The organism is Bacillus tuaregi (genome assembly GCF_900104575.1).
GTDB classification, from domain to species: domain Bacteria; phylum Bacillota; class Bacilli; order Bacillales; family Cytobacillaceae; genus Bacillus_BD; species Bacillus_BD tuaregi.
The window spans coordinates 4304913-4361057 of the sequence record NZ_LT629731.1; the positions used below are offsets into that span (position 1 = coordinate 4304913).

Annotated in this window: 70 protein-coding genes, 4 tRNA genes, 1 rRNA gene, 1 pseudogene and 4 other annotated features (1 of these 80 cut by a window edge); of the genes and pseudogenes, 3 read left to right on the top strand and 73 right to left on the bottom strand. The window is 40.6% G+C overall.

Annotation, left to right across the window (positions count from 1 at the left end; genetic code table 11):
- Positions 1–8: 8 nt before the first annotated feature.
- The 6 genes from BQ5321_RS23115 to BQ5321_RS23140 all read right to left on the bottom strand — a co-directional run bounded on the left by BQ5321_RS23115 (position 9) and on the right by BQ5321_RS23140 (position 2774).
- Positions 9–84, bottom strand: a tRNA-Val gene (locus tag BQ5321_RS23115).
- A 121-nt stretch (positions 85–205) separates the two neighbouring features.
- Positions 206–280, bottom strand: a tRNA-Glu gene (locus BQ5321_RS23120).
- Positions 281–296: 16 nt separating this feature from the next.
- Positions 297–369, bottom strand: a tRNA-Thr gene (locus BQ5321_RS23125).
- A 39-nt stretch (positions 370–408) separates the two neighbouring features.
- Positions 409–483: transfer RNA gene (locus BQ5321_RS23130), tRNA-Asn, on the bottom strand.
- A gap of 111 nt (positions 484–594) precedes the next feature.
- Positions 595–710: ribosomal RNA gene (rrf, locus tag BQ5321_RS23135) — 5S ribosomal RNA — on the bottom strand.
- Positions 711–880: 170 nt separating this feature from the next.
- Positions 881–1750: a sequence feature (23S ribosomal RNA rRNA prediction is too short), on the bottom strand.
- Between the two features lie 9 nt (positions 1751–1759).
- Positions 1760–2105, bottom strand: a sequence feature (23S ribosomal RNA rRNA prediction is too short).
- Positions 2106–2513: 408 nt separating this feature from the next.
- Positions 2514–2774, bottom strand: a complete 261-nt coding sequence (locus tag BQ5321_RS23140; RefSeq protein ID WP_071396680.1) for a hypothetical protein — start codon at positions 2772–2774, stop codon at positions 2514–2516.
- Positions 2775–2905: 131 nt separating this feature from the next.
- Here BQ5321_RS23140 and pdaB point away from each other — a divergent pair, with 131 nt between their 5' ends.
- Complete coding sequence (pdaB, locus tag BQ5321_RS23145) at positions 2906–3652, top strand: polysaccharide deacetylase family sporulation protein PdaB (protein ID WP_071396681.1); 747 nt, start codon at positions 2906–2908, stop codon at positions 3650–3652.
- Positions 3653–3713: 61 nt separating this feature from the next.
- Here pdaB and BQ5321_RS23150 read toward each other — a convergent pair whose 3' ends face one another.
- Positions 3714–4349, bottom strand: a complete 636-nt coding sequence (locus BQ5321_RS23150; protein ID WP_071396682.1) for a KinB-signaling pathway activation protein — start codon at positions 4347–4349, stop codon at positions 3714–3716.
- Between the two features lie 147 nt (positions 4350–4496).
- Between BQ5321_RS23150 and gerD the strand changes: the two genes are divergently transcribed.
- Positions 4497–5069: a spore germination lipoprotein GerD gene (gene gerD / locus BQ5321_RS23155; RefSeq protein WP_071396683.1), complete on the top strand. Its 573-nt coding sequence runs from the start codon at positions 4497–4499 to the stop codon at positions 5067–5069.
- A gap of 52 nt (positions 5070–5121) precedes the next feature.
- On the opposite strand, the gene BQ5321_RS23160 is transcribed toward gerD, so the two are convergent.
- From BQ5321_RS23160 to BQ5321_RS23170, 3 genes are all read right to left on the bottom strand, one after another.
- The gene (locus BQ5321_RS23160; protein WP_071396684.1) at positions 5122–6177 is read right to left on the bottom strand and encodes an Mrp/NBP35 family ATP-binding protein; all 1056 of its coding nucleotides are present in this window, start codon (positions 6175–6177) and stop codon (positions 5122–5124) included.
- Between the two features lie 125 nt (positions 6178–6302).
- On the bottom strand, positions 6303–7022 hold the full coding sequence (gene cwlD / locus BQ5321_RS23165; protein ID WP_071396685.1) for an N-acetylmuramoyl-L-alanine amidase CwlD: 720 nt from the start codon (positions 7020–7022) through the stop codon (positions 6303–6305).
- Between the two features lie 80 nt (positions 7023–7102).
- Positions 7103–7546, bottom strand: a complete 444-nt coding sequence (locus BQ5321_RS23170) for a YbaK family protein (RefSeq protein ID WP_071396686.1) — start codon at positions 7544–7546, stop codon at positions 7103–7105.
- Positions 7547–7719: 173 nt separating this feature from the next.
- Here BQ5321_RS23170 and BQ5321_RS23175 point away from each other — a divergent pair, with 173 nt between their 5' ends.
- The gene (locus tag BQ5321_RS23175) at positions 7720–8646 is read left to right on the top strand and encodes a nuclease-related domain-containing protein (RefSeq protein WP_234978446.1); all 927 of its coding nucleotides are present in this window, start codon (positions 7720–7722) and stop codon (positions 8644–8646) included.
- 446 nt (positions 8647–9092) lie between these two features.
- Here the strand turns inward: BQ5321_RS23175 and rpsI are convergent, their stop codons facing one another.
- The 63 genes and pseudogenes from rpsI to radA all read right to left on the bottom strand — a co-directional run.
- Entirely contained in the window at positions 9093–9485 is a 393-nt protein-coding gene (rpsI, locus tag BQ5321_RS23180; protein ID WP_071396687.1) for a 30S ribosomal protein S9, read from the bottom strand.
- Between the two features lie 21 nt (positions 9486–9506).
- Positions 9507–9944: a 50S ribosomal protein L13 gene (gene rplM / locus BQ5321_RS23185; protein WP_071396688.1), complete on the bottom strand. Its 438-nt coding sequence runs from the start codon at positions 9942–9944 to the stop codon at positions 9507–9509.
- A gap of 213 nt (positions 9945–10157) precedes the next feature.
- The gene (gene truA / locus BQ5321_RS23190; RefSeq protein WP_071396689.1) at positions 10158–10895 is read right to left on the bottom strand and encodes a tRNA pseudouridine(38-40) synthase TruA; all 738 of its coding nucleotides are present in this window, start codon (positions 10893–10895) and stop codon (positions 10158–10160) included.
- A 12-nt stretch (positions 10896–10907) separates the two neighbouring features.
- The gene (locus BQ5321_RS23195; protein ID WP_071396690.1) at positions 10908–11705 is read right to left on the bottom strand and encodes an energy-coupling factor transporter transmembrane component T family protein; all 798 of its coding nucleotides are present in this window, start codon (positions 11703–11705) and stop codon (positions 10908–10910) included.
- Entirely contained in the window at positions 11702–12571 is an 870-nt protein-coding gene (locus BQ5321_RS23200) for an energy-coupling factor ABC transporter ATP-binding protein (RefSeq protein ID WP_071396691.1), read from the bottom strand. The genes BQ5321_RS23195 and BQ5321_RS23200 overlap by 4 nt, the downstream gene beginning before the upstream one ends.
- Positions 12547–13386 carry an energy-coupling factor ABC transporter ATP-binding protein gene (locus tag BQ5321_RS23205; RefSeq protein ID WP_071396692.1) on the bottom strand — a complete coding sequence of 280 codons (840 nt, stop codon included), beginning with the start codon at positions 13384–13386 and terminating at the stop codon, positions 12547–12549. Before BQ5321_RS23205 ends, BQ5321_RS23200 begins: the two co-directional genes overlap by 25 nt.
- A gap of 552 nt (positions 13387–13938) precedes the next feature.
- Entirely contained in the window at positions 13939–14301 is a 363-nt protein-coding gene (rplQ, locus tag BQ5321_RS23210) for a 50S ribosomal protein L17 (protein WP_071396693.1), read from the bottom strand.
- A 76-nt stretch (positions 14302–14377) separates the two neighbouring features.
- The gene (locus BQ5321_RS23215; RefSeq protein ID WP_071396694.1) at positions 14378–15322 is read right to left on the bottom strand and encodes a DNA-directed RNA polymerase subunit alpha; all 945 of its coding nucleotides are present in this window, start codon (positions 15320–15322) and stop codon (positions 14378–14380) included.
- A gap of 170 nt (positions 15323–15492) precedes the next feature.
- Positions 15493–15882, bottom strand: a complete 390-nt coding sequence (gene rpsK, locus BQ5321_RS23220) for a 30S ribosomal protein S11 (RefSeq protein WP_071396695.1) — start codon at positions 15880–15882, stop codon at positions 15493–15495.
- A gap of 23 nt (positions 15883–15905) precedes the next feature.
- Positions 15906–16271, bottom strand: coding sequence for a 30S ribosomal protein S13 (gene rpsM, locus BQ5321_RS23225; RefSeq protein WP_071396696.1), 366 nt, complete (start codon positions 16269–16271; stop codon positions 15906–15908).
- A gap of 21 nt (positions 16272–16292) precedes the next feature.
- Entirely contained in the window at positions 16293–16406 is a 114-nt protein-coding gene (gene rpmJ / locus BQ5321_RS23230; RefSeq protein ID WP_003156543.1) for a 50S ribosomal protein L36, read from the bottom strand.
- Positions 16407–16444: 38 nt separating this feature from the next.
- Positions 16445–16663, bottom strand: coding sequence for a translation initiation factor IF-1 (gene infA, locus BQ5321_RS23235; RefSeq protein ID WP_009791305.1), 219 nt, complete (start codon positions 16661–16663; stop codon positions 16445–16447).
- 78 nt (positions 16664–16741) lie between these two features.
- Positions 16742–16852 (bottom strand): annotated as a pseudogene (locus tag BQ5321_RS24775) (type I methionyl aminopeptidase); the annotation flags it as partial.
- 20 nt (positions 16853–16872) lie between these two features.
- On the bottom strand, positions 16873–17526 hold the full coding sequence (locus BQ5321_RS23240; protein ID WP_071396697.1) for an adenylate kinase: 654 nt from the start codon (positions 17524–17526) through the stop codon (positions 16873–16875).
- A gap of 65 nt (positions 17527–17591) precedes the next feature.
- On the bottom strand, positions 17592–18887 hold the full coding sequence (secY, locus tag BQ5321_RS23245; RefSeq protein ID WP_071396698.1) for a preprotein translocase subunit SecY: 1296 nt from the start codon (positions 18885–18887) through the stop codon (positions 17592–17594).
- Positions 18887–19327: a 50S ribosomal protein L15 gene (gene rplO / locus BQ5321_RS23250; RefSeq protein ID WP_071396699.1), complete on the bottom strand. Its 441-nt coding sequence runs from the start codon at positions 19325–19327 to the stop codon at positions 18887–18889. Before rplO ends, secY begins: the two co-directional genes overlap by 1 nt.
- 33 nt (positions 19328–19360) lie before the next feature.
- Entirely contained in the window at positions 19361–19543 is a 183-nt protein-coding gene (gene rpmD / locus BQ5321_RS23255) for a 50S ribosomal protein L30 (RefSeq protein WP_071396700.1), read from the bottom strand.
- Between the two features lie 13 nt (positions 19544–19556).
- The gene (gene rpsE, locus BQ5321_RS23260; RefSeq protein WP_071396701.1) at positions 19557–20057 is read right to left on the bottom strand and encodes a 30S ribosomal protein S5; all 501 of its coding nucleotides are present in this window, start codon (positions 20055–20057) and stop codon (positions 19557–19559) included.
- A gap of 24 nt (positions 20058–20081) precedes the next feature.
- On the bottom strand, positions 20082–20444 hold the full coding sequence (gene rplR / locus BQ5321_RS23265) for a 50S ribosomal protein L18 (protein ID WP_071396702.1): 363 nt from the start codon (positions 20442–20444) through the stop codon (positions 20082–20084).
- 32 nt (positions 20445–20476) lie between these two features.
- On the bottom strand, positions 20477–21013 hold the full coding sequence (gene rplF / locus BQ5321_RS23270) for a 50S ribosomal protein L6 (protein ID WP_071396703.1): 537 nt from the start codon (positions 21011–21013) through the stop codon (positions 20477–20479).
- 30 nt (positions 21014–21043) lie between these two features.
- On the bottom strand, positions 21044–21442 hold the full coding sequence (rpsH, locus tag BQ5321_RS23275; protein ID WP_071396704.1) for a 30S ribosomal protein S8: 399 nt from the start codon (positions 21440–21442) through the stop codon (positions 21044–21046).
- A gap of 30 nt (positions 21443–21472) precedes the next feature.
- The gene (gene rpsN / locus BQ5321_RS23280; protein WP_001085700.1) at positions 21473–21658 is read right to left on the bottom strand and encodes a 30S ribosomal protein S14; all 186 of its coding nucleotides are present in this window, start codon (positions 21656–21658) and stop codon (positions 21473–21475) included.
- Between the two features lie 25 nt (positions 21659–21683).
- Positions 21684–22223, bottom strand: a complete 540-nt coding sequence (gene rplE, locus BQ5321_RS23285; RefSeq protein WP_071396705.1) for a 50S ribosomal protein L5 — start codon at positions 22221–22223, stop codon at positions 21684–21686.
- A 26-nt stretch (positions 22224–22249) separates the two neighbouring features.
- Positions 22250–22561 (bottom strand): 50S ribosomal protein L24, encoded by a 312-nt coding sequence (rplX, locus tag BQ5321_RS23290; RefSeq protein WP_071396706.1) that lies wholly within the window; start codon positions 22559–22561, stop codon positions 22250–22252.
- A 35-nt stretch (positions 22562–22596) separates the two neighbouring features.
- On the bottom strand, positions 22597–22965 hold the full coding sequence (rplN, locus tag BQ5321_RS23295) for a 50S ribosomal protein L14 (RefSeq protein ID WP_071396707.1): 369 nt from the start codon (positions 22963–22965) through the stop codon (positions 22597–22599).
- A 40-nt stretch (positions 22966–23005) separates the two neighbouring features.
- Positions 23006–23269: a 30S ribosomal protein S17 gene (gene rpsQ / locus BQ5321_RS23300; protein WP_071396708.1), complete on the bottom strand. Its 264-nt coding sequence runs from the start codon at positions 23267–23269 to the stop codon at positions 23006–23008.
- A gap of 19 nt (positions 23270–23288) precedes the next feature.
- Positions 23289–23492, bottom strand: coding sequence for a 50S ribosomal protein L29 (gene rpmC / locus BQ5321_RS23305; RefSeq protein WP_003351417.1), 204 nt, complete (start codon positions 23490–23492; stop codon positions 23289–23291).
- Complete coding sequence (gene rplP / locus BQ5321_RS23310) at positions 23482–23916, bottom strand: 50S ribosomal protein L16 (RefSeq protein ID WP_071396709.1); 435 nt, start codon at positions 23914–23916, stop codon at positions 23482–23484. Before rplP ends, rpmC begins: the two co-directional genes overlap by 11 nt.
- A 2-nt stretch (positions 23917–23918) precedes the next feature.
- Positions 23919–24575: a 30S ribosomal protein S3 gene (gene rpsC, locus BQ5321_RS23315; protein ID WP_071396710.1), complete on the bottom strand. Its 657-nt coding sequence runs from the start codon at positions 24573–24575 to the stop codon at positions 23919–23921.
- Between the two features lie 3 nt (positions 24576–24578).
- Complete coding sequence (gene rplV / locus BQ5321_RS23320; RefSeq protein ID WP_071396711.1) at positions 24579–24920, bottom strand: 50S ribosomal protein L22; 342 nt, start codon at positions 24918–24920, stop codon at positions 24579–24581.
- Positions 24921–24938: 18 nt separating this feature from the next.
- A complete protein-coding gene (gene rpsS, locus BQ5321_RS23325; protein WP_071396712.1) occupies positions 24939–25217 on the bottom strand; it encodes a 30S ribosomal protein S19 in 279 nt (92 codons plus the stop codon).
- 60 nt (positions 25218–25277) lie between these two features.
- Complete coding sequence (rplB, locus tag BQ5321_RS23330) at positions 25278–26108, bottom strand: 50S ribosomal protein L2 (protein WP_071396713.1); 831 nt, start codon at positions 26106–26108, stop codon at positions 25278–25280.
- A gap of 29 nt (positions 26109–26137) precedes the next feature.
- A complete protein-coding gene (gene rplW, locus BQ5321_RS23335) occupies positions 26138–26425 on the bottom strand; it encodes a 50S ribosomal protein L23 (protein WP_187143807.1) in 288 nt (95 codons plus the stop codon).
- Entirely contained in the window at positions 26422–27045 is a 624-nt protein-coding gene (gene rplD / locus BQ5321_RS23340; protein WP_071396715.1) for a 50S ribosomal protein L4, read from the bottom strand. Before rplD ends, rplW begins: the two co-directional genes overlap by 4 nt.
- A gap of 25 nt (positions 27046–27070) precedes the next feature.
- Positions 27071–27700, bottom strand: a complete 630-nt coding sequence (gene rplC, locus BQ5321_RS23345; RefSeq protein ID WP_071396716.1) for a 50S ribosomal protein L3 — start codon at positions 27698–27700, stop codon at positions 27071–27073.
- Positions 27701–27736: 36 nt separating this feature from the next.
- Positions 27737–28045: a 30S ribosomal protein S10 gene (gene rpsJ, locus BQ5321_RS23350; protein ID WP_071396717.1), complete on the bottom strand. Its 309-nt coding sequence runs from the start codon at positions 28043–28045 to the stop codon at positions 27737–27739.
- Positions 28046–28464: 419 nt separating this feature from the next.
- Positions 28465–29652 carry an elongation factor Tu gene (gene tuf, locus BQ5321_RS23355; RefSeq protein WP_071396718.1) on the bottom strand — a complete coding sequence of 396 codons (1188 nt, stop codon included), beginning with the start codon at positions 29650–29652 and terminating at the stop codon, positions 28465–28467.
- 122 nt (positions 29653–29774) lie between these two features.
- Positions 29775–31853: an elongation factor G gene (gene fusA / locus BQ5321_RS23360; RefSeq protein WP_071396719.1), complete on the bottom strand. Its 2079-nt coding sequence runs from the start codon at positions 31851–31853 to the stop codon at positions 29775–29777.
- 50 nt (positions 31854–31903) lie between these two features.
- Entirely contained in the window at positions 31904–32374 is a 471-nt protein-coding gene (gene rpsG / locus BQ5321_RS23365) for a 30S ribosomal protein S7 (protein ID WP_071396720.1), read from the bottom strand.
- A 38-nt stretch (positions 32375–32412) separates the two neighbouring features.
- A complete protein-coding gene (rpsL, locus tag BQ5321_RS23370; protein WP_071396721.1) occupies positions 32413–32835 on the bottom strand; it encodes a 30S ribosomal protein S12 in 423 nt (140 codons plus the stop codon).
- Between the two features lie 101 nt (positions 32836–32936).
- Positions 32937–33185 carry a 50S ribosomal protein L7ae-like protein gene (locus BQ5321_RS23375; RefSeq protein WP_071396722.1) on the bottom strand — a complete coding sequence of 83 codons (249 nt, stop codon included), beginning with the start codon at positions 33183–33185 and terminating at the stop codon, positions 32937–32939.
- A gap of 199 nt (positions 33186–33384) precedes the next feature.
- On the bottom strand, positions 33385–36984 hold the full coding sequence (gene rpoC, locus BQ5321_RS23380) for a DNA-directed RNA polymerase subunit beta' (RefSeq protein ID WP_071396723.1): 3600 nt from the start codon (positions 36982–36984) through the stop codon (positions 33385–33387).
- A gap of 125 nt (positions 36985–37109) precedes the next feature.
- Positions 37110–40667, bottom strand: a complete 3558-nt coding sequence (gene rpoB / locus BQ5321_RS23385) for a DNA-directed RNA polymerase subunit beta (RefSeq protein WP_071396724.1) — start codon at positions 40665–40667, stop codon at positions 37110–37112.
- 285 nt (positions 40668–40952) lie between these two features.
- Positions 40953–41558: a class I SAM-dependent methyltransferase gene (locus BQ5321_RS23390; RefSeq protein WP_071396725.1), complete on the bottom strand. Its 606-nt coding sequence runs from the start codon at positions 41556–41558 to the stop codon at positions 40953–40955.
- 127 nt (positions 41559–41685) lie between these two features.
- Positions 41686–42048, bottom strand: a complete 363-nt coding sequence (gene rplL, locus BQ5321_RS23395; RefSeq protein WP_071396726.1) for a 50S ribosomal protein L7/L12 — start codon at positions 42046–42048, stop codon at positions 41686–41688.
- A gap of 54 nt (positions 42049–42102) precedes the next feature.
- Positions 42103–42603 carry a 50S ribosomal protein L10 gene (rplJ, locus tag BQ5321_RS23400; protein WP_071397034.1) on the bottom strand — a complete coding sequence of 167 codons (501 nt, stop codon included), beginning with the start codon at positions 42601–42603 and terminating at the stop codon, positions 42103–42105.
- Positions 42604–42637: 34 nt separating this feature from the next.
- Positions 42638–42789 (bottom strand) — a sequence feature (ribosomal protein L10 leader region).
- Positions 42790–42846: 57 nt separating this feature from the next.
- On the bottom strand, positions 42847–43542 hold the full coding sequence (gene rplA / locus BQ5321_RS23405) for a 50S ribosomal protein L1 (RefSeq protein WP_071396727.1): 696 nt from the start codon (positions 43540–43542) through the stop codon (positions 42847–42849).
- 157 nt (positions 43543–43699) lie between these two features.
- A complete protein-coding gene (gene rplK, locus BQ5321_RS23410) occupies positions 43700–44125 on the bottom strand; it encodes a 50S ribosomal protein L11 (RefSeq protein WP_071396728.1) in 426 nt (141 codons plus the stop codon).
- 181 nt (positions 44126–44306) lie between these two features.
- Positions 44307–44840 carry a transcription termination/antitermination protein NusG gene (gene nusG, locus BQ5321_RS23415; RefSeq protein ID WP_071396729.1) on the bottom strand — a complete coding sequence of 178 codons (534 nt, stop codon included), beginning with the start codon at positions 44838–44840 and terminating at the stop codon, positions 44307–44309.
- A gap of 168 nt (positions 44841–45008) precedes the next feature.
- Entirely contained in the window at positions 45009–45191 is a 183-nt protein-coding gene (gene secE / locus BQ5321_RS23420) for a preprotein translocase subunit SecE (RefSeq protein ID WP_071396730.1), read from the bottom strand.
- A 50-nt stretch (positions 45192–45241) separates the two neighbouring features.
- Positions 45242–45385 carry a 50S ribosomal protein L33 gene (gene rpmG / locus BQ5321_RS23895; protein ID WP_084786903.1) on the bottom strand — a complete coding sequence of 48 codons (144 nt, stop codon included), beginning with the start codon at positions 45383–45385 and terminating at the stop codon, positions 45242–45244.
- Between the two features lie 95 nt (positions 45386–45480).
- Positions 45481–46128 (bottom strand): RNA polymerase sporulation sigma factor SigH, encoded by a 648-nt coding sequence (gene sigH / locus BQ5321_RS23425; protein ID WP_187143808.1) that lies wholly within the window; start codon positions 46126–46128, stop codon positions 45481–45483.
- A gap of 86 nt (positions 46129–46214) precedes the next feature.
- Complete coding sequence (locus tag BQ5321_RS23430; RefSeq protein ID WP_071396732.1) at positions 46215–46721, bottom strand: NYN domain-containing protein; 507 nt, start codon at positions 46719–46721, stop codon at positions 46215–46217.
- A 2-nt stretch (positions 46722–46723) separates the two neighbouring features.
- A complete protein-coding gene (gene rlmB, locus BQ5321_RS23435; protein WP_084786904.1) occupies positions 46724–47473 on the bottom strand; it encodes a 23S rRNA (guanosine(2251)-2'-O)-methyltransferase RlmB in 750 nt (249 codons plus the stop codon).
- Entirely contained in the window at positions 47463–47894 is a 432-nt protein-coding gene (locus tag BQ5321_RS23440; protein WP_071396733.1) for a Mini-ribonuclease 3, read from the bottom strand. Before BQ5321_RS23440 ends, rlmB begins: the two co-directional genes overlap by 11 nt.
- A 4-nt stretch (positions 47895–47898) precedes the next feature.
- Positions 47899–49296: a cysteine--tRNA ligase gene (gene cysS / locus BQ5321_RS23445; RefSeq protein ID WP_071396734.1), complete on the bottom strand. Its 1398-nt coding sequence runs from the start codon at positions 49294–49296 to the stop codon at positions 47899–47901.
- The gene (gene cysE / locus BQ5321_RS23450) at positions 49277–49948 is read right to left on the bottom strand and encodes a serine O-acetyltransferase (RefSeq protein ID WP_071396735.1); all 672 of its coding nucleotides are present in this window, start codon (positions 49946–49948) and stop codon (positions 49277–49279) included. The genes cysS and cysE overlap by 20 nt, the downstream gene beginning before the upstream one ends.
- 70 nt (positions 49949–50018) lie before the next feature.
- Positions 50019–50244: a binding site (T-box leader), on the bottom strand.
- Positions 50245–50292: 48 nt separating this feature from the next.
- Positions 50293–51747 (bottom strand): glutamate--tRNA ligase, encoded by a 1455-nt coding sequence (gene gltX / locus BQ5321_RS23455; protein WP_071396736.1) that lies wholly within the window; start codon positions 51745–51747, stop codon positions 50293–50295.
- A gap of 56 nt (positions 51748–51803) precedes the next feature.
- The gene (gene ispF / locus BQ5321_RS23460) at positions 51804–52292 is read right to left on the bottom strand and encodes a 2-C-methyl-D-erythritol 2,4-cyclodiphosphate synthase (protein WP_071396737.1); all 489 of its coding nucleotides are present in this window, start codon (positions 52290–52292) and stop codon (positions 51804–51806) included.
- Positions 52293–52294: 2 nt separating this feature from the next.
- Positions 52295–52996 carry a 2-C-methyl-D-erythritol 4-phosphate cytidylyltransferase gene (ispD, locus tag BQ5321_RS23465; RefSeq protein ID WP_071396738.1) on the bottom strand — a complete coding sequence of 234 codons (702 nt, stop codon included), beginning with the start codon at positions 52994–52996 and terminating at the stop codon, positions 52295–52297.
- 103 nt (positions 52997–53099) lie between these two features.
- A complete protein-coding gene (locus BQ5321_RS23470; RefSeq protein WP_071396739.1) occupies positions 53100–54164 on the bottom strand; it encodes a PIN/TRAM domain-containing protein in 1065 nt (354 codons plus the stop codon).
- 236 nt (positions 54165–54400) lie between these two features.
- The gene (gene disA, locus BQ5321_RS23475; protein WP_071396740.1) at positions 54401–55474 is read right to left on the bottom strand and encodes a DNA integrity scanning diadenylate cyclase DisA; all 1074 of its coding nucleotides are present in this window, start codon (positions 55472–55474) and stop codon (positions 54401–54403) included.
- Between the two features lie 3 nt (positions 55475–55477).
- Positions 55478–56145 carry the end of a DNA repair protein RadA gene (gene radA, locus BQ5321_RS23480; protein WP_071396741.1) on the bottom strand. 709 nt of this gene lie beyond the right edge of the window, so the window shows 668 of its 1377 coding nt (coding positions 710–1377); the start codon falls outside the window, past its right edge — the gene reads right to left on this strand; it ends in the stop codon at positions 55478–55480.

A 56145-nucleotide genomic window follows, 5' to 3' on the forward strand; every position in this document is an offset into this window, starting at 1 on the left:
TACTAAAATGGTGGAGGATGACGGGCTCGAACCGCCGACCCTCTGCTTGTAAGGCAGATGCTCTCCCAGCTGAGCTAATCCTCCGGGTTAGGTTTAGTTGTTAGTTGGTTAGTGATTAGTTAGATAGAAAAAACAGTGCTAATAGATATGACATAATTCTTATCTTTCATTTCTAATTACTAACAGCTAACTACCATCCTGTAAATGGTGACCCCTACGGGATTCGAACCCGTGTTACCGCCGTGAAAGGGCGGTGTCTTAACCGCTTGACCAAGGGGCCAATTTGTCTTTAAAAAAGCTTCCAATCGGGCTCGAACCGATGACCTCTTCCTTACCATGGAAGTGCTCTACCTGCTGAGCTATGGAAGCGTTGCTCTTAAGCCAAGCAATCAGGCTTTATAATAATAATGGCTCCGCAGGTAGGACTCGAACCTACGACCGATCGGTTAACAGCCGATAGCTCTACCACTGAGCTACTGCGGAAAGATAAAATCAGGCTATTGCAACTGTGCTTCAAAAGCCTATGGCTTTTGTTGCACAACTCATCCTCTTCAGGACGATGAGTTTCACTGAGCTACTGCAGAATAGCATAACGCTTGGCGACGTCCTACTCTCACAGGGGTAAGACCCCAACTACCATCGGCGCTGAGAAGCTTAACTTCCGTGTTCGGGATGGGAACGGGTGTGACCTTCTCGCTATCGTCACCAAACTATTCAAGACAAATATTATTATAATGCCTTTTTATGATTTTTCAAGAGGTTTTTTAAAAATTATTCCCTCAAAACTAGATAATGCTGAAGAAAAAGAACGAGTAATAAACAATGTGTTGTCCAGCTGCGGCGCTAAAGAGCGCCTACGCTTTTCAATTTGGTTAAGTCCTCGACCGATTAGTATTTGTCAGCTCCACGTGTCACCACGCTTCCACCCCAAACCTATCAACCTGATCATCTTTCAGGGGTCTTACTAGCTTGACGCTATGGGAAATCTCATCTCGAGGGGGGCTTCATGCTTAGATGCTTTCAGCACTTATCCCTTCCGCACATAGCTACCCAGCGATGCTCTTGGCAGAACAACTGGTACACCAGCGGTGCGTCCATCCCGGTCCTCTCGTACTAAGGACAGCTCCTCTCAAATTTCCTACGCCCACGACGGATAGGGACCGAACTGTCTCACGACGTTCTGAACCCAGCTCGCGTACCGCTTTAATGGGCGAACAGCCCAACCCTTGGGACCGACTACAGCCCCAGGATGCGATGAGCCGACATCGAGGTGCCAAACCTCCCCGTCGATGTGGACTCTTGGGGGAGATAAGCCTGTTATCCCCGGGGTAGCTTTTATCCGTTGAGCGATGGCCCTTCCATGCGGAACCACCGGATCACTAAGCCCGACTTTCGTCCCTGCTCGACTTGTAGGTCTCGCAGTCAAGCTCCCTTGTGCCTTTACACTCTACGAATGATTTCCAACCATTCTGAGGGAACCTTTGGGCGCCTCCGTTACTTTTTAGGAGGCGACCGCCCCAGTCAAACTGCCCACCTGACACTGTCTCCCGCCCCGATCAGGGGCGCGGGTTAGAAGTTCAATACAGCCAGGGTAGTATCCCACCGACGCCTCCACCGAAGCTGGCGCTCCGGCTTCTCAGGCTCCTACCTATCCTGTACAAGCTGTACCAAAATTCAATATCAGGCTACAGTAAAGCTCCACGGGGTCTTTCCGTCCTGTCGCGGGTAACCTGCATCTTCACAGGTACTATAATTTCACCGAGTCTCTCGTTGAGACAGTGCCCAGATCGTTACGCCTTTCGTGCGGGTCGGAACTTACCCGACAAGGAATTTCGCTACCTTAGGACCGTTATAGTTACGGCCGCCGTTTACTGGGGCTTCAATTCAAAGCTTCGCTTGCGCTAACCTCTCCTCTTAACCTTCCAGCACCGGGCAGGCGTCAGCCCCTATACTTCGCCTTGCGGCTTCGCAGAGACCTGTGTTTTTGCTAAACAGTCGCCTGGGCCTATTCACTGCGGCTTTTCAGGGCTATGAACCCTAAAAAGCACCCCTTCTCCCGAAGTTACGGGGTCATTTTGCCGAGTTCCTTAACGAGAGTTCTCTCGCACACCTTAGGATTCTCTCCTCGCCTACCTGTGTCGGTTTGCGGTACGGGCACCTAATCCTCACTAGAGGCTTTTCTTGGCAGTGTGGAATCANTCTTCGGGAGCAAGCTCCCGAAGATTCGCTCGACTTGCATGTATTAGGCACGCCGCCAGCGTTCGTCCTGAGCCAGGATCAAACTCTCCAAAAGAATCGTTTGACTGCTCATAAGTTGTCTTTTATTAAAAAGACTAAAAATTAAAACGTTGACGTTTTTGTTTGTTTAGTTTTCAAAGAGCAATTAACAGACTTTTAAAACAGAATCCTTTTAATATTAACATCTCTTGTGGTTTGTTGTCAACTGATTATTATAATAAAATTGTTTTTTTCATCAGCGACGTTTATTACTATAACAAGATTAAAAATTAAAGTCAATAACTTCTTTGATTTTTTTTGTAGCGATTAGAAACCTTAGATATTTTAGATGTAGTGCGCATATACCTCAAACAGTCCTTCGGGTCCGCTACCCGCTTAAATAACGTAAATAAATGTTTATAGCGCTCCTCCATTCCCTTTTTTACAATAAGATCTATACGTTCATCCTTTAAATCAAATAAAATCTCATCCATCTCTCTCTTTAATAAATATTGCATTTCCTTAATCTCCATCTCATTTAATAACACACCAATCATCTTTCATACTCCTTGCCGTCATTATTTTTACTGTAGTGTTTTCCTTTTTTGAATTTTTTATGAAAAATTTAGTTCATTTTCTTTTAAATTCCTCATAGGATTGTACAGAGAGTGTGGGACGAGGTGATTTAATGAATTTCTTCTTTGTGTTAAATGGAAAAGTAATTAAGCAAATTCTCTTAATTTGTATGGCCTCATTTTTCACTGCATGGTTTTTATTTTTAGGTAATATGATTCAGGTCCCTGTTTTTTCTGCAAAGGATGGTCCAAGAGCCGTTTATAAAGGGGAAAAGGATATTGCGTTAACCTTTAATATTGGGTGGGGTGATGAAAAGGCAGAACCCATACTTGATGCGCTTAAGAAATACAATGTAAAGTCAGCAACATTTTTCTTATCTGGTTCCTGGGCAGAGCGGCATCCGGACCTTGTCAATCGAATTGTAAAAGATGGCTACGAAATTGGAATACTTGGTTATGAGTATAAGGACTATACCGAATTGGAGGAAGAAAAAGTCAGGCAGGATATAGCCAATGCACAAACCGCATTTAAAAAGCTTAATGTCAATAATATTCAACTTCTCCGCTCTCCTACCGGACATTTTGATGCCAAAACCTTGAAGATCGCACAGCGATATGGTTATACGGTGGTTCACTGGAGTATCGATTCAAAGGACTGGACTAATCCTGGTGTTAAAGCGATTACTGAAAATGTAGCTAAGGCTAAGAAGGGTGACATTATTCTTCTCCATGCATCAGACTCTGCTAAACAAACAGAAAAGGCATTGCCATATATATTAGACAGCCTTAAAAATTATAAGCTAGTGACGGTTTCGGAAATGATTGCAAATGCTAATACGAAGACAACCGAAATAAAATAATAAGCAACCTATTAAAGGAAAAAGTCCTTCATCGAAGGACTTTTTTCTTTTTTAATCTGTATTATGCCGATTTATTCGCTTTTGCTTGTCTTTCTTTGATTGAGTTTTCATGTAGTTTATTAAGAATAAGCAGCTGGTAAGCATTACATACTAATAACGGAAAGACCATTAGATAGAGCCAATTATAGTCATTTAACCTCACAATCGGTACCCAATCGAGAATTGTGACTACAACCATAAAAAACAATGCTGGAATAAAGGCACTTTTATTGGTTTGTTTAACCTTGAAATACGCTACTATCAAGCCAACAACTAGAATCAGGATTGCAGGGACTAGGTAAGGAAGAATCCCTTCTCCCGCTTCGGCAAAAGAATTATAGCGGAAATAGACTAAATCATATAGAGCAAAGAGGATAAAAACGACTTGGACTCCATTCCATAATGACGCTGACTTAAAAATCCCCAGTCCAAATCGGTGAACAGTAAGGTAGGCAAAAAATGAAACCTGACTGACTAAGCTAAAAATAAGACCCACACCGCAGAGCCAAAGGAATGTTGAAATAATTTTTAAAATGTTAAGATTCAAAAAATAAGGCGCAAACTCGTCCCACCGAATAATAAATCCCGTTACCCCTGTTACAAATGCGCCGATTAATAAGGTAGTAAAAAATAATCTAACTACGTTTCGACTAGTCACAACGCTATCCCCCAATATAAAAATCTTCCATTAAAGACATTGTATCAACCAAACCTTGAAAAATCTAGGAATAGCTTTGCTACGAATAATATTAATCAAAAATCTTCATCCTAAAGGTAAGAATTACTCTGAAAGGAGCTATCCAAGATGAAACCTATAAAATCCTTTCTCCCTCCCTTATTTGCCATTTTCATTATCGCTGGTTGTGCCCAGGAGGAAGCAGGTGGCGGTCAATTAGACTATGAAGAAACGAAGAAAATGGTTGTTGATATTTTAAAAACAGACGATGGTAAAAAGGCCATTCAAGAAGTGATGTCAGATGAAAAGCTGAGACAACAGCTGATCATGGATCAGGCAATTGTTACAGATACCGTACAAAATACTTTAACAAGTGAGAAAGGGATTGAGTTTTGGAAAAAAACCTTTGAGGATCCAAAATTCGCTGAAACCATTGCTAAAACGATGCAAAAGGAAAATGAACATCTGCTGAAAAATTTAATGAATGACCCAGAATATCGCAGTAAAATGATTGAGGTCATGAAGGACCCTGAGCTTGAGAAGGAAATGACAACGGTTTTAAAAGGAAATGAATATCGGGAGCACCTAAAGCAGGTTGTATCAGAAACCATTGAGAGCCCTCTATATCAGACAAAGATTCAGGAGCTGCTGTTAAAAGCCGCTGAAACAAAAGCATCTGAAGAGAAAAAAGAAGAAGCATAAGTAAGAAAAAAGAGCTCTTTGCTAGAAGGAGCTCTTTTTTCTTAAGCTGATTTTATTTACCTAAATTTTGCACCACTTTTTGTGCAATATCCAAATATACTTTTCCTAGCTGGTGATCCTCTTGGTATACAGACGGTGCAAAATCCTCTTCGTTCCAATCTGGCTGTGCTAATGGCAGTTGACCGAGAAGCTCAGTATTTAATACTTCAGCTAGCTTATCTCCACCGCCCTTACCAAACACATATTCCTTTTCACCTGTTACTTTACTTTCAAAGTAGGACATATTTTCAATAACACCTAAAATTTCGTGATCTGTTTTTAATGCCATCGCTCCGGCACGAGCTGCAACAAAGGCTGCTGTAGGATGTGGAGTTGTGACAATAACCTCTTTACATGTTGGTAGCATGGTATGAAGATCAAGGGCAACGTCTCCAGTTCCTGGAGGAAGGTCAAGCAGTAGGTAATCTAAATCACCCCAGGTAACCTCTTTAAAGAAGCTGTTCAGCATTTTTCCTAGCATTGGGCCGCGCCAAATGATTGGTGAGTTATCCTCTACAAAGAAGCCCATGGAAATAACCTGCACACCAAAGCGCTCAACAGGGATGATTTTTTCCCCTTTGACAGCTGGGCGAGTTGTGATGCCCATCATATCAGGTACACTGAAGCCGTAAATATCGGCATCGACAAGACCTACCTTCTTACCTAATCTAGCTAAGGCTACCGCTAAATTGACAGAGATTGTAGACTTCCCAACGCCACCCTTACCACTTGCAATCGCAATGAAGGTTGTTTTGCTATTTGGTGACAATAATCCAGCATCCTCTTTAGGAGCTTCAGCTTGATATTTAGCAATGACCTCTGCTGGTAATTCAGCAAAGCGGATTCCGACTGTTTCCGCACCCGCTTCCTTTAATAGATTCACGATTTCCGTTTGTAGCTGCAACTGCTCTGCTGTTCCTGTTTTCGTGATTGCAATCTTAACACTGACGTGATTCTTCTCTTCCTTAACTTTGATCTCCTCAATAGCATTTAATTCTGCTAATGAAATATGTAAGAAAGGCTCTTTAATTGGACTCAAAAGCTCCTTCGCTTTTTCTACTGTTATCATTATTAGCACCTACCTTATTCTATTCTATCTCACAGTATACCACAGGGAGTGAAAATCACTATTAATACACATCACACTTTACCGCTAATCTAGTTCAAAAACAAAAAAGGCGTCTAAAAAACGCCTTACTCAGGGATAACTATTTCACTTTCCTCAGTATAATATCTTATTATCCCATTATAAATGGAGGCTGCGAGCATATCTTGATAGCTATCATCCTTTAAACGTTTTCTTTCTTCCGGGTGGGATAGGAACCCTACCTCCACTAATACACCCGGGTTTTTAGCATGCTTTAATATATAGACATGGTTTATCGGCTTTGCTTCACGTTTTGTATTACCCAGATTGATTTTAAATTCATCCTGGATAAACTTTGCGGCTCGTTCATTTTCTTCAAATTGAGGAGCATAGAAGGTTTGCGCCCCGCTCCATCTTGGGGAAGGGATGGAATTAAGATGGATACTGACATAAAAATCCACATCCTTCTTGTTAATCATTTCAAGCCGCTTTTTTAAGTCTTCCACTTTCCTTCTGCTGTAACCTCTTGTCTCCTTATCAGCTAAATCTTTATCGACCTCTCTCGTCATCACAGTGAGTGCGCCTTGCTCCTGAAGGTAGTCCCTTAGCTTTAATGAGACATCTAAGGCAATATCCTTTTCCAATGCATCTTTATCCCCTGCTCCGCCATCCGGACCGCCATGACCAGGATCAATCAATATGACTTTGCCAGACAAAGGCAGGTTCCAGGAATTCCAAGATTCCTCCTCCGAGAAATCATACTGCAAAATAAAAAACAGGACGATAAGTCCAAGTGAAAATAAACTTATTTTCCAGCCTTTTTTCATAAGTATCCATCAATCCCTCCGACTTGTCCTTCTAACACAATATATGGGACAAGTGGAAGGGGTAGAACTATGAAAAGGAATTAATGGAGCTTTAGCTTAATTCTCCTTTCACCTTTAAAAAAGCCCTCCATCCACCAGCTATCTACATACTGCTCGCAGAGATAATAGAGCGATTCACTCATGGCGCCTTCTTCCCCACTACCCCAGTACAATAAAAAATTATATAAAGTATCAACAAGATGCTTCTCCTCCTGCTGACAACGCTTTTTCACTTCCTTTGCCGATTCCCCGTAATAACCGAACCGGCCCATATTAGCTCCCAATAAATAGGCTTCAATAGCTACATCATAGCAAGCCTCTTCTATCCCTGTATTCATAATCAAGCTTTGTGTTAACCGCGATGAACCGAAGTATTGCTGTACCTTTTCCTTTAACGCCTTCACCGATATCTCGCGAAGAACGGACTTTTCATATTTAATCTGTTTCTCTCTTCTTTTTTCTACAAAGGTTGTAATGACATTCACTTCTTTTTCACCTCTTTAAAAGTAGTCTTTAACTACAAGAAAAGAGTCATTCATATCGTGGGTCTGATTTAACTGCCAATTTTTATTCAGATTATAAAAAGGCGAAACGTTAACAGATCGTTAATAAAGATTACTGGAAATAAGTTTTAATTTAGTTAAAATAAAGGAGAAATATGCATGTTGAAGAAAGGAAGTGGAGTATGCTGTTAAAGGAACGAACGATGCCCATTGAATTAAGTGCACTACGCTCACTAGATGCGCGTATCGATTTATCCACCGAAGAAAAGGGCCGATTGATGAGATTAGAAAAAGGCTATCAAGGAGAAGTGATGTTTGACCTGTTAACAGAAAAGCTACAATCTGAAGTTTTTATCTTAAATGATTTATGTTTGGAGTTTAATCGCTCAGTTTTTCAAATTGACACGTTACTCATCTCGCAGGATACATATTACCTGATTGAGGTTAAAAATTTCGAAGGGGACGCGTATTATGCGAATGAAGGCTTCTTTTCAATCAATAAGACAGAATTGATGAATCCATTGGATCAACTCAAGCGCAGTAAATTATTGTTGAGTCATCTGCTACGAAGCCTAGGATATCATTCAAACATTGAAGGATACGTTATTTTTATCAACCCCGAGTTTACTTTATTCCAGGCCCCCATTCATGCACCAATTATTCTCCCCACCCAAATCAACCGCTTTATGAAAAAACTTCAGCAAAAATCAGCAAAAATAAATGTCCACTATAGGAAGCTCGCCGATCAATTAATTTCGCAGCATCAAATTTTACCTCCGAGATTACCGGACTATCAGTATAACCAGTTGAAAAAGGGCGTTGCATGTCCTAAGTGTCATTCTTTTATCACTTCTGAAGTCATCCGAAAAGCTAAATGTATGGTGTGCGGTTTCGAAGAGGGAATTGATACAGTTGTTTTGCGGTGTGTGGAGGAATTGCGTTTGCTTTTTCCGGATACGATGATTACGACGAATATTGTTTATGATTGGTGTGATGTAATTGTGTCAAAAAAGCAGATTGCTCGCATTCTTAAGGAGAATTATAACGTGATTGGTTATGGGAAGTGGACTTATTATGAATGATAGTTATTTAGTTGCGTTAAAGGCTGCCTTATGACTACAGGTCTAGACAATTGGCAGCTAAAATAGCCACGATTACTTTTTTTGGGTAGCCTATGCCATGCATAAGCTACCCTACTTGTTCTGATTCCCTTTTATCGGTCGCTTATCCCCTTTATACGCTACCCAATTGATTCTCGATTTCCTTATTCGGTCGCTTATCCCCTTTATACGCTACCCAATTGATCCTCGATTTCCTTTTTCGGTCGCTTATCCCCTTTATACGCTACCCAATTGATTCTCGATTTCCTTATTCGGTCGCTTATCCCCTTTATACGCTACCCAATTGATCCTCGATTTCCTTTTTCGGTCGCTTATCCCGTAAAATCTTTTATTTATTAACTAAAAAATATATAAAACAAAAAAACCCCCAAGCAATTGCTTGGGAGTCTGATACGCCAATGTAAAAATTAACGTTTTGAGAACTGAGGTGCACGACGAGCGCCTTTAAGACCGTATTTTTTACGTTCTTTCATACGTGGGTCACGAGTAAGTAATCCAGCGCGCTTTAGTGTTGAACGGAATTCTGGGTCAGCTTGTAGTAACGCACGAGCGATACCGTGACGGATTGCTCCAGCTTGACCAGTGTAACCTCCACCATTTACATTTACAAGAACATCATAGCTGCCAAGAGTTTCAGTAGCTACTAAAGGTTGGTTAACAACCTCACGTAATGCAGCGAATGGAATATACTCAACCATTTCACGACCATTGATGATTACTTTACCGTCGCCTGGAACTAAACGAACACGTGCAACGGAGCTTTTACGACGACCAGTACCGATATATTGAACCTGTGCCAAGATAATAACCTCCCTTATAAATTATCCACGAAGTTCGTAAACTTCAGGTTTTTGAGCTTGGTGCGGATGTTCGCTACCAGCGTATACGTGTAATTTGCTGAACATTTGACGACCAAGAGTATTCTTTGGAAGCATACCTTTGATTGCTAGTTCAAGCATTCTTTCTGGGTAGTTTGTACGCATTTCATTAGCCGTTCTTTGCTTAAGACCACCTGGGTGGTTACTGTGACGGTAGTAAATTTTATCTTGTAATTTATTACCTGTCAATTCGATTTTTGAAGCATTTAAAATGATTACGTGATCACCTGTGTCAACATGTGGTGTGTAAGTTGGTTTATGTTTACCGCGTAAGATAGATGCAACTTCAGTAGAAAGACGACCTAAAGTTTTGCCTGCTGCATCAACCACGTACCATTTACGCTCAATATTTTGTGCATTCGCCATAAACGTTGTACGCATGTGTTTCCCTCCTAATAATTACAATTCATTTTTTTAAAAAAGTTCATATCGTATTTAATCACAATAAGTTCCGGGGCTTATCGTGGGATTAAAAATCATACCATATAATAATATAACCTAACATATCTAATGTCAAGAAAATGTTACACCAGGTTTAGTTGTTATGGAAAGAAAATTTCTAACGGCTTTAGAAATGTTGTTCCACTGCCGTTATTAATAATATACCTCCCATAAATACAAGCCATGTGCAGGTGCTGTTTTCCCTGCTAGACTGCGGTCCTTGCCGAATAGAATCCTTTTCATGTCTTCCGGCTGATGCATACCGCGGCCTGCTTCCAATAGGGTCCCGACAAGGATTCTGACCATATTATAAAGAAAACCGTTCCCAGCAAAGCGGAACATGAGACGTTCCCCGTCTTGTTCAATATCAATCAGGTGAATTGTCCGAACTCGGTCATCTACTTCTGTTTTTGCCGAACAAAAGCTGGTAAAGTCATGAGTTCCTATTAATTGGGCTGCAGCCGCCTTCATTTGGTCGATATCAAGCCCATAGCCATATTGATATTGATAATGCCTGGTAAAGGGGTCTCTAGCGTCAGACATGCGGACATAATAGCGATACTCCTTACCCTTAGCATCAAAGCGGGCATGGAAATCTGGAGCAGCCTTTTCTACCTTTCTAACCGCTATTTCGTCAGACAAGAGTGAATGAAGTGCCTTTACCCATCTATCTTCAGGGATTTGTAAAGGAGAATCAAAATGGATTACCTGACCCCGCGCATGTACTCCTGCATCCGTTCTACCAGAAGACGTAATTCTAACAGGATTGCCTTTATGAAGTTTTTCTAATGCGGCTTCGATTTCACTCTGGACTGTTCGATTATTCGGCTGAACCTGATAGCCTGAAAACATCGTTCCATCGTAGCTAATTGTACATTTATAACGCTGCATTCTATACCCTCATTACGTTCTAAAAATGATTAATAGGACTGTTACAGCGGCCAGAAGCAACAGCATGGCCGTATCCTTAAATGTCCAGTTTAACTGGCGGTACTTTGTTCTGCCTTCACCGCCGCGATAGCCTCGTGCTTCCATGGCAATCGCCAACTCCTCTGCCCTTTTAAACGAGCTGATAAATAACGGGATAAGAAGCGGAATAATGGCCTTCAGACGATCCTTTATCGGTCCGCTTGAAAAATCAACTCCACGGGCCGTTTGCGCCTTCATAATAATATCTGTTTCCTGCATGAGTGTCGGAATGAACCGAAGGGAAATCGACATCATTAAAGCCAATTCATGGACCGGGAATTTAATTTTTTTCAGCGGTGCAAGCAGATACTCAATTCCATCCGTTATCTCGATTGGCGTGGTTGTTAATGTCAGTAACGACGTCAACAGGATAAGCAGGAAAAAGCGCAGGGAAATAAAGATCCCTTGTCTAACCCCTTCCTCATAGATCTTAATCCAGCCCCAATCGAGTAAAAGCTCCCCTTCACGGGTAAAAAAGAAATGGATGAGCAAAGTGAATAATACAAGCCATAAAACAGGGATAAGTCCAATTAAAATAAATCGTACTGGTACCTTTGACTGCATGATCATAAACACCGTATAGGCTAATAGAAGACCATAGGTAATGACATTATTGGCAATAAAGACAACACAAACAAAAAGAAACACAATAAGAAGCTTTGACCTTGGATCCATGCGATGAAGTAGAGACTCTGCTGGAACATAGCGGCCAAAAATCATTTTATCCATCATTTTGGCACACCTCTCTTCATACATTCTGCCACTGCATCAGCGAGCTGCTCTATTGTCAGGCAAATGTGGTCCAGTTTAACCTGACAGGTCTCCTCAAAGCTTTTCTGAAACCGAATAACCTCAGGGACATCTAACCCCATCTCCAACAAACCTTCAGGTGCAGCAAAGATTTCCTCGGGGGCTCCCTTTTTAAAGACCTCACCCTTATGCATCACAATAATTTGATCTGCATAACGAGCGGCATCCTCCATGCTATGGGTAACGAGTATGGTGGACAGGTTCTTCTCCTTATGAAGCGAATAGAACATATCCATGATTTCCTTCCGTCCACGCGGGTCAAGACCAGCTGTTGGCTCATCCAAAACAATCACATCAGGCTCCATCGCTAGAACACCTGCAATCGCTACCCGTCTCATTTGTCCGCCGGATAGGTCGAAGGGAGACTTCTGTAAAAACTCCTCTGAAAGACCTACCTGATTTATTACATCTCTAGCTCTCCGCTTTGCTTCGTCCTCTGATACACCAAAATTCATCGGTCCGAAGCAGATATCCTTTTCAATCGTTTCCTCAAATAATTGATGCTCGGGAAATTGAAACACAATCCCAACTCGCTGTCTTACCTTTTTTAAATTCTTTTGCTTTTGACCCGCATTTATCTCTGTATCACCAATGATGATTTTTCCCTTTGTCGGCTTTAAAAGGGCATTTAAATGCTGAAGTACCGTTGACTTACCAGAGCCCGTATGACCGATAATCGCAAGGTATGTGCCTTCGGGAATGTCAAAGGACACATTTTTTAACGCCAGCCGTTCAAAGGGTGTATTGGCCTGGTAACGGTATTCTACTTGTTGAAGTGAGATGTCCATAGCTCTGCCACCAACTCTTTTTCTGATAAATAGGGCTTAGTCAGGCTAATCCCCTTTTCTTTTAACAGCTTGCTCATTTTAACTGGAAAGGGAATATCCAAGCCCAGGGCAATTAATTCCTCATCCATTTGAAATATCTCTTCCGGTGTTCCTTCACGGTAGAGCTTTCCTTTATTCATGACAATGATTCGATCCGCCTTTGCTGCCTCCTCTAAATCATGGGTTATCGAAATGACGGTCATATTATGGTCTGATTTTAATTCTCGAACGGTATTCAAAACCTCTTCTCGACCACGGGGATCAAGCATGGAAGTCGCTTCATCTAAAATAATCAGAGCAGGACGCAATGCAATAACACCTGCAATGGCCACTCTTTGCTTTTGTCCTCCGGAAAGGTTATGCGGCTCTTGATTTAGAAAAGACTCCATTTGTACCTTTTCCAATGAGCTTTTCACTCGTTGGACCATATCCTCTCTTTGGATACCGTTATTTTCCAGAGCAAAAGCAACATCATCCTGAACGGTTGCCCCGACGAATTGATTGTCTGGATTTTGAAACACCATTCCTACCTGCCTCCGAATCTCCCAGACACTTTCCTCTGTTAATGAAATTCCACAGACAGTGATGGTTCCAGTCATCGGAAATTGAAGTCCGTTAAGCAGCTTCGCCAGCGTTGATTTGCCTGAACCATTATGACCAACGATGGCCAGCCATTCACCTTCATAGATATTCATTGAAACATCCTCAAGAGCAAAGGCAGTTTGGTCTTCATACTGATACGAAATATTTTCGATTTGAACAAGCGGCTTACGCATCTTGGTCCTCCTCTCTACTCAAAAATCGCAAAGACACGATTCGCTATCTTTCTACACTATACTAAACTAATCCCAATGAAATCTATAGGAAGGAATAAAAAAAATACTCGCCAATTTGGCGAGCTTATGATTGTGAAGCAATCGATATAGCAGACATAATTATGTGGAGCACATATGCAGAGCTTTCAACCAAGCACAGAGGCCCCTCTGCAAATTGTGAGTAGTGATTGCCACCCAAATCATTGCTCAAACTACTAAATAGCACAAAAAAGCCTGCGTCCTTTCACACAGATAATTTCGATTACCTGTTTCAATTACGTGAAAAGACGCATGAGCTAGACGAGACATATCAGCCCGTATCTCGCTGAATCGTTAGATACAAGCACCTATCCAGTCGTGGATTAGGTACCATCCATGATATATGAAGGGACATGCTCATCGTAACGCTCTTTTTTGGCTGTATGAGAGTAACATCTCATCGTTTTTAAAAAAGGGCAATGAACAAGTTCAATATAAAACTGTCCTTTGCCCTTGTTGTTAATAGCTTCGTAATTAAACTAACTCGATGATAACCATTGGAGCACCGTCACCACGACGAGGTCCAAGCTTCATGATACGAGTATATCCACCTTGACGCTCTTCATAGCGTGGAGCGATATCAGCGAATAATTTTTGTAAAGCATCTTGGTTTGTTTCAGCATTAGCTACCTCATTACGAATAAAAGCAGCTGCTTGACGACGAGCATGAAGATCTCCACGTTTACCAAGTGTAATCATTTTTTCAACAACTGAGCGAAGCTCTTTTGCGCGAGTTTCAGTTGTTTGAATGCGCTCGTTAATAATTAAGTCTGTAGCTAAATCGCGTAACATAGCTTTACGTTGTGAGCTAGTACGTCCTAACTTTCTGTATCCCATGGAAAGTTTCCCTCCTTTGTTGAAGTTTTGCCACTCAGGTTAACCATAAAGAAGTTTATTACCCATTATGAGCAAATCAATCGTCTTTACGTAAGCCTAACCCAAGCTCTTCTAGTTTATGTTTTACTTCTTCAAGAGATTTTCTACCTAGGTTCCGTACTTTCATCATATCTTCTTCAGTCTTATTAGCTAATTCCTGAACAGTATTGATTCCTGCACGCTTCAGGCAGTTATATGAACGAACAGAAAGATCTAATTCTTCAATCGTCATCTCAAGAACTTTTTCTTTTTGATCTTCTTCTTTTTCAACCATAATCTCAGCGTTTTGAGCTTCATCTGTCAAGCCGACAAAGATGTTTAAATGCTCATTTAATATCTTCGCCCCAAGTGCAATTGCATCTTGCGGTCCTGTGCTGCCGTCTGTCCAAACATCAAGTGTTAACTTATCAAAGTTAGTCAATTGACCGACACGTGTATTTTCCACCTGGTAAGAGACACGCGAAACTGGAGTGTAAATAGAGTCGATAGGAATTACACCGATTGGCTGGTCTTCCCGTTTGTTTTGATCGGCAGGAGTATATCCTCGTCCACGGCGGGCAGTCAATCTCATCCGTAAATGACCATTTGAACCAAGCGTTGCAATGTGAAGATCAGGATTAAGGATTTCAACATCACTATCGTGAGTTACATCCGCTGCTTTCACAACACCTTCGCCTTGTACATCAATCTCAAGAGTCTTTTCTTCATCAGAATAGATTTTTAGTGCCATCTTTTTAATGTTTAGGATAATTGACGTAACATCTTCAACTACACCTTCAATTGTAGAGAACTCATGAAGTACTCCGTCAATTTGAATCGATGTAACAGCAGCGCCAGGGAGTGAGGATAACAGAATACGACGTAAGGAGTTTCCTAATGTAGTACCATACCCACGCTCAAGCGGCTCCACGACGAACTTTCCATACTTGGCATCATCGCTGATCTCAATCGTTTCGATTTTTGGTTTTTCTATTTCGATCATCAAAATATACCCTCCTTCAAAACGTCGAAACCCCGGCTAGATTCCTAACCGAAATTCCCCCAGTATACAATCCCATTTGTGCACAACAACTGGAATAATTATCCTGTATAATGAAAATAATTTCTATCATAACCCATTATAGACAAGGTTACAAATTCTATACAGAAAAATTATACACGACGACGTTTTGGAGGACGACAACCGTTATGAGGAACAGGAGTTACGTCTTTAATTGCTGTTACTTCTAGTCCAGCAGCTTGAAGAGCACGGATAGCGGCTTCACGTCCAGCACCTGGTCCTTTTACAGTAACTTCTAAAGTTTTCATACCATGCTCCATTGAAGCTTTGGCAGCAGTCTCAGCAGCCATTTGTGCAGCAAATGGAGTAGATTTACGAGAACCTTTAAAGCCTAGTGCACCAGCACTTGACCATGATAATGCGTTCCCATGTACGTCAGTGATTGTTACAATTGTGTTATTAAAAGTTGAACGGATATGTGCAACTCCTGCTTCAATATTCTTTTTCACACGACGTTTGCGTGTATTTGTTTTACGTGCCATTTATAGTATACCTCCTTTACGGATTATTTCTTTTTGTTCGCTACAGTCTTACGAGGACCTTTACGTGTACGAGCATTGTTTTTAGTATTTTGACCACGAACTGGTAAACCACGACGATGACGAAGACCGCGGTAGCAACCAATTTCCATTAAACGTTTGATGTTTAGGGAAACTTCACGACGAAGGTCACCTTCAACCTTTAGTCTGTCAATGATTTCACGGATTTTGTTTAACTCGTCCTCCGTTAAGTCACGAACACGTGTATCTTCAGAAACACCTGCTTCAGCTAATACCTTTTGTGCTGTTACTTTACCAATACCATAGATATATGTTAATGAGATAACAATACGTTTTTCACGTGGAATATCTACACCTGCAATACGTGCCATTAGATGCGCACCTCCTTCTTATTAACCTTGTTTTTGTTTATGTTTAGGGTTTTCGCAGATAACCATGACTTTACCTTTTCTGCGGATAACTTTACATTTCTCGCAGATCGGCTTTACTGATGGTCTTACTTTCATTATCCTAACCTCCTTAATAGTACGGAGTGCAATGAGATTTATTTAAAACGGTAAGTGATTCTTCCGCGAGTCAAATCATAAGGTGAAAGCTCAACAGTTACCTTATCACCAGGTAAAATACGAATAAAGTGCATTCTAATTTTTCCTGATACATGAGCCAAAACTGTATGACCATTTTCTAACTCTACCTTAAACATAGCGTTAGGTAAAGTTTCAATAACCGTACCTTCTATCTCAATTACATCGTCTTTCGCCATCGAGAACAAACTCCCTTCTTTTTCAAATTGTATATTATTCAAGGCTTTATTCCTAAAGCGCGAATTATTTAGATCCTAATGTAAGTCTTGCCCTATGCTAGATCCCACATACTCTTGCGCAATGGAAAGGCCGTTTGATTCTGTATACGATTGAATGGTGTGGGAGATGTTCGATAAACGTTCACCTAGTCGCATATGTTTACAAAGGATCATTCATGTAAGCTCCCGAGCAATTGATCGAGATCAGCAAAAACGATACGAATATCCTGTTGACCATTGATATTACGTAAGTATCCTTTTGTTTCATAAAAATCAAGCAATGGTTTTGTCTGCTTAAGATTTACTTCTAAGCGATTACCAACCGTTTCTTCATTATCATCAGCACGTTGATATAACTCTCCACCGCATTTATCACAGACATCCGGATTAGCAGGAGGGTTAAAGACAAGATGATATGTTGCACCGCAAGACTTACAAATACGTCTTCCTGTTAAGCGCTCCATAAGAATCTCTTGGTCCACATCAATGTTTATTACAAAATCGATTTTTTTGTTCAAGTCAGAAAGAATGTTTTCAAGAGCCTCTGCCTGGGCAACCGTTCTTGGGAAACCATCAAGCAAAAAGCCTTTATTGCAATCATCTTTACTTAAACGTTCACGCACTATACCAATCGTTACCTCATCAGGAACTAGGTCTCCTTTATCCATAAAGGACTTGGCTTTCAAGCCTAGCTCAGTTCCTTCTTTTATGGCAGCACGGAACATATCCCCAGTTGAAATGTGAGGGATGCCGTATTTTTCGACGATTTTCTCAGCTTGTGTACCTTTTCCGGCACCAGGGAGCCCCATTAATACTAAATTCATGCGTATTCCCCCCTCGGTCCAATGACTTTTATATAAGAATGAAACACCATTCCTATATGAGTAATTTATTTGATAAACCCTTTATAATGACGTTTCACTAATTGTGCTTCCAGCTGTTTCATCGTTTCCAGCGCAACACCGATAACAATCAATAGACTAGTACCACCAATTTGTGCTGATTGCGGAAGTCCAGCAACTTTTGTAAAGAATACCGGCAAAATTGCAATCACAGTCAAAAATATAGAGCCAACAAATGTTAAGCGGTATAACGTTCTTGTTAAATACTGTTGGGTATTTAATCCCGGACGAATACCAGGTATATATCCACCCTGCTTTTTCAAGTTTTCAGCAACCTGCTCAGGATTAACTTGAATGAAGGCATAGAAATAAGTAAACGCGATGATTAAGGCACCATACATAACCATACCAATCGGATTCGTATAATCAAATACCTTTTGGATCCAAAGCGTTACATCATTTTGTTCAAAGAAAGATGCAATCGTCCTAGGTGTCACAATAAATGACACAGCAAAAATGACAGGAATAACTCCAGCTGCGTTTACCTTTAATGGTAAATGTGTGGATTGACCTCCAACAGGGGTACGACCAGCAACCATACGCTTCGCATATTGAATTGGAATCTTTCTTAATGCTTCCTGCACAAAGATAACTCCAACTACAATCGCGATAATCGCAAGTAGGATTAACAATACTGTTACAATACGAATGAAGATATCTTCACCAGCATTTTCGAATTGTTGTGCGTAGATTTGGTTAACTGTTCCTGGTATCCCAGCAACAATACCTGCAAAGATGATAATGGATATCCCATTACCCACACCCTTTGAGGTGATTTGTTCACCTAACCATAGAAGAAATGCAGTTCCTGCTGTAAGCACGATAGCGATTAATAAGTAAGTACTGATGCTTGGATTTTCAATTAACATCCCACCAGCCATATTATTAAAGCCATATGACATACCTAAAGCTTGAATAAAACCAAGTATGATTGTAAAGTAGCGTGTAAATTGAGCTAATTTGCGACGACCTACTTCACCTTGCTTTGACCATTCCGTAAATTTTGGTACAACATCCATCTGTAGTAGTTGAATGATGATGGAAGCCGTAATGTACGGCATAATTCCCATTGCTAGTATCGAGAAGTTGTTTAATGCTCCCCCAGCAAATGTATTCAATACTCCAAACACACTGAGCTGATCTTGAGCAGCAAGTATCTCTGCATTCACATTCGGTACAGGAATAAATGTACCGATGCGAAATACAATCAACATTAAAAGGGTGAATATGATCTTTCGTCTTATATCACCCACGCGCATAAAATTGGAGATTGTCTGAAACATTAAATCACCTCAGCATTACCGCCGGCAGCTTCAATTGATTCCTTTGCAGCAGAGGAGAATTTGTGAGCTTTAACAGAAAGTTTCTTTTCAAGAGTTCCTTTACCAAGGATTTTGATTCCAGATTTCTCGTTACTTACAACACCTGTTTCGATTAATAATTCTGGAGTAACTTCTGTTCCCTCTTCAAATCGGTTAAGAGTATCAAGATTAACGATCGCGTACTCTTTACGGTTAATGTTTGTAAAACCACGTTTTGGTAAACGACGGAATAAAGGAGTTTGACCACCTTCAAATCCAAGACGAACACCACCGCCAGAACGGGCATTTTGTCCTTTATGACCTTTACCAGCAGTTTTACCATTACCAGATCCGATACCGCGTCCTTTACGCTTACGCTCTTGACGTGAACCCTCTGCAGGTTTTAATTCATGAAGTTTCATTTTGGCACCTCCTTATTTTTAAGAAGAATGATATTAGTTTTCTTTTACTGTTACTAAGTGAGCAACTTTGTTAATCATTCCGCGAATTGCAGGATTGTCCTGCTGCTCAACTGTTTGGTGTAATTTACGCAAACCAAGAGCTTTAACAGTTTCTTTTTGATCTTGTGGTCGACCGATAACACTGCGAGTGAGGGTAATTTGTAATTTATTTGCCATTATATTTCCCTCCTTATCCTAACAGTTCTTCTACTGATTTTCCACGTAATTTTGCTACGTCTTCAGCACGTTTCATTTGTTTTAAACCATCGATTGTAGCACGAATCATGTTAATTGGAGTGTTAGTTCCTAGTGATTTAGATAGGATATCACCCACACCAGCCAATTCAAGTACCGCACGAACTGGTCCACCAGCGATAACTCCAGTACCTTCAGATGCAGGCTTTAGAAGTACTTCACCAGCACCATAGTGTCCAATCACTTGGTGAGGAAGTGTTGTACCAACCATTGGTACTTCAATTAAGTTTTTCTTAGCATCTTCAATTGCTTTACGGATAGCATCAGGAACCTCTTGCGCTTTTCCAGTACCAAATCCAACATGGCCATTTTTATCGCCAACAACAACTAATGCAGTAAAACGGAAACGACGTCCACCTTTAACAACCTTTGCAACACGGTTAACCGTTACTACGCGTTCTTCTAGTTCTAGCTTATTTGAATCAATGCGACGCATCTTTTTGTGTCCCTCCTTTATCTATTAGAATTGTAAACCGTTCTCACGTGCAGCATCTGCTAATGCTTTTACACGTCCATGATATAGGTATCCTCCACGGTCAAATACAACAGATGTAATACCCTTTTCAACAGCACGTTTTGCTACTAATTCGCCGATCTTAACTGCAGCATCTTGATTGCTTGAAGATTCAACACTAACTTCTTTATCTAATGTAGAAGCACTTGCTAAAGTAACTCCATTAACATCATCAATTAGTTGTGCATAAATGTGTTTGTTTGAACGGTACACATTTAAACGAGGACGAGCAGCAGTTCCAGAAAGTTTAGCACGCACACGTGCGTGTCTTTTCTTACGGACTGCATTTTTATCAGCCTTCGTAATCATCTTGGTCACTCCTTTCGTTTAGCTATGCAGCATTACTTACCTGTTTTACCTTCCTTACGACGTACAAATTCGCCTTCATAACGAATACCTTTACCTTTGTATGGCTCAGGAGGACGAACGTCACGGATGTTGGCAGCTAATGCGCCTACACGTTCTTTACTAGTACCTTTTACAATAACTTTTGTATTCGCAGGCACTTCAATTTCGATACCTTCTTCAGGTTCAATTTCAACTGGGTGAGAATAACCAACATTCAATACAAGTTTTTTACCTTGTTTTTGTGCACGATATCCGACACCGATTAGTTCTAATGACTTTTCAAAGCCTTTAGAAACACCTTCAACCATGTTAGAAAGCAACGCGCGAGTCGTTCCGTGCAATGCGCGGTGTTCTTTTTGATCAGATGGACGAGATACTGTGATTACATTATCCTCCACGTTGATTTGGATATCAGGGTTAAATGAACGAGAAAGTTCACCTTTAGGACCTTTTACAGTCACTGTGTTTTTATCAAATGAAACCGTAACTCCAGCTGGAATTTCGATTGGTTTTTTTCCTACACGAGACATTTATTGCACCTCCATTCTTGAAAAAATCTATTACCAAACGTACGCTAGTACTTCTCCGCCTACTTGTTTAGCACGAGCTTCTTTATCAGTAAGAACTCCTTGAGAAGTAGATACTAATGCGATACCAAGACCGTTAAGTACACGAGGTACTTCATCAGCTTTCGCATAAACGCGAAGACCAGGCTTACTAATACGTTTAAGTCCAGTGATTACACGCTCATTGCCAGCACCGTATTTTAAGAAAATGCGAATAATACCTTGTTTGTTATCTTCAATGTATTCAACGTCACGAACGAAACCTTCACGCTTTAAAATTTCAGCAATTTCCTTCTTAAGATTAGAAGCAGGAACTTCTAACTTTTCGTGACGAACCATATTTGCATTACGAATACGAGTAAGCAAATCTGCAATTGGATCTGTCATGACCATTTTATTTTACCTCCTTCCCAGTTTGGGGTTTTACCAGCTTGCTTTTTTAACACCAGGAATTTGTCCTTTATATGCTAATTCACGGAAACAAATTCTGCAAAGCTTAAATTTACGGTATACAGAGTGTGGACGTCCACAACGTTCGCAACGAGTATACTCTTGCACTTTAAATTTTGGCGTGCGCTTTTGTTTCGCAATCATTGACTTTTTAGCCACGTTTTCGCCTCCCTCTATTTAGAGATTACTTTTGGAATGGCATTCCGAATTGAGTTAAAAGTTCACGTGCTTCTTCATCAGTATTAGCAGTAGTTACGATTACGATATCCATACCACGTACTTTGCTGACCTTATCATAATCGATTTCAGGGAAAATTAATTGTTCTCTAATTCCTAGTGTATAGTTACCACGACCATCAAAAGACTTCTTAGAAATACCACGGAAGTCACGTACACGTGGAAGAGAAACTGAAACTAATTTATCGAAGAATTCGTACATGCGCTCTCCGCGAAGAGTTACCTTCGCACCGATTGGCATACCTTCACGAAGACGGAAACCAGCGATTGATTTTTTAGCACGAGTCACAAGTGGCTTTTGACCAGTGATTAATGCTAATTCCTCAACTGCATTATCAAGTGCTTTCGCATTTTGTACTGCATCACCAATACCCATGTTAATAACGATCTTTTCGATCTTTGGTACTTGCATTACTGAATTATAGTTAAACTTGCTTACTAAAGCAGGAGTAATTTCTTTAACAAATTTTTCTTTTAGGCGGCTCATTCATTGTACCTCCCTTCTTCATTTGACTATTTATCTAGAACTTCACCGGATTTTTTTGCATAACGTACATTTTTACCGTCTACTTCTTTTACACCTACACGAGTTGGTTCACCGGTCTTCGGATCGATAGGCATAACGTTTGATACATGAATAGGTGCTTCCTGGTTAAAGATTCCGCCTTGCGGATTCATTTGAGATGGCTTAGAGTGCTTCTTAACGATATTTACGCCTTCAACTAGAACGCGATCTTTCTTAGGGAAAGCAGCAAGAATTACACCTGTTTTGCCTTTATCTTTACCAGAGATGACCATTACCTTATCACCTTTTTTCACATGCATCTGTTTGCACCTCCTTAAAGGCAATTAATTTTAAATTATAGTACTTCTGGAGCTAGAGATACGATCTTCATAAAGTTGCTATCACGTAATTCACGTGCGACAGGTCCGAAGATACGAGTTCCACGTGGACTCTTATCGTCACGGATGATAACACATGCATTTTCATCAAAACGGATGTAGGTTCCGTCATTACGACGTGCACCAGACTTCGTTCTAACAATAACAGCTTTTACAACGTCGCCTTTTTTAACAACGCCACCTGGTGTTGCTTGTTTTACTGTACATACAATAACATCACCGATGTTAGCAGTTTTACGGCCAGAGCCACCAAGGACTTTAATTGTAAGAACCTCACGGGCACCAGAGTTGTCAGCAACTTTTAAACGTGTTTCCTGTTGAATCATTTGTGTAACCTCCCTTCGGGATTAACCATATTCCGAACTATTATATAATAACAGCTTTTTCTACTACTTCTACTAAGCGGAAGCGTTTTGTAGCTGATAATGGACGAGTTTCCATGATACGGACGATATCGCCAGTTTTTGCAACGTTTTGCTCATCATGAGCCTTAAACTTTTTAGAGTACTTTACGCGTTTACCGTATAGAGGGTGTTTTTTATACGTTTCAACAATAACAGTGATGGTTTTATCCATTTTGTCAGAAACAACACGTCCTGTGTAAACTTTGCGTTGGTTACGTTCACTCATTTATGAACCTCCTCTCGGTTTATCGATTATTGACGCCGATCTCTCTTTCACGAATCACAGTTTTCATGCGAGCAATCGCTTTGCGTACTTCACGAATACGAGCTGTGTTTTCAAGTTGTCCAGTCGCCAATTGAAAGCGTAGATTGAAAAGCTCTTCTTTAAGAGATTTTACTTTTTGTTCAATTTCTGCAGTGGTAAGGTCACGAATTTCATTAGCTTTCATTTGATTCACCACCAATTTCTTCTCGTTTTACAAACTTACACTTAACAGGAAGTTTGTGTGCTGCAAGACGTAATGCTTCACGAGCGATTTCTTCAGAAACACCTGCGATTTCGAACATTATTTTGCCAGGTTTAACAACTGCAACCCAACCTTCAGGAGCACCTTTACCGGATCCCATACGTACTTCTAGAGGTTTTGCAGTGTAAGGCTTATGAGGGAAGATTTTAATCCAAACCTTTCCACCACGTTTCATATAACGTGTCATTGCAATACGGGCAGCTTCAATTTGGCGGTTAGTAATCCATGATGCTTCCTGTGCTTGAAGACCGAATTCACCGAAAGTTACTTCAGTTCCACCTTTTGCTTGACCGCGCATTTTTCCACGGTGTACACGACGATACTTTACGCGTTTAGGCAATAACATAATTATTTGCCTCCTTCCTCAGTATTCTTTCTTGTAGGAAGGACTTCACCTTTGTAGATCCATACTTTTACGCCAAGCTTACCGTATGTTGTATCAGCTTCTGCTGTAGCATAATCGATATCAGCACGTAATGTATGAAGAGGAACAGTACCTTCGCTATAAGACTCAGAACGAGCGATATCAGCACCACCTAGACGACCAGATACCATTGTTTTGATACCTTTTGCACCAGCGCGCATCGCACGTTGAATTACTTGTTTTTGAGCACGACGGAATGATACACGGTTTTCTAATTGACGAGCAATATTTTCCGCAACCAATTTCGCATCGATGTCAGCTTTCTTGATTTCAAGTATATTAATATGAACACGTTTGCCAGTAAGTGAGTTCAACGCTTTACGTAGTGCTTCAACTTCAGTTCCGCCTTTACCGATTACCATACCAGGCTTTGCAGTGTGGATAGTAATATTTAAACGGTTAGCAGCACGTTCAATTTCAACTTTAGAAACTGAAGAATCTTTTAAACGCTTCGCGATATACTCACGAACTTTAATGTCTTCGTGTAATAGATCAGCATAGTCTTTACCTGCGTACCATCTTGACTCCCAATCACGGATGACACCGATACGCAAACCGACTGGATTTACTTTTTGACCCACTAATTATCCCTCCTTCTTTTCTGATAAAACGATTGTGATATGACTAGTACGCTTGTTAATTTGGCTAGCTCGGCCTTGTGCACGTGGACGGAAACGTTTCATTGTCGGTCCTTCGTCAACAAAAGCTTGTGCTACAACTAAATTATTAACGTCCATTTCATAATTATGCTCGGCGTTTGCCATAGCTGAATTTAATACCTTTTCTACGATCGGAGAAGCAGCCTTAGGAGTAAGTTTTAAAATGGCTACTGCTTCGCCAACTTGCTTTCCTCGAATTAAATCTACGACTAAACGAGCTTTACGAGGAGCAATACGAACTGTTCTTGCAACAGCTTTAGCTTGCATTGAAATGCCCTCCTCTCATTAACGTCTTGTTTTCTTATCGTCATTTCCATGGCCTTTGTATGCACGTGTTGGAGCGAATTCTCCAAGTTTGTGTCCAACCATGTCTTCAGTAATATATACAGGTACATGTTTACGACCATCATAAACAGCAATAGTATGCCCAATGAATTGTGGGAAGATCGTAGAACGGCGAGACCAAGTTTTTACAACCTGCTTACCATTTGATTCGTTAAGTTTCTCGATCTTTGTCATTAAGTGCCCATCAACAAAAGGTCCTTTTTTCAAGCTGCGACCCATATTTGAACCTCCCTTCGTGATTGCTCTACGGTCCTATCGTTGAACCGTAGGTCAACCCCGTTATTTTTTGCGACGACGAACAATGAATTTATCTGACTTGTTGTTTTTCTTACGAGTTTTGTAACCAAGGGTTGGTTTGCCCCATGGAGACATAGGTGATTTACGTCCGATTGGTGAACGTCCTTCACCACCACCGTGTGGGTGATCGTTAGGGTTCATAACAGATCCACGAACAGTCGGGCGCTTGCCTAACCAACGAGAACGACCTGCTTTACCGATGTTGATAAGTTCGTGTTGCTCATTACCAACTTGACCAACAGTAGCGCGACAAGTTGCAAGGATCATACGAACCTCTCCAGAATTCAAACGAACAAGAACGTATTTACCTTCTTTACCAAGTACTTGTGCAGATGTACCTGCAGAACGAACTAATTGTCCGCCTTTACCTGGCTTAAGTTCGATATTATGAATTACTGTACCAACTGGTATATTTGCAAGTGGAAGTGCGTTTCCTACTTTGATGTCAGCTTCAGGGCCAGACATAATCTCTAAACCTACTACAAGGTTTTTAGGAGCAAGGATATAACGCTTTTCTCCATCTACGTAATTAATTAATGCGATGTTCGCAGAACGGTTTGGATCATATTCAATTGTAGCAACGCGTCCTGGTATGCCATCTTTATCACGCTTAAAATCGATTACACGATATTGACGCTTATGGCCACCGCCTTGATGACGAACTGTTAACTTACCTTGGTTGTTACGGCCGCCTTTTCTTTTTAAAGGCTGTAATAATGACTTTTCTGGTTTGTCAGTAGTAATCTCAGCAAAATCAGAAGTTGTCATTCCGCGACGTCCGTTGGAGGTAGGTTTGTACTTTTTAATCGCCATTCTTATTCCCTCCTCGTCTTATTTATAATTTATGCTTCAAAGATTTCAATTTCTTTGCTGTCAGCAGTTAGCTTAACGATTGCCTTACGACGCTTGTTAGTGTAACCACCGAATTTACCCATACGCTTGAATTTACCTTTATAGTTCATGATGTTTACTTTTTCAACATTCACACCAAAGATTTCTTCAACCGCATCTTTAACTTGAGTTTTGTTTGCTTTAACGTCGACTTCGAAAGTGTATTTCTTATCGGCCATTAAATCAGTAGAACGTTCAGTAATAACGGGGCGCTTAATGATATCGCGAGCATCCATTATGCAAGCACCTCCTCTACTTTTTCAACTGCTGCTTTAGTCATGATTAACTTATCATGATTTAAAACATCTAATACATTAATTCCGTTAGCTGTAAGGACTGTTACACCAGGAAGGTTGCGAGCAGATAATGCTACATTCTCATCTAGGTCAGCAGTAACAATTAGCGCCTTAGAATTAACTGAAAGTGCATTTAGTACACCTTTAAAGTCTTTTGTTCTTGGAGTATCGAAAGCAAGACTTTCTAATACCATTAGGTTAGCATCTAACACTTTAGATGATAACGCAGATTTGATTGCTAAGCGACGAACTTTTTTTGGTAATTTGTAGCTGTAGCTACGTGGTACTGGTCCAAATACAGTACCGCCTCCACGCCATTGTGGTGATCTGATAGATCCTTGACGAGCACGTCCAGTTCCTTTTTGACGCCATGGTTTACGTCCACCGCCAGCAACTTCTGAACGGATTTTAGTTTTATGTGTACCTTGACGTAGTGATGCTCTTTGCATTACTACAGCTTCGAATAGCACATGTTGGTTAGGTTCAATTCCAAATACTGATTCATTAAGTTCGATTTCACTTACTTTTGAACCGTTTTGGTTGAATAAATCAACTTTCGGCATTCTAATTTCCTCCTTTCCAATTTAATTACTTTGCTTTAACCGCACTTTTGATTTTTAATAGAGCTTTTTTAGCTCCTGGTACATTACCTTTAACTAATAAAAGATTACGTTCAACGTCAACCTTTACGATTTCAAGGTTTTGCACTGTTACTTGCTCTCCACCCATACGTCCAGGTAGTAATTTACCTTTAAATACACGGTTTGGAGCAACTGGACCCATTGATCCAGGACGACGGTGATAACGAGAACCGTGTGCCATAGGTCCGCGAGATTGTCCGTGGCGCTTGATTGCACCTTGGAAACCTTTACCTTTAGATACACCTGTTACATCAATTACATCGCCTTCTGCGAAAATATCAACACTGACTTCCTGACCAACTTCATAAGCTGCTAAGTCTACGCCGCGGAATTCACGAACGAAGCGCTTAGGAGCAGTACTCGCTTTAGAAACATGTCCTTTTTCAGGTTTGTTAGAAAGCTTTTCGCGTTTATCTTCAAAACCAATTTGAACTGCTTCGTAGCCATCAGTTTCAACTGATTTCTTTTGTAGAACTACGTTATTACCAGCTTCAACAACTGTTACTGGGATAAGGTCGCCGTTCTCAGCAAATACTTGAGTCATACCGATCTTTCTTCCTAAGATTCCTTTGGTCATTAGTCACACCTCCTGATTTCTAAGTTATTATATTTATTAAAGTTTAATTTCAATGTCAACGCCGGATGGTAAATCCAAACGCATTAATGAATCAACAGTTTGTGGTGTTGGATTGATGATATCAATCAAACGCTTATGTGTACGCATCTCAAATTGTTCACGAGAATCTTTATACTTGTGAACCGCACGTAAGATCGTGTATACAGACTTCTCAGTTGGTAGTGGAATCGGACCAGATACAGCTGCACCTGAACGTTTCGCAGTTTCAACAATCTTCTCGGAAGATTGGTCAAGAATTCTGTGATCATATGCTTTAAGACGGATACGGATTTTTTGTTTTGCCATTATTTTCCCTCCTTTATCGCCTATTTTAAAATAGACATTTCTCCGCAGAAATATCCCAACACACTCGCCATGGCAAAGCGGCCGGGTGTGTCGGCAACCTCCTGCATCATCGCAGTCGAAGACCAACATTGTCTATTATACAGAAAAGAATAAAGAAAAGCAATAACAAATATTTTTTTCTTTATCTCTTGAACACTTTTCCTATTATAATGGGTTATATGATAAATTTCAAGCTTGAATATAGTATTTTAGATTGGTACTCTTGCCTATATTTTGTCTGACTGGAAATTGAACTGATTACATATATTTTTCTTCATTATATAAGATAGAAACGGGTGAAAGAATGTGTATAGTCATATAAATAAAATAAAATAAAAAAACAGATAGGCAGTTGCCCATCTGTTTTTTTTATTTCATTATTACTCAGAGATAGTCGCTACTGATCCAGCGCCTACTGTACGGCCACCTTCACGAATAGAGAACTTAGTTCCTTCTTCAATAGCGATAGGAGCGATTAGCTCAACTGTCATTTCGATGTTATCGCCAGGCATAACCATTTCAACACCTTCAGGAAGTTGAATGATACCAGTTACATCAGTTGTACGGAAGTAGAACTGTGGGCGGTAGTTTGAGAAGAATGGAGTGTGACGTCCACCCTCTTCTTTTGAAAGAACATATACTTGTGCTTTGAATTTTGTGTGTGGTGTAATTGAACCTGGCTTAGCTAATACTTGGCCACGTTGGATTTCTTCACGAGCAACCCCACGAAGAAGCGCACCGATGTTATCTCCAGCTTCAGCATAGTCAAGAAGCTTACGGAACATTTCAACACCTGTTACAGTTGTTGATTTTGGCTCTTCAGTTAAACCGATGATTTCGATTACGTCACCGACTTTAACTTGTCCACGCTCAACACGACCAGTTGCAACTGTTCCACGACCAGTGATTGAGAATACATCCTCAACTGGCATCATGAATGGCTTGTCAGTGTCACGTGTTGGGTTTGGAATATATTCATCAACAGCAGCCATAAGCTCGATGATTTTTTCTTCCCATTCTGCTTCACCCTCAAGAGCTTTAAGTGCAGAACCTTTGATAACAGGAATGTCATCACCAGGGAAATCATATTCAGATAGTAGGTCACGGATTTCCATTTCTACTAATTCTAATAATTCTTCGTCATCAACCATGTCACACTTGTTCATGAATACAACAAGGTATGGTACACCTACTTGACGAGAAAGAAGGATATGCTCACGTGTTTGTGGCATTGGGCCGTCAGCAGCAGATACTACTAAGATACCGCCGTCCATTTGCGCAGCACCAGTAATCATGTTTTTAACATAGTCAGCGTGTCCTGGGCAGTCAACGTGTGCATAGTGACGATTTTCAGTTTCATACTCAACGTGAGAAGTGTTGATTGTGATTCCACGCTCTTTTTCTTCAGGAGCGTTATCGATTTGGTCATATCCGCGTGCTTCACTACCGCCTGCTTTTGCAAGAACAGTTGTGATTGCAGCTGTTAAAGTAGTTTTACCATGGTCAACGTGACCAATTGTACCAATGTTAACGTGTGGCTTTGTACGATCGAATTTAGCTTTTGCCATTAGGAAAATCCTCCTTTAATATAGGTAAATTTAAGTATATTTTCTGCCGAAAGGAAGGGGCCCCTTCCCACAGCTATCAAACTTACATAAGTAGTTATACTTTATAAATAAGGTAAAATCAATTATTCACCTTTATTTTTTTTGATGATTTCTTCAGAGATTGACTTTGGTACTTCTTCATAATGATCAAAGTGCATTGTAAATACTCCGCGACCTTGAGTGCTTGAACGTAATGAAGTTGCATAACCAAACATTTCTGAAAGTGGAACCATTGCTTTAACAACCTGTGCATTTCCGCGTGCTTCCATACCTTCTACGCGTCCACGACGAGCAGTAACTTGACCCATGATATCCCCTAAATATTCTTCAGGGATAACAACCTCAACCCTCATAACAGGTTCAAGGATTACTGGGCTACATTTTGATGCTGCATTCTTTAACGCAAGTGATGCAGCAATTTTGAATGCCATTTCACTTGAGTCAACATCATGGTAAGATCCGTCAAACAATCTTGCTTTAACATCTACTAGAGGATACCCAGCAAGTACGCCTCTTTCTAGAGCATCTTCAAGACCGGCCTGAACAGCAGGGATATACTCACGAGGAACTACCCCACCAACAATAGCATTTTCAAATTCAAAACCTTTACCTTCTTCATTTGGAGAGAACTCAATCCAAACATGTCCGAATTGTCCGCGTCCACCAGATTGACGAGCAAACTTACCTTCAACTGATGCAGCTTGACGGAAAGTTTCGCGATATGAAACCTGTGGTGCACCGACATTTGCTTCTACTTTGAATTCGCGACGCATACGGTCTACGAGGATATCTAAGTGAAGCTCACCCATACCAGCAATGATAACCTGTCCAGTTTCTTGATCAGTATGTGCTCTAAATGTTGGGTCTTCCTCTTGAAGCTTTTGTAAAGCGGTTGTCATTTTATCTTGGTCAGCTTTTGATTTAGGCTCAACAGATAACTGAATAACCGGCTCTGGGAATTCCATTGATTCTAAGATAACAAGATTCTTATCGTCACATAGAGTATCGCCAGTAGTTGTATCTTTTAAACCAACAGCAGCAGCAATATCTCCAGCATACACTTCAGATATTTCTTGACGGCTGTTTGCGTGCATTTGCAGGATACGTCCTACGCGCTCGCGCTTACCTTTTGTAGAGTTTTGTACATATGATCCGGACTGCAGTGTACCAGAATACACACGGAAGAATGTTAATTTACCTACATAAGGATCTGTCATAACTTTGAATGCAAGTGCTGAGAATGGCTCTTCATCACTTGAATGACGTTCTACAACTTCATCAGAATCAGGAAGAGTTCCTTTGATTGCAGGTACATCAAGTGGTGAAGGAAGGTAATCTACAACTGCATCAAGCATTTTTTGAACACCTTTGTTCTTAAATGCAGAACCGCAAATAACTGGGTAGAATTCTACATTAACAGTTCCTTTACGGATAGCAGCCTTTAATTCTTCCTTAGTGATTTCTTCACCACCAAGGTATTTTTCCATTAGATTCTCATCTAATTCAGCAACTGCCTCTAGTAATTTTTCACGATATTCTTCTGCTTGGGCTTTGTATTCTTCAGGAATCTCAACCACTTGCATATCTGTACCAAGATCGTTACCATACATAGTTGCATTCATTTCAACTAAGTCGATGATTCCTTCGAATTCATCTTCAGCACCGATTGGTAACTGGATTGCGTGTGCATTCGCTTGTAAGCGATCATGAAGTGTACCTAAAGAATAGATGAAATCTGCTCCAAGTTTATCCATTTTATTAACAAATACAACACGTGGAACACCATATGTTGTTGCTTGACGCCAAACTGTTTCAGTTTGTGGCTCAACGCCTGATTGTGCGTCAAGAACAGCTACAGCACCATCAAGTACACGAAGTGAACGTTCAACTTCAACTGTGAAGTCTACGTGTCCTGGTGTGTCGATGATGTTTACACGGTGACCAGCCCACTGCGCAGTAGTCGCAGCGGATGTGATCGTAATACCGCGTTCTTGTTCTTGTTCCATCCAGTCCATCTGAGATGCACCTTCATGTGTTTCACCGATTTTATGAATTTTACCAGTGTAATAAAGGACACGCTCAGTTGTAGTCGTTTTACCGGCATCGATGTGAGCCATGATACCGATATTACGTGTATTTGCTAAGGAGAACTCTCTTGCCATATTGTTTTTCTCCTTCCTTTTTTAAGGATCTTATTAGAAATACGTTAATTTTACCAACGATAGTGAGCGAAAGCTTTGTTAGCTTCAGCCATTTTGTGAGTATCCTCACGTTTCTTAACAGATGCACCAGTATTGTTTGCTGCATCTAGAATTTCATTAGCTAAACGCTCTTCCATTGTTTTCTCACCGCGAAGACGAGAATAATTAACTAACCAACGAAGACCAAGTGTTGTACGGCGGTCAGGACGCACCTCAACTGGTACTTGGTAGTTCGCACCACCAACACGGCGTGCTCTTACTTCAAGAACAGGCATGATGTTTTTAAGAGCTTGGTCGAATACTTCCATTGGCTCTTTACCGGTACGCTCACTAATGATATCAAATGCTGCATATAAAATCGCTTGTGATTTACCTCTTTTACCATCGATCATCATTTTGTTGATCAGGCGAGTAACAAGCTTTGAATTGTAAATAGGATCTGGTAACACGTCTCTTTTTGCTACAGGACCTTTACGTGGCATTTTATTTCCTCCTTTCAAGAAAAAGTTATCAAGTTAAATTATTTTTTTGCTGGTTTCGGTCTCTTTGTACCGTATTTTGAACGACCTTGCATACGGTTGTTAACTCCAGCTGTATCTAATGCACCACGAACGATATGGTAACGTACCCCTGGTAAGTCTTTTACACGTCCGCCACGGATTAACACAACACTGTGTTCTTGTAGATTGTGTCCAATACCAGGAATGTATGCAGTTACCTCGATTCCGTTAGATAAACGTACACGGGCATATTTACGTAACGCTGAGTTTGGTTTTTTCGGAGTCATTGTACCAACACGAGTACACACACCACGTTTTTGAGGTGAAGTTAAGTTTGTTTGAGATTTTTTGAAACTGTTGTACCCTTTGTTAAGTGCTGGTGACTTTGACTTTTCCACGATAGTTTGACGTGGTTTACGCACTAATTGATTAATAGTAGGCATTTTATGTTTCCTCCTTTCACGTATTCTTAAGCCCACACATCCAGGTGGACCATTTTAGGGTAAAAACAAAGTCTTTGCAGATCATATCCACAAAAACATTATTAACTAATAATCGCTACAACTGCTGCTCCTACCTTTATCCCACATGTCTTGCCGAGTTTTTTCATCGAGTCAACATATGTTATCGGAACATTTACCTCTTCTGCTTGTGATACGATTTTTGACGTCAACCTAGGATCCGCATCCATCGCAACTAGTATTTCGGTAATGCTCTCAGTTCTTAGAGCTCTTGCAGTTTGCTTTGTTCCTATGATAATGCTTTTTGCCTGAAATACTTTTTCATAAGACATAAAAAATATCCTCCAAAGTATCCGGGTATTAGGAGCACCTCTAGAATATTATCACTTCATGTCATTGATGTCAACATCGTAATTATTTTTTTTAAAAACTATTTGTTGATATGTCCAACAGCACTCAGCCAAGGCCAGCAACTATTTAATAATAGATAACAATCAACAGCACTCCCTATAGAGAGTGCTGTATGACCATTTACTCTACTGTTACCGGACTTTCTGTTACTTCTTCGTTTGTATATGGTTCCGCTCTTCGATAACGCGACATACCAGTTCCTGCAGGAATTAGTTTACCAATAATTACATTTTCCTTCAGACCTAATAATTCATCACGTTTTCCTTTAATTGCGGCGTCAGTAAGAACTCTTGTTGTTTCTTGGAAGGACGCTGCAGATAAGAACGAATCTGTTTCAAGAGACGCTTTTGTAATACCAAGTAGCACAGGACGTCCAGTAGCCGGCATTTTTCCTTCGAGCAATGCCTTTTCGTTCGCATCTGTGAATTGGTGAATATCAAGAAGTGTACCAGGAAGCACATCTGTTTCTCCAGCTTCAATTACACGTACTTTACGGAGCATTTGACGAACCATAACCTCTACGTGTTTGTCGCCAATTTCAACACCCTGCATTCTATATACCTTTTGCACTTCTTTAAGCAGGTACTCTTGTACAGCCATAACATCTTTTACTTTGATTAATTCCTTTGGATCGATAGAACCTTCAGTAAGCTCTTCGCCTCTTGACACTTGATCATTTACAGCAACTTTCAATCTTGCTGTATATGGAGCTGTATATGTGCGAGTCTCTAATTGACCTTGAACAACAATCTCATGCTGGCGATCTCGACCTTCATTAAGACCTACTACCACACCATCAATCTCCGAGATAACAGCTTGACCTTTCGGATTACGAGCTTCGAAAATTTCCTGAATACGCGGTAAACCTTGTGTAATATCGTCTCCTGCAACACCACCGGTATGGAAGGTACGCATCGTTAACTGTGTACCTGGTTCACCGATAGATTGTGCAGCGATAATACCAACAGCTTCACCCACTTCAACCTCTTGACCTGTCGCAAGGTTTCGACCGTAGCACTTTTTACAAACTCCATGACGTGTATTACATGTAAAGGCAGATCGAATCCAAACCTGTTCAATATTGGCATTCATGATTTCAACTGCAAGATCTTCCGTAATAAGATGATTTTCCGGTACAATCACTTCTTTTGTCTCCGGATGTCTAATCGCTTTTCTCGCATAACGACCGATTAACCGTTCATCAAGCGGTTCAATGATTTCTGTGCCATCTCTTAAGGCAGAAATCAGCATACCGCGGTCTGTACCACAATCATCCTCTCGAACAATAACATCCTGCGCAACATCAACAAGACGTCTTGTTAAGTAACCTGAGTCAGCTGTTTTCAGTGCCGTATCGGCAAGACCTTTACGCGCACCGTGTGTAGAGATGAAGTATTCCAACACGGTTAAGCCTTCACGGAAACTTGAGATGATTGGTAATTCAATGATACGTCCAGCCGGGTTGGCCATCAATCCACGCATACCAGCAAGCTGAGTGAAGTTTGATGCGTTACCACGGGCACCGGAATCACTCATCATAAAGATTGGGTTCGTATTTTCTAAGGAATCCATTAGCTTGGATTGAATTGTATCCTTCGCTGCACTCCAAATAGAGATTACGCGATCATAACGCTCATCCTCAGTAATTAGACCACGTCTAAATTGCTTTAAGACATTTTCAACCTTATTGTGAGCTTCATCAATAATTTCTTTCTTTTCAGCTAATACCACGATATCTGAAACCCCAACCGTAATACCGGCCTTTGTAGAATACTTAAAGCCAAGATCCTTCATACGGTCAAGCATTCTTGATGTTTCAGTAATTTTAAAGCGTTTAAACACTTCTGCAATGATATTACCTAATATCTTTTTCTTAAACGGATCTACTAACGGCATGCTTTCGATATGAGCTTTGACATCTGAACCCGGATCAACGAAGTACTTTTCAGGCGTCTCAACTTCTAGATTCCGCTTAGTAGGTTCGTTAATATATGGGAATGACTTCGGTAAAATCTCATTAAAAATCATTTTTCCTACAGTTGTTACTAACAGCTTTTTATTCTGTTCTTCTGTAAATGTAGGGTTATTTAATGAGCTAGCACGCACTGCCACACGAGTATGCAAATGTGCATAACCGTTTTGATATGCCAGTAGGGCTTCGTTTATATCGTTAAAGACCATTCCTTCTCCAACATAACCTGCACGTTCAAGCGTTAAGTAATAGTTACCTAAAACCATGTCCTGTGAAGGTGTTACAACCGGTTTTCCATCTTTAGGGTTCAGGATGTTTTGTGCAGCAAGCATTAATAAGCGTGCTTCAGCCTGTGCTTCAGATGAAAGCGGTACGTGAACAGCCATTTGGTCACCATCAAAGTCCGCGTTATAGGCAGTACATACAAGCGGATGTAGACGGATAGCCCTTCCTTCTACAAGAGTTGGTTCGAAGGCCTGAATTCCCAATCTGTGAAGAGTTGGGGCTCGGTTAAGAAGAACTGGATGCTCCTTAATAACCTCTTCTAATACATCCCAAATTTCAGGCTGTACTCTTTCGATTTTACGTTTAGCCGATTTAATATTATGTGCTAGACCCTTTTCAACAAGCTCCTTCATGACAAAAGGCTTGAATAACTCTAAGGCCATTTCCTTTGGAAGTCCACACTGGTACATTTTAAGATTCGGACCTACGACGATAACTGAACGACCTGAATAGTCAACACGTTTACCTAATAGGTTTTGACGGAAACGTCCTTGTTTACCCTTTAACATATGTGAAAGAGATTTCAACGGTCTATTACCTGGACCTGTTACCGGACGGCCTCTGCGTCCATTATCGATAAGAGCATCAACAGCTTCCTGTAGCATACGCTTTTCGTTTTGGACAATAATGCTTGGCGCTCCAAGATCTAATAAACGCTTTAAACGATTGTTACGATTAATAACACGGCGATATAGATCATTTAAATCAGATGTAGCAAAACGACCACCATCAAGCTGAACCATCGGGCGCAGTTCAGGTGGGATAACCGGTAGAACATCAAGAATCATCCAAGAAGGCTCATTGCCAGAACCACGGAATGCTTCAATCACTTCAAGACGCTTAATCGCACGTGTACGGCGCTGCCCTTGTGCTGTTTTCAGCTCTTCCTTCAGCATATCAGCTTCTTTTGTTAAATCGATATCTGATAGTAGCTTCTTAATGGATTCTGCACCCATTGATGCTTGGAATTTGTTTCCGTACTTTTCGCGGTATGCTCTATACTCTTTCTCTGAAAGCAACTGTTTTTTCTCAAGCGTTGTATCGCCTGGATCTGTCACTACATAAGAAGCGAAATAAATAACCTCTTCCAAGGCACGTGGAGACATATCTAGAACAAGTCCCATACGACTTGGAATCCCTTTAAAGTACCATATATGTGATACAGGAGCAGCTAATTCAATATGGCCCATACGTTCACGACGTACCTTCGCACGTGTTACCTCTACGCCGCATCGGTCACAAACTACACCTTTATAACGTACACGTTTGTATTTACCACAATGACATTCCCAGTCTTTTTGCGGTCCAAAAATACGTTCACAAAATAAGCCGTCCTTTTCAGGCTTTAATGTACGATAGTTAATCGTTTCTGGCTTCTTCACTTCACCAAATGACCATGAGCGAATTTTATCAGGTGATGCCAGTCCTATTTTCATAAACTCAAAATTATTTACATCAAGCAAGGGGCCTACCTCCCTTTCCGTCTCCGGGTTTTACCCTAATTGCTGCCCCAAAAATGGTAGTTGGAATTTCAAATATCCATCTACCATTCTTGGGGATTATAAAAGTCATTACCTTCAAGGTATATTTATTCGTTTAAACCAACTTTTTCAGACTCAACATCCTGAGGTTCAGGAGCAACAGTAATGGATTCAGCCTGCTGCATTTCTTCCTCGTCCTCTTGATCGCGCATTTCTATCTCTTCCTCATCACCTGATAGGATTTTTACATCCAATCCTAAGCTTTGAAGTTCTTTGATCAATACTTTAAATGATTCCGGAACACCTGGTTCTGGAACATTTTCACCTTTTACAATCGCTTCGTATGTCTTCACACGACCGACAACATCATCCGATTTGACTGTTAGGATTTCCTGCAATGTATAAGCAGCACCGTAAGCTTCAAGAGCCCAAACCTCCATCTCCCCGAAGCGCTGGCCGCCAAATTGGGCTTTACCACCAAGAGGCTGCTGCGTAACAAGAGAGTATGGTCCAGTTGAACGAGCATGGAGCTTGTCATCAACCATATGTGCTAGCTTAATCATATACATGACACCAACAGACACACGATTATCAAACGGTTCACCTGTTCGACCATCATATAGGACCGTTTTGGCATCTGATGCCATTCCGGATTCCTCGATAGTATCCCAAACATCTTCCTCCGTTGCACCATCAAATACCGGAGATGCTACATGAATATTTAAATATCTAGCTGCCATCCCAAGATGAAGCTCAAGCACCTGACCGATATTCATACGAGATGGTACCCCTAGTGGGTTTAACATGATATCAACAGGTGTACCGTCAGGTAAGTACGGCATGTCCTCTTCCGGTAGTATCCGGGAGATAACCCCTTTGTTACCATGACGTCCGGCCATTTTATCTCCAGCAGAGATTTTACGTTTTTGCACGATATACACACGAACTAACTGATTTACACCAGGAGGCAGTTCATCACCATCTTCACGGTTAAAGACTTTTACATCTAAAACAATTCCGCCACCACCGTGTGGAACACGCAGTGATGTATCACGTACCTCACGTGCTTTTTCACCAAAAATGGCATGCAGTAGACGTTCTTCCGCTGTTAATTCCGTTACTCCTTTTGGTGTAACTTTACCTACAAGCAGATCACCGTCTTTTACTTCAGCACCAGTACGGATAATACCACGCTCATCAAGATTACGAAGAGCATCTTCACCGACATTTGGAATATCACGTGTGATTTCCTCAGGTCCAAGCTTTGTATCTCGTGATTCTGATTCATATTCTTCAATATGAATTGAAGTATACACATCATCCTTCACTAATCGTTCGCTCATGATGATGGCATCCTCGTAGTTATATCCATCCCATGTCATGAAGGCAACAAGAACATTACGGCCTAACGCCAGTTCTCCAAGCTCCATGGACGGACCATCTGCAAGAATTTCACCTTTAGTTACACGATTTCCAACAGCCACAATTGGACGCTGGTTATAGCACGTTCCTTGGTTAGAACGGATAAATTTCAATAATTTATATTTATCAAGGTCACCTTTTACCTCTTGACCATCAATGGTTTGAATTCTACGTACCCACACTTCACGCGCTTCTACATGCTCAACAATACCTTCGTGCTTACAAATGACGGCAGCCCCAGAGTCCTTACCAGACACATATTCCATACCTGTACCAACTCGAGGTGCTTCCGGCTGCATAAGCGGCACTGCTTGACGTTGCATGTTCGCTCCCATCAAGGCACGGTTTGAATCGTCATTTTCAAGGAAAGGAATACACGCTGTCGCCGCAGATACAACCTGCTTCGGTGATACATCCATGTAATCAATGCGATCACGGCTGACTGTTGTATTTTCACCACGGAAACGAGATACTACCTCTTCATCTAAGAATGCACCGTTCTCATCAAGACGAGAGTTGGCCTGTGCAACTACATAGTTGTCTTCTTCATCAGCGGTTAAATAGTCAATATGATTTGTCACTCTGCCTGTATCCGGATCGATTTTCCGGTATGGAGTCTCAATGAAACCAAAGCGGTTTACCTTCGCAAAGGATGATAAAGAGTTAATCAATCCGATGTTCGGTCCCTCCGGTGTTTCAATCGGACACATACGACCATAGTGGGAATAGTGAACGTCACGAACTTCCATTCCGGCACGTTCACGTGTTAAACCACCAGGTCCTAATGCAGACAGACGTCTTTTATGCGTTAGCTCCGCAAGTGGATTTGTTTGATCCATGAACTGCGATAATTGAGAGCTTCCGAAGAACTCTTTAATTGATGCAATAACAGGACGAATATTGATCAACTGCTGTGGTGTAATCGTGTTCGTATCCTGAATAGACATTCTTTCACGAACCACACGCTCCATTCTGGAAAGACCAATACGGAATTGGTTTTGCAGTAGCTCACCGACAGAGCGCAAGCGTCTATTACCTAAGTGGTCGATATCATCCGTATTTCCTACCTCATGCAATAAGTTAAAGAAATAACTGATGGATGAAATAATGTCAGCAGGTGAAATATGCTTTACAGCCTCTTCCACATAAGCATTGCTGATAACGTTAATGACCTTTTCGTCTTCATTTGGAGCATAGATTTTAACCGACTGAAGAACAACCTCTTCTTCTACAACACCACCATATGGTGTTATCGTTCTAAACCCAATGTTGTTTTCAAGGTTTGGAATAATACGGTCCAATGTACGGCGGTCAAGCAATGTACCCTTCTCGGCAATAATTTCACCTGTCTCAGGGTCAACCAAGGTTTCAGCCAGACGCTGACCAAATAGACGATTTTTGATATGAAGCTTTTTGTTAATCTTATAACGTCCAACATTTGCTAAATCATAGCGTTTTGGATCGAAGAACCTTGAAACTAATAAGCTTTTGGCGTTGTCAACTGTTGGTGGTTCACCAGGACGTAACCGCTCATATATTTCTAATAAGGCCTTTTCAGTGCCTTCGGTATTATCTTTTTCTAATGTATTACGCAAATACTCGTTGTCTCCGATTAAATCAAGAATCTCCTGATCGGAGCCAAACCCTAATGCACGCAAAAGAACCGTAACAGGGAGCTTCCGAGTACGATCAATTCTGACATACACAACATCTTTCGCATCTGTTTCATATTCAAGCCATGCACCGCGGTTAGGAATAACAGTAGCTGTATAACCCTTTTTCCCATTTTTATCTAACTTGCCGCTATAGTAGACGCTAGGTGAACGCACAAGTTGGGAAACGATAACACGCTCTGCACCATTTATGACAAATGTGCCCGTTTCTGTCATTAGAGGGAAGTCACCCATAAAGACATCTTGGTCTTTGACCTCTCCTGTTTCTTTGTTTACAAGACGTACCTTCACACGCAATGGTGCGGAATATGTAACATCCCGTTCTTTCGATTCTGGAACAGAATACTTTGGATCGCCAAGACTATAATCAATAAATTCTAGAGAAAGATTACCTGTAAAATCTTCAATTGGTGAAATATCCTGGAACATTTCACGTAACCCTTCATCAAGAAACCACTGATAGGAAGAGGTTTGAATTTCAATGAGATTTGGTAATTCTAAAACTTCACTGATTCGTGCGTAACTTCTTCGTTGGCGGTGTCGTCCATACTGAACTAGTTGACCTGTCAACTCATTCACCCCTCAAATCAAGCGTTATTAATATTTATTGCCATCCTGTAGCAAGGTTTTTCCCTAACCACAAGACAAAAAGAAAAAGGGTTTTTAACTCAAAAACCACATTCTCACATTACGACTATTATTTGGTTATTTTCTCCATACTAACCATTTTTTATACAACTTATTATAAAATTAGTAATAAAGAGAAATTAATCTATTGGCATTTTACAATGCTATCACAACAGCAAGGGCTAGTCAACGTTTTTCTACCAATTTGAAAAACATATTGACAACCAACTAACTAACCTTCTTAGCCTTTATAATAAAGTAGCCTTTTTTCTTTTCGACTGTTTCCACCACATCAAATAGTTCAGAAAGCTTTGCAATCGTTGACGGTGCTCCCTGCTTCTTTTGAATGACAACCCAAAGCTCACCATCAGGTAGCAGAACCTGGCTGCTTTGCTCATAGATATCATGAACGACATCTTTACCAGCTCGGATTGGCGGATTGGTAAGAACGACAGCAAACTTCCTCCCCATTACAGCTGCTAAGCGGTCACTTTCGTAAACGTCTACATTATGTATCCCATTCAACTCACTATTCTCTTTCGCAAGACTTAGTGCTCGTAGATTCACATCAACCATATGAACCTTACGATCTGACCATTGCTTTGCAATTGCAAGGCCGATAGGACCATAGCCGCAGCCTACATCCAATACATCACCAGGGATTTCCGGCATTTGAAAGGTTTCAATCAATAATCTTGACCCAAAGTCTACTTCGCTTTTAGAAAAAACCCCGTTATCCGTTTTAAAACGAAGACTCATTTCTCTTAATGTATAATTCCATAGTTTCGGTTCACTCTCAACTTTTTGTGTTCGGGAATAATAATGCTCGGACATGCTATCACCTCCGTTGGAGAATCATGAATAATTATTATATTATTGAGGAATTAATTCTGTGCAGTATTCATATGAATGGATAGTACAAAAAAAGCTCGCTTATATAGCGAGCTTTTTGTTGGAAAAATTACTTAACTTCAACGCCAGCTCCAACTTCTTCAAGCTTAGCTTTGATTTCTTCAGCTTCTTCTTTAGAAGCTCCTTCTTTAACTGGTTTTGGAGTGTTGTCAACAAGTTCTTTTGCTTCTTTAAGACCAAGACCTGTGATTTCACGTACCACTTTGATAACTTTGATTTTTTGGTCGCCTGCAGATGCAAGAACAACGTCAAATTCAGTTTTCTCTTCAGCAGCCGCACCAGCAGCGCCACCAACAACAGCTACAGGAGCTGCAGCAGTTACACCAAACTCTTCTTCGATTGCTTTTACTAGGTCATTGAATTCTAAAACAGTCATATTTTTAACCGCTTCAATGATTTGTTCTTTAGTCATGATTGAATTTCCTCCTTATTTTTTGGGTTTGAAATTTATTAAAGTACGATTAACTTACGCGCTTTGTTCTTCCTTCTGATCTGCAACTGCCTTTGTAGCAAGAGCAAGGTTGCGGATAGGAGCTTGAAGTACGCTGAGTAACATAGAAAGTAAACCTTCGCGAGATGGAAGTTCAGCAAGAGCCTTAATTTCCTCAACTGTCGCAACGTTTCCTTCGATTACACCTGCTTTGATTTCTAATGCTTCGTGTTTCTTAGCGAAGTCATTGATGATTTTTGCAGGAGCAACTACATCTTCAGTACTGAAAGCAACCGCATTTGGACCTGTTAAAAATTCATTTAAACCAGAAAGTTCAACAGAGTCTGCTGCACGACGAGTCATTGTATTTTTGTATACTTTGAACTCGATGCCTGCATCACGAAGTTGTTTACGAAGTTCAGTTACTTCCGCAACATTTAAACCACGGTAATCAACTACTACTGTTGATACACTTGATTTAAGTTTTTCAGCAATTTCGTCAACGATTTGTTTCTTTTGTTCAATAATGCTGCTCATCTTTACACCTCCTGTAAGAATTACTGCATTTATACCAGACAATAAAATACCTCCATACTGGTACAGACATGGAGGTAGTATACAATAGCCGCTCAAAACGTGCGTTTAAAAATCTATCGTATGACCTCGGCAGGAAATTAAGCGTTTCAACACACCTGCTGTCTTCGGTACAAATGTTATTTTTTTAACAACAGACTCTATTATAGGAAATAGAGTCAAGGTTGTCAACATTTATTTTATATATTATTTACCTGCTGTAGCAGGATCGATTTTCACACTTGGTCCCATTGTTGATGTAATCGCTACATTCTTCATGTAAGTTCCTTTTGCAGCTGCAGGCTTAACCTTCATCATTGTATCGAAAATTGTATTGAAGTTCTCAACAAGCTTTTCGTTTTCAAATGAAGCTTTACCGATAGGAACATGGATGTTACCAGCTTTATCAACACGGTATTCTACTTTACCAGCTTTGATTTCGTTAACTGCTCTTGTAACGTCGAAAGTTACTGTTCCTGTTTTAGGGTTTGGCATTAAACCTTTTGGTCCTAATGTACGACCGAGTTTACCAACTTCACCCATCATGTCAGGTGTAGCAACGATTACATCAAACTCGAACCAACCTTGGTTAATTTTGTTGATGTATTCAGAATCTCCCACGTAATCTGCACCAGCAGCTTCTGCTTCTTTAGCTTTTTCACCTTTAGCGAATACTAGGACTCTTTGAGTTTTACCAGTTCCGTTAGGAAGTACAACTGCTCCACGGATTTGTTGGTCTGCTTTCTTAGGGTCAACTCCTAAACGGAATGCCACTTCTACAGATGCATCAAATTTTGTGAAGCTTGTTTGTTTAACAAGTTCTACTGCCTCACCGATAGGGTAAGCCTTTGTACGGTCAATTAGCTTTGCAGCTTCAACATACTTCTTACCTTTTTTAGCCATTTTAAATTTCCTCCTATATTGTGGTTTTAGCGGAATTTCCTCCCACGTAAAAAGCGAATCGCTTATTTCAGCGATATAGGTAAACAGATATAAAGGTTGCGAGTAGAACTAATTCATCCCCGCAACCTTTTTGTTAAACCATCATTTACTGCATGGATTAGTCTTCGATAACGATGCCCATGCTGCGTGCAGTACCTTCAACCATACGCATAGCTGCTTCAACGTTTGCTGCATTTAAATCAGGCATTTTTGTTTCAGCAATCTCGCGTACCTTGTCACGCTTAACTGTAGCTACTTTATTACGATTTGGTTCACCAGAACCAGATTCGATTCCAGCTGCTTTTTTAAGTAAAACAGCAGCAGGAGGAGTTTTCGTAATAAATGTAAATGAACGGTCCTCGAATACCGTGATTTCAACCGGAATGATTAATCCAGCTTGTTCAGCTGTACGAGCGTTAAACTCCTTACAGAATCCCATGATGTTAACACCGGCTTGACCAAGAGCAGGACCAACTGGTGGAGCTGGATTAGCTTTAGCTGCAGGGATTTGTAATTTAACAACTTTAATTACTTTTTTAGCCACGAGACACACCTCCTTAAGTCCGTGATGTGGTAATAGGGGCCTTGTTTATTAAGTCCCTCCCACTCAATCTATCGTCTCTATTCTAAAATAAAGAACTTTATTAGTGTCCCGTATTTTCATTCGGGACATACTGACCTTTGAAATATTACCACTTTTTCATTTTGATTTCAAGTTCTTCATGTTATATTTTTTCAACTTGTGTATATTCAAGCTCTACCGGCGTATCCCGACCAAACATATTGACGAGTACTTTAATTTTCGCTTTGTCTTTGTCAATTTCCTCAATAGAGCCTTCAAAGTTGGCAAACGGGCCTTCCTTTACCTTGACGATTTCGCCAATTTCAAAGTCAATATCCACCCGTCTTTCATCAACACCTAAATGCTTTAGAATGGAATTAATTTCATCAGGCATTAACGGAGTCGGCTTTGAACCAGCACCTGCAGATCCCACAAATCCCGTTACACCTGGTGTATTTCGAACAACATACCAGGAATCATCGGTCATAACTAGCTCAACTAGTACGTAACCAGGAAACACCTTTCGTTTTACAACCTTTTTCTTTCCATTTTTAACATCTGTTTCCTCTTCTTCTGGTACAATAACGCGGAAGATTTTATCCTGCATCGCCATTGATTCTACACGTTTTTCCAAATTTGCCTTTACTTTGTTCTCATAGCCTGAGTACGTATGGACAACATACCAATTTTTTTCCATTCAAGGGGACTATATGTCCTTCCCTCCCTGTATATTAAGTTGTGGTTTTTATTGTTTTTCAAACCCGCGGATGAAAAACTTTCCATTACAAATCAAAAAACCCGTTTCCGGGCTTTGTAAAGTTTTCCTAATGTTTCTATCCCCCATTATACCATCTGTTGCTGGGAGTTATTCAAGAATTAATCGAATCAATTCAGAAATACCTAAATCAATAACAGCGAAAAAGACTGAAAAGAATGTCACAGTAGCAAGAACAGTAACCGTGTAGTTGGTAAGGTCCTTGCGCTTTGGCCAGCTTACCTTTCTCATTTCACGTCCAACTTCACGGAAAAATTTCACGATGCGTTGCATTTCGTAACCTCCAAACTGAAGTGATGCTTTGTTCTATCTATGAAAAGTAGCTATTTCGTTTCACGGTGTACTGTATGAGCCTGACATTGATCACAATGCTTTTTCAATTCAAGACGTTCCGAATCTTTCTTACTCATCGTTGTGTAGTTTCTTGATCCACACTTCGAACATGCAAGAATAACTTTTTTTCTCATTCCGCACCCACTCTAGCTTCTTTTATATCTATAAAAATGTAACATGGCGTGCAAGACATGTCAATAACAGGGAATTCACGACAAAACTTATTTTATCATTGTGAGAATTCTCTGATTTCTAAGTATCGTTCAAGCTTCCGCTTCACGCGCTGTAGGGCATTATCAATCGACTTTACATGTCGATTTAGTTCTTCCGAGATTTCCTGATAGGACTGCCCATCCAAATATAGAGCAAGAACCTTTCTCTCAAGGTCACTTAATAGCTCTGCCATTTTTATTTCTATATGGTCAAACTCTTCCTGGTTAATAATCAATTCCTCAGGGTCTAGCACCTTTGCACCTGAAATGACGTCCATTAACGTGCGATCCGATTCTTCATCATAAATTGGCTTATCTAAGGATACATAAGAATTTAACGGTATATGCTTTTGTCTAGTTGCTGTTTTTATTGCCGTAATGATTTGCCTTGTTATACACAACTCTGCAAAGGCTTTAAAGGATGACAGCTTGTCCTCTTTGAAATCACGTATTGCTTTAAATAAACCAATCATGCCTTCTTGAACAATATCCTCCCGGTCTGCTCCAATTAAAAAATATGATCGCGCTTTTGCTCGTACAAAATTTCGATATTTATGAATCAAAAAATCAAGTGCTTCACTTTCTCCCTTGTGCACTAAATCAATAATCTCCTCATCCTCAAGTTGCAAATATTGAACGTTACTGTCGTTAAGCTTTGTCCCGATGTAAGAATTCAACTCAGATCCCCCCGACCGCAAAAGCATGATTAGAGTTATTATACAGCACATTTTTTTCCAACGTCAACCAGTCACTACCGTTCTCGACGCCATTTTTCGAAAATTTCAGCCAATTCCTTACTAAGCGGAATTTTCGAGAGCGGCCTTTTCTGTTCAATTTTCTTTACTTTAAGTTCAATACCCTTTTCGATCATCTTCATCTCAATAAGCAGTTCCCGAGCTGACTTTCGTAATGCTCCCTGCCCAAAAATCGCCCACTGCTCCGTAAAATCTGATGTTGCCACATGTATTTGCGTTCTGCGATTACTCAAACCAATAGCAAGCTTTTCAATTCTTTCATCAGCTGTTTCATTTTCCTTTGTAAAGATAACCTCGACCTGATAATTTTTATATTTTTTCTCCAGCCCCTGAACTCCGTAGGCATCAAAAACAATAATGACCCGGAAACCTGTATAGGCTTGATATTCAGCCATCTTTTCGACGAGCAAATCCCTTGCGGCGGCTAAATCCTTGTTTTTAAATTCCTGAAGGTCAGGCCATGCGCCAATAATGTTATATCCGTCCACCAACAAAATATCCATCTCTATCCCTCGAGTGGGTTGCGTTTTCGATATACCTCATACATTAGCAATGCAGCAGCAACGGAAGCGTTAAGTGACGTTACCTTTCCTGCCATTGGTAGCTTAATTAGAAAATCACATTTGTCACGAACAAGCCGGCCCATCCCTTTACCTTCACTGCCTATTACAAGACCAAGCGGCATTGTCCCATCAAACTGTCGATAATCTTCCTTCCCCTTAGCATCGGTCCCCACAATCCAAATGCCTCTCTCTTTTAGTTCATCAATCGTTCTGGCCATATTAGTTACTCTGACAACCGGGATATGTTCGATTGCACCGGTAGAAGCCTTTGCGACTGTTGCCGTTAAACCTACAGCCCGCCGCTTTGGAATAATAATTCCATGGGCACCGGTCGCATCAGCAGTTCTCATAATAGAGCCTAAATTATGCGGATCTTCAATTTCATCAAGTAGCATAAAGAATGGAGTTTCGTTCCTCTTTTCAGCATTTGAAAATAAATCATTGATTTCTGCATATTGGTAGGCCGCAACTTGCGCTAATACCCCTTGATGATTTCCTTCTACTAAACTATCCAGCTTCTTTTTTGGAACAAACTGTACAAGTACATTCTGCTCCTTAGCCATGCTTGTTACTTGCTGCATCTGACCGCGTTGTGAGCCTTCTGCAATTAAGATTTTGTTAATGTCCCGCTCTGATTTTAACGCTTCAATAACAGGGTTCTTTCCCATGATGTAATCATGATCATGCATCATGTCCCCCGCCTCCTTTCATCCCATCAATCAGTTGAAAAGCATAGTTGATAATTTCCTCGAGCCTCTCATTATTTCCAGCCAAATACAACGAGCCGAGCAATGCCTCGAAGGCAGTACTATACCGATACGTCTGCACATCCGTATTTTTCGGAACGGAACCTGACTTTGCGTTCCGTCCCCTTTTAATAATCACTATTTCCTCGTCGCTAAAATAGCCTTCCTCCATCATATGGTGAAGCACACTTGATTGAGCCTTTGCAGATACATACCTCGTAGCAGCCCGATGTAGCAAATGCGGTTTAACCTGGCCATTTTGCAGTAAATGATAGCGTACATACGTTTCAAATACCGCATCTCCCATATAAGCAAGAGCTAGGCTATTTAACAGCTTTTCATTTACCTTTTGATCATAATGCAGCATTCCTTTAGCCTCTTTTCCATCTCGTACCTTGAGGTGTATCTTCTAAAATGATATTTAAATCCTTTAATTGATCACGGATTTGGTCTGCAAGTTGAAAATCACGGTCCTTACGGGCTTGAATTCTCTTTTCTATCAATGCCTCAATCTCTTCATCAAGCAGTTCTTCCTGCTTTAACTGCAAGCCTAAGACCTGTGTCAGTTCTTCGAATAGCTTCATAAAGCTATCAATAACCTCAATATCCGTTGTCTTCTCCATTATATAACGGTTAGCAAGACTGGATAGTTCAAAAAGAACCGAAATAGCGTTTGCTGTATTAAAATCATCATCCATTTGTTGAATAAATTGACCGCGAAGGCTATTTATTTCTTCCACCCAGGTGCTGTTGTCATTCGTTAGGTTTGTGCTTGATTCCTTTCTGTGACTTAGGTTTTGGTAGGATGTTTTAATACGCTCTAAGCCAGCACGAGTGTTCTCTAATAACTCATCACTGTAATTGATTGGATGACGGTAATGAACAGATAACATAAACATACGTAACACCTGCGGATCATGACGCTTAATAATGTCATGAACCAGCACGAAGTTACCAAGTGATTTTGACATTTTCTCATTATTAATATTGATATAGCCATTATGCATCCAATAACGGGCAAATGATTTACCCGTTAAGGCCTCGGATTGGGCAATCTCATTTTCATGGTGTGGGAAGGTTAGATCCTGTCCGCCGGCATGAATATCAATTGTATCACCTAGGTACTTTCTCGCCATTGCTGAGCATTCAATATGCCAGCCAGGTCTTCCTTTTCCCCATGGGCTTTCCCAATAGATTTCTCCTTCCTTTGCTGCCTTCCATAGAGCGAAGTCAAGAGAATCCTGTTTCTTCTCACCAACTGCAATTCGGGCCCCTACACGCAACTCATCAATAGACTGATGCGAAAGCTTGCCGTACCCTTCAAAGCTACGGGTATGGAAATAAACATCTCCTTCCGACTCATAGGCATATCCCTTTTCAATTAATGTTTGAATAAAATCAATAATAATATCCATGTTTTCCGTTACACGAGGATGGACATCTGCCTTTTTACAGCCTAATGCACTAACATCTTCAAAATAGGCTTCAATAAAACGGTTTGCAATCGTTGGTACATCTTCTCCAATTTCATTCGCCGCTCTGATTAATTTATCATCGACATCCGTAAAATTGGATATATATTGAACCTCGTAGCCTCGGTAATCCAAATATCTTCTAACCGTATCAAATACAATCGCTGGGCGTGCGTTACCAATATGGATATAGTTATATACAGTCGGGCCGCACACATACATTTTTACTTTCCCTTCCTCAAGCGGAATAAATTCCTCCTTTTTTCTTGTCAGGGTATTATAAATTTGAATAGTCATGCTGTTTGGCGCTCCTTTCCTTCCTTAGCTCTTCTAATTCTACTTTTAAATTTACTATTTCATCCTGCAGCTCATTCAAACGATCGGAAACAGGGTCAGGCAAATTGGCATGGTTTAAATCTTTATTTACCTTTACACCAGCCTGTACCTTTACACGCCCAGGTATTCCGACAACCGTTGAATCCGCTGGAACATCTTTGAGAACAACTGAACCGGCACCAATTTTAGCATTTTCTCCAATGATGATGTTTCCTAATACTTTAGCACCGGTTGCAATCAGGGCGTTATCCTTTACGGTTGGATGTCGTTTTCCTTTTTCTTTTCCAGTACCACCTAATGTTACCCCTTGATAAATCGTAACGTTATCGCCGATTTCACACGTTTCCCCTATCACGACACCCATTCCATGGTCGATAAAGAGACGTCTTCCGATTTTAGCACCAGGATGGATTTCGATACCGGTAAAAAACCTGCTTATCTGTGAAACAATCCGCGCTAAAAAGAAAAATTTCTTTTTGTGTAAAAAATGAGCGAAACGATGTGACCATATAGCGTGCAGTCCTGAATAGGTTAGGATAACCTCAATATAACTCCGCGCTGCAGGGTCTTGCTCAAAAATAACTTGAACATCCTCTTTTAAATTTTTAAACATTAGCCTAACCCTCCCTCTTTGATTCGCTTAACTAGACAAACAAAATACAAAAAAGCGTCCCTGTCATAACGACAGAGACGCTTTGTGCGCGGTTCCACTCTGTTTAGACCTCTAAAACGAGACCTCAACTCTACCCTAATAACGGAGGGGAAACCGCCCATATCTACTATTTAAAAAGTTCGACACAGGACTCTGAGACGCATTCAAAAAACGAGAGGCTTAAACCACTTTCAGCCGCTGGTGGTTCTCTCTAGCAAAAGCATCATTTTTTTACTCTTTCTCATCAACATTTTAAAACATTATTTTATTACTTTTACTATATTACACTTTTATGAATATGTTAATCAAATTATATTCATTACTCGAGATTTTACCTTTTCTTTTCCTAATAGTTCAATCGCCTTCATTAAATCAGGACCATGTGTTTGTCCAGTCGTTGCTACCCGAATTGGCATAAAGAGATTTTTTCCCTTATGGCCTGTTGATTTTTGAACAGCCTTAACTGCCTTTTTAATTTCATCAGCAGTAAAATTGTCTAAGCTCTCCATTTCACTTAAAAAGGCCTTAAGCACTTCAGGAACTTGCTCTCCTGAAATAATTTCTTTTGCTTCATCATCCATGCTGACTGTATCGGTGAAGAAGAGCTCTGACAGCTCAACGATATCTGCGCCGCAGCTCATTTTTTCTTGATTCAATGCAATCAATTCATGAGCCCATGCACTTTCCTCTTCTGTTCTTGTTTCCTTCACATAGCCTGCTTTAACCAAATGAGGCAATGCCAGTTCAACAACACGATCAATCTCAATTGATTTCATATATTGATTGTTCATCCAAGCAAGCTTTTGCTTATCAAATAATGCCGGAGATTTTGATAAACGCTTGCTATCAAAGATTTTAATAAACTCTTCTCTTGTGAAAATTTCCTCTTCACCCTCAGGAGACCAGCCTAAGAGAGCGATGAAATTAAATAACGCCTCTGGAACATAACCAAGCTCTTCATACTGCTCAATGAATTGAATAATTGATTCATCACGTTTACTTAACTTCTTACGGCTTTCATTTACAATTAATGTCATATGACCAAAAATCGGGCGCACCCAGTTAAACGCATCATAAATCATAAGCTGCTTCGGCGTATTTGAAATATGGTCATCACCGCGTAACACATGGGAAATTTCCATTAAGTGATCGTCAACCGTTACAGCAAAATTGTAGGTAGGAATGCCATCTTTTTTCACAATTACATGATCGCCAATTCCTTCGCTTTCAAATGATACATTTCCCTTTACCATATCATCCCAAGTGTATACTTGGCCTTCGGGAACTCTAAAACGAATGCTTGGCTCTCTGCCTTCCGCTTCCAGCCTATTTCGTTCTTCAGGTGTTAAATGGCGGCACTTACCTGAATAGTGCGGTGTTTCATTTCGCGCCATTTGCTCCTCGCGTTCCTTTTCCAACTCTTCAGGTGTACAATAGCATTTATATGCCTTACCATTCTCCAGAAGCTCACTATAGTATTTTTGGTAAATATCATTTCTCTCAGATTGACGATAAGGACCGTATTCTCCACCAATATCGACACCTTCATCCCAATCCATTCCAAGCCACTTTAAGTATTTAAGCTGACTTTGCTCGCCGCCTTCAATATTACGCTTCTGATCTGTATCTTCAATTCGGATGATAAACTTTCCGCCTTGATTTCGTGCAAACAAATAATTAAACAACGCTGTACGAGCATTACCAATATGCAGATGCCCTGTCGGACTCGGTGCGTAACGTACTCGAATTTCGTTTGCCATAACCTCCAACGCCTCCAATTAATGCTAATTCTCTTTATCTTTCGTATGTATATACCTTAGTCAGAATACCCTAATTTTCTCAATAAAACAACTGCCTGGGCGGCAATCCCTTCCCCTCTCCCAGTAAAACCAAGCTTTTCAGTGGTAGTCGCCTTTACATTTATATTCTCAGGCAACGTTTCTAGTAGATAGGCGATTTTCTCCTTCATCGGGACAATATAAGGAGCCATTTTAGGCTTCTGCGCAATAATGGTGCAATCTGCATTAACCAGCTCATACCCCTTTTCCTTCACAATCTGCCAAACATGCTGAAGCAGTTTGCTCGAATCGGCATCCTTGAACTCAGGGTCAGTATCGGGGAAATGTCTCCCAATATCACCTTCGCCAATTGCACCTAAACAAGCATCTGCTACTGTATGCAGCAATACATCTGCGTCAGAATGACCGAGCAGCCCTTTCTCATAGGGAATGGTAATCCCTCCAATAATGAGTTCTCTTCCTTCCGCAAATTGGTGTACATCAAAGCCTTGTCCAATACGAAACATATCTATTCACTCCTTTTTGTCATACTACTTCGTTTCCGAATAATCGTTTCCGCAAAAAATAAATCCTCTGGTGTTGTAAGCTTGATGTTATCATAATTGCCTTCTACAATCATGACATCATGGCCAAGTCGCTCTACGAGACTAGCATCATCTGTTCCTAAATAACCTGCTTCCTCTGCTGATTCATATGCTTGGCGCAAGAGGGACATACGAAAAGCTTGTGGTGTTTGAATTGCCCACAAGCTGGAACGTTCAACCGTCTCTATCACTTTATGATCCTTTACCTTTTTCACAGTGTCCTTGACAGGAACAGCAAGCACAGATGCACCATATTGCTCTGCTGATAAAACTAGAGAATGGATTAGACCAATGTCAATAAAAGGACGGGCACCATCATGTACAAGAACAATTCCATTTCCTTCTAAGGCCTTAAGACTATTGTAAATGCTATACTGCCTTTCAGATCCGCCTGGTACAATACCGATTACCTTCGTGATACCATATTTATCTAAAAGAGTTTGCGTTTCTTTTTCGTCTTGTTCATTTATAGCAAGTATTACTCCTGAACAGCACTCGTCTCCCTCAAATACCTGTAAGGTATGAATTAAAACTGGAGCCCCATCCAATTCTAGTAAAAGTTTATTTTTCCCTGCTCCCATTCTTTTTCCCTGACCCGCAGCAGGGATAACGACTTGATAAGGCATAACCCAAGCTCCTATCTATGTACGCATGAAAACGCCGGAATAGACTGCCGGCGCCTGAGCTAAAGGATGCAAGCTCAACATGCATTTATTCAACTTAAATCAATTATAGCGCTTTTTCTAATAATTTGGGCTTTGCAAAAATCATTCTACCGGCAGATGTTTGCAAAACGCTCGTGACGAGTACATCAATATGCTTACCAATATAATCACGGCCATCTTCTACAACGATCATCGTACCATCATCTAAATAGGCGACTCCCTGGTTATGTTCTTTTCCATCCTTGATTACCTGGACGTTCATTTCTTCCCCCGGTAGCACAACAGGTTTAACTGCATTAGCGAGATCATTGATATTTAAGACAGATACCTGCTGTAGTTCACATACCTTGTTTAAATTAAAATCGTTTGTCACGACAATCCCGTTTGTAAGCTTTGCAAGCTTGACCAGCTTGCTATCTACCTCTTGAATTTCCTCAAAATCACCTTCATAGATTTCCACTTTAATCGCGAGCTCTTTTTGAATACGATTTAATATATCAAGACCACGGCGGCCTTCTGAGGAATCAGCAATGTGCTGCAGCTCTGCAAGAACAAATTGAGGAATCACGATGGTCCCTTCCAAGAAGCCTGTTTGACAGATGTCAGCAATTCTACCATCGATAATAACACTCGTATCTAGAATCTTCAAAGCATTTCGACTCTCTTTTTCTGGTTCTTCTTCCGTAGCCTTTTTCTTCTTGTTTGCAAATAAACCGAGCAATTCATCGCGCTTTTTAAAACCGACCGAGAACCCTAAATAACCAAATAAAAGCGTCAACAAAATGGGTGCTACTGTATTAACAACCGGTACTTCAATGGCATTAAGAGCGTACCCAATTAAAAAGGCAATAATAAGTCCAAAAGCAAGCCCTAAACTACCAAAAATAATATCTGTAATTGGTGCTCTTACTAATGTCTCTTCAAGCCACTTTACAAAATTCACTACATAGTCTACTGCCCAAAACGTTATAAGATAAAAAATAATAGAGCCCAAAATGACGGAAACATAGGGATTATTTATTAGAGGAATGTCATCAAAATTCACTAGTTTTAATAAATCAGGGATTAGAAATAGTCCCAGTGTTCCTCCGATAATGAGGAAACAAGCTTGAACAATTCGTTTTAACATTCCTTCACCTCCTTTTTATTCATTATAAACAATTTGCAAAAAACGAAACCTATTTCCAAATATATTTTACTTTTTTTAGTCAATAAAATCTTTGTTATTCTTATCCAATTCGTGATAACTACATTTAGATTAGCACCTTCAGAAAGAATGTGTCAAACAATTAATTTTTTAGCTTAACACAATACCACAAATAGTTCAATGGTCTTTTATTTATAGGTTTCAATATACCTATAAATTTATTTGAAGCTTCGATCCGCAAATAACTGATCCTTTAATAGCTTTAATCCATCCTTAATCTTTCTAGCCCTCACGTCGCCAATCCCTTCGACCTCGTCCAGTTCCGCTACTGATGCTTTAATAATAGTAGGAAGATCGTGAAAACGGTTGATTAAATTCTCGATAATGACTGTTGGTAATCGTGGGATTTTGCTTAGCATCCGATATCCACGGGGGCTCTTTACTTCATCAAGGTGGACATACCCCTGATAACCGAACTGCTTTAATACAAGGTTATCTTCTATTACTTCCATATGTGCAAAATCGTGCAGCTTTCTCATGACATCGCTGACGTTTACATTTCTTGAATGTGCATAATCCTTAATAATCAGCTTTGCTTCCTTTTCCATATCAATCAAAAGCTCATTCATCTGTAGCTGAATCAGTCTTCCCTCCGTTCCTAATTCACTTAGATAGTTGAGTAATTCATTCTTAATTCTTAGTACCATGGTAAATCGATGCATTGTTTGTAAAAGGTCATTATAAGTAACAAGCTCTTCAAACTCTAAAATACTAAGATTAGCGACGCTTTGCTCTAAAACCACTTTATACTTTTCTAATGTCTGTATAGCTTGGTTAGCCTTTGCCAGGATAACGGCAATCTCTCGGAGTGCGTAACGAAACTGACCTTGATAGAGGGTAATGACATTTCTCCGTTGTGAAATAGCGATAACGAGAGCGCCTGTCTGTTTCGCAACCCTTTCAGCTGTACGGTGACGCATTCCCGTTTCAGACGATGAGATGCTGGTATCAGGAGCTAATTGTGCATTGGCAATTAATATCTCGCTACCTGATTCATTCAAAATAATAGCCCCATCCATCTTAGATAGCTCATACAAATAGCTTGGAGAAAAAGGACAATGAATCTTAAATCCACCATTAACAAGTGTTTGTACCTTATCATCACAGCCTAAAACAATTAATCCACCTGTATTCGCCCGGAGGACATTATCAATGCCCTCCCGAATAGGTGTTCCAGGGGCCATAAATTGTAAGATTTTGCTCACTTGATCGCCATACCTTTTGTTTTCCACTCTTTATCCCCCTAAAGCAGCTCGTAGTGCTTCACCGACAGAAGCAACCCCGATTAATTGTATTCCATGTGGTCCTTTCCAGCCGCCAAGATTATTTTCCGGTAGAATAACCCGTTCAAAGCCAAGTTTAGCAGCTTCCTGCACCCGTTGTTCGATACGGGAAACCCGCCTAACCTCTCCAGTTAAACCTACCTCTCCAATCACACAGTCTGTTGGTCTTGTCGGTGTATCACGAAAACTGGATGCAATGCTTACCGCAATCGCTAAATCGATCGCTGGTTCATCTAGTTTCACTCCGCCAGCTACCTTTAGATACGCATCCTGATTCTGCAGGAGCATCCCGACTCTTTTCTCTAGCACAGCCATGAGCAGTGGAACACGATTGTGATCAATCCCGGTTGCCATTCGCCTCGGATTGCCAAAGCTCGTTGGTGAAATCAACGCTTGAATTTCTACCAGTACAGGTCTTGTTCCTTCCATTGATGCTACAACTGTAGATCCTGCTGCACCTTGAGAACGCTCCTCTAAGAATATTTCTGAAGGGTTATCCACTTCCTCGAGACCGGACTCCTTCATCTCGAATATGCCCATTTCATTCGTCGAACCAAAACGGTTTTTTACGGCACGAAGAATACGGTATGTATGGTGGCGCTCCCCTTCAAAATATAATA

Coding starts and splice junctions, on each gene's coding strand:
- BQ5321_RS23140 (WP_071396680.1), bottom strand. CDS start 2,774: ATGATTGGTGTGTTATTAAATGAGATGGAGATTAAGGAAATGCAATAT.
- pdaB (WP_071396681.1), top strand. CDS start 2,906: ATGAATTTCTTCTTTGTGTTAAATGGAAAAGTAATTAAGCAAATTCTC.
- gerD (WP_071396683.1), top strand. CDS start 4,497: ATGAAACCTATAAAATCCTTTCTCCCTCCCTTATTTGCCATTTTCATT.
- BQ5321_RS23160 (WP_071396684.1), bottom strand. CDS start 6,177: ATGATAACAGTAGAAAAAGCGAAGGAGCTTTTGAGTCCAATTAAAGAG.
- cwlD (WP_071396685.1), bottom strand. CDS start 7,022: ATGAAAAAAGGCTGGAAAATAAGTTTATTTTCACTTGGACTTATCGTC.
- BQ5321_RS23175 (WP_234978446.1), top strand. CDS start 7,720: ATGCATGTTGAAGAAAGGAAGTGGAGTATGCTGTTAAAGGAACGAACG.
- rplM (WP_071396688.1), bottom strand. CDS start 9,944: ATGCGTACAACGTTTATGGCGAATGCACAAAATATTGAGCGTAAATGG.
- truA (WP_071396689.1), bottom strand. CDS start 10,895: ATGCAGCGTTATAAATGTACAATTAGCTACGATGGAACGATGTTTTCA.
- BQ5321_RS23195 (WP_071396690.1), bottom strand. CDS start 11,705: ATGATGGATAAAATGATTTTTGGCCGCTATGTTCCAGCAGAGTCTCTA.
- BQ5321_RS23200 (WP_071396691.1), bottom strand. CDS start 12,571: ATGGACATCTCACTTCAACAAGTAGAATACCGTTACCAGGCCAATACA.
- BQ5321_RS23205 (WP_071396692.1), bottom strand. CDS start 13,386: ATGCGTAAGCCGCTTGTTCAAATCGAAAATATTTCGTATCAGTATGAA.
- rplQ (WP_071396693.1), bottom strand. CDS start 14,301: ATGGGATACAGAAAGTTAGGACGTACTAGCTCACAACGTAAAGCTATG.
- BQ5321_RS23215 (WP_071396694.1), bottom strand. CDS start 15,322: ATGATCGAAATAGAAAAACCAAAAATCGAAACGATTGAGATCAGCGAT.
- rpsK (WP_071396695.1), bottom strand. CDS start 15,882: ATGGCACGTAAAACAAATACACGCAAACGTCGTGTGAAAAAGAATATT.
- rpsM (WP_071396696.1), bottom strand. CDS start 16,271: ATGGCACGTATTGCAGGTGTAGATATTCCACGTGAAAAACGTATTGTT.
- rpmJ (WP_003156543.1), bottom strand. CDS start 16,406: ATGAAAGTAAGACCATCAGTAAAGCCGATCTGCGAGAAATGTAAAGTT.
- infA (WP_009791305.1), bottom strand. CDS start 16,663: ATGGCGAAAGACGATGTAATTGAGATAGAAGGTACGGTTATTGAAACT.
- BQ5321_RS23240 (WP_071396697.1), bottom strand. CDS start 17,526: ATGAATTTAGTATTAATGGGGCTCCCTGGTGCCGGAAAAGGTACACAA.
- secY (WP_071396698.1), bottom strand. CDS start 18,887: ATGTTTCAGACAATCTCCAATTTTATGCGCGTGGGTGATATAAGACGA.
- rplO (WP_071396699.1), bottom strand. CDS start 19,327: ATGAAACTTCATGAATTAAAACCTGCAGAGGGTTCACGTCAAGAGCGT.
- rpmD (WP_071396700.1), bottom strand. CDS start 19,543: ATGGCAAATAAATTACAAATTACCCTCACTCGCAGTGTTATCGGTCGA.
- rpsE (WP_071396701.1), bottom strand. CDS start 20,057: ATGCGTCGCATTGATTCAAATAAGCTAGAACTAGAAGAACGCGTAGTA.
- rplR (WP_071396702.1), bottom strand. CDS start 20,444: ATGATTACGAAGGCTGATAAAAATGCAGTCCGTAAGAAAAGACACGCA.
- rplF (WP_071396703.1), bottom strand. CDS start 21,013: ATGTCTCGTGTAGGAAAAAAACCAATCGAAATTCCAGCTGGAGTTACG.
- rpsH (WP_071396704.1), bottom strand. CDS start 21,442: ATGGTCATGACAGATCCAATTGCAGATTTGCTTACTCGTATTCGTAAT.
- rplE (WP_071396705.1), bottom strand. CDS start 22,223: ATGAGCCGCCTAAAAGAAAAATTTGTTAAAGAAATTACTCCTGCTTTA.
- rplX (WP_071396706.1), bottom strand. CDS start 22,561: ATGCATGTGAAAAAAGGTGATAAGGTAATGGTCATCTCTGGTAAAGAT.
- rplN (WP_071396707.1), bottom strand. CDS start 22,965: ATGATTCAACAGGAAACACGTTTAAAAGTTGCTGACAACTCTGGTGCC.
- rpsQ (WP_071396708.1), bottom strand. CDS start 23,269: ATGAGTGAACGTAACCAACGCAAAGTTTACACAGGACGTGTTGTTTCT.
- rpmC (WP_003351417.1), bottom strand. CDS start 23,492: ATGAAAGCTAATGAAATTCGTGACCTTACCACTGCAGAAATTGAACAA.
- rplP (WP_071396709.1), bottom strand. CDS start 23,916: ATGTTATTGCCTAAACGCGTAAAGTATCGTCGTGTACACCGTGGAAAA.
- rplV (WP_071396711.1), bottom strand. CDS start 24,920: ATGCAAGCTAAAGCTGTTGCAAGAACAGTTCGTATTGCTCCTCGTAAA.
- rpsS (WP_071396712.1), bottom strand. CDS start 25,217: ATGGGTCGCAGCTTGAAAAAAGGACCTTTTGTTGATGGGCACTTAATG.
- rplB (WP_071396713.1), bottom strand. CDS start 26,108: ATGGCGATTAAAAAGTACAAACCTACCTCCAACGGACGTCGCGGAATG.
- rplD (WP_071396715.1), bottom strand. CDS start 27,045: ATGCCGAAAGTTGATTTATTCAACCAAAACGGTTCAAAAGTAAGTGAA.
- rplC (WP_071396716.1), bottom strand. CDS start 27,700: ATGACCAAAGGAATCTTAGGAAGAAAGATCGGTATGACTCAAGTATTT.
- rpsJ (WP_071396717.1), bottom strand. CDS start 28,045: ATGGCAAAACAAAAAATCCGTATCCGTCTTAAAGCATATGATCACAGA.
- tuf (WP_071396718.1), bottom strand. CDS start 29,652: ATGGCAAAAGCTAAATTCGATCGTACAAAGCCACACGTTAACATTGGT.
- fusA (WP_071396719.1), bottom strand. CDS start 31,853: ATGGCAAGAGAGTTCTCCTTAGCAAATACACGTAATATCGGTATCATG.
- rpsG (WP_071396720.1), bottom strand. CDS start 32,374: ATGCCACGTAAAGGTCCTGTAGCAAAAAGAGACGTGTTACCAGATCCT.
- rpsL (WP_071396721.1), bottom strand. CDS start 32,835: ATGCCTACTATTAATCAATTAGTGCGTAAACCACGTCAAACTATCGTG.
- BQ5321_RS23375 (WP_071396722.1), bottom strand. CDS start 33,185: ATGTCTTATGAAAAAGTATTTCAGGCAAAAAGCATTATCATAGGAACA.
- BQ5321_RS23390 (WP_071396725.1), bottom strand. CDS start 41,558: ATGTCCGAGCATTATTATTCCCGAACACAAAAAGTTGAGAGTGAACCG.
- rplL (WP_071396726.1), bottom strand. CDS start 42,048: ATGACTAAAGAACAAATCATTGAAGCGGTTAAAAATATGACTGTTTTA.
- rplJ (WP_071397034.1), bottom strand. CDS start 42,603: ATGAGCAGCATTATTGAACAAAAGAAACAAATCGTTGACGAAATTGCT.
- rplA (WP_071396727.1), bottom strand. CDS start 43,542: ATGGCTAAAAAAGGTAAGAAGTATGTTGAAGCTGCAAAGCTAATTGAC.
- nusG (WP_071396729.1), bottom strand. CDS start 44,840: ATGGAAAAAAATTGGTATGTTGTCCATACGTACTCAGGCTATGAGAAC.
- secE (WP_071396730.1), bottom strand. CDS start 45,191: ATGCAACGCATCGTGAAATTTTTCCGTGAAGTTGGACGTGAAATGAGA.
- rpmG (WP_084786903.1), bottom strand. CDS start 45,385: ATGAGAAAAAAAGTTATTCTTGCATGTTCGAAGTGTGGATCAAGAAAC.
- BQ5321_RS23430 (WP_071396732.1), bottom strand. CDS start 46,721: ATGGATATTTTGTTGGTGGACGGATATAACATTATTGGCGCATGGCCT.
- rlmB (WP_084786904.1), bottom strand. CDS start 47,473: ATGATGCATGATCATGATTACATCATGGGAAAGAACCCTGTTATTGAA.
- BQ5321_RS23440 (WP_071396733.1), bottom strand. CDS start 47,894: ATGCTGCATTATGATCAAAAGGTAAATGAAAAGCTGTTAAATAGCCTA.
- cysS (WP_071396734.1), bottom strand. CDS start 49,296: ATGACTATTCAAATTTATAATACCCTGACAAGAAAAAAGGAGGAATTT.
- cysE (WP_071396735.1), bottom strand. CDS start 49,948: ATGTTTAAAAATTTAAAAGAGGATGTTCAAGTTATTTTTGAGCAAGAC.
- gltX (WP_071396736.1), bottom strand. CDS start 51,747: ATGGCAAACGAAATTCGAGTACGTTACGCACCGAGTCCGACAGGGCAT.
- ispF (WP_071396737.1), bottom strand. CDS start 52,292: ATGTTTCGTATTGGACAAGGCTTTGATGTACACCAATTTGCGGAAGGA.
- ispD (WP_071396738.1), bottom strand. CDS start 52,996: ATGCCTTATCAAGTCGTTATCCCTGCTGCGGGTCAGGGAAAAAGAATG.
- BQ5321_RS23470 (WP_071396739.1), bottom strand. CDS start 54,164: ATGTTAAAACGAATTGTTCAAGCTTGTTTCCTCATTATCGGAGGAACA.